Consider the following 57,671-nt stretch of genomic DNA (forward strand, 5'->3'; position numbering starts at 1 on the left):
AGCGGCGGCTATGTCGTGACTTGGATGGACGGCACTGCGTCTGGCACGGCGATGAAGGCGCAGCTCTTCAGCGCGGCGGGGGCTATGATCGGCGGCGAAATCGCGGTCGATGCCAAACTGCTCAATGATCAGGCGTTGCCGGTGGTCACGGGGCTGGCGACCGGCGGCTTCGTCGTCGCGTGGCAGGATTCGAACCCGGCAAGCGGTCAGCCCGATACGCTGATCCGCGCGCAGGTGTTCAGCGCGGCGGGGGCCAAGGTGGGCGGATCGCTTGTTGTCAGCGATACGAGCGCAGGCGAGCGCGACTTCCCGGCGATCGCGGGCCTGCCCAATGGCGGCTTCGTGGTGACGTGGCAGCACTTTGTCAGCCCAACGAACAGCGACATCAAGGCGCAGGTCTTCGATGGCGATGGCACCAGGCTGGGCGGCGAAATGCTGATCAACACGGTGACGGCGGGCTATCAGGAGCGCCCGGTGATCACCAGCGTGACCGGGGACGGCTTCGTCATCGCGTGGGGCGATGGCAGCGGGCTTGGCGGCGACGCCGACGGCACCAGCATCAAGGCGCAGCTCTACACCTACGGCATCTACAACGTGATCACCGGCACCGACGGGATCGACGCGCTGACCGGCACGACCAGCGACGATCACCTGATCGGCCTTGCCAGCAATGACACGCTGACGGGCCTCGGCGGCAACGACCTGCTCGATGGCGGCACGGGCAGCGACACGATGATCGGCGGGCTCGGTGATGACATCTACGTCGTCGACGTGGCCGGCGATGTGGTGACCGAGCTCACCGGGCAGGGCACCGATACGGTGCAGACGAAGCTGGCGAGCTATCTGCTGGGCAACAATGTCGAGAACCTGACCTTTACCGACAATGCTGCGCATACCGGCGTCGGCAATGCGCTGAACAATGTGCTCACGGGCGGCGGCGGCGCGGACAACCTCAACGGTGGGGCGGGTGCGGACCGCATGGTCGGCGGGCTGGGCAACGACACCTACACCGTCGATAACATCGGTGACACGACGATCGAGGCTGCGGGCGGGGGGACCGATACGGTTTCCGCCTCGATCAGCTGGACGCTGGCGGTCAATGTCGAGAACCTGGTGCTTTCGGGCACGGCCGCGATCAACGGCACCGGCAATGACGATGCAAACTCGCTGAACGGCAACAGCGGCGCCAACGTGCTGACGGGGCTTGGCGGGAACGACACGCTCAACGGCGGTGCGGGTGCCGATACCATGATCGGCGGCCTGGGCAACGATACCTACGTTGTCGACAATGCGGGCGACGTGACCACCGAGGCGGCGGGCGAGGGGACTGATGGCGTCTCGTCCTCGATCAGCTGGACGCTGGCGGCCAATGTCGAGAACCTGACGCTGTCCGGCTCGGCGGCGATCAATGGCACGGGCAACACCGATGCCAACGTGATCAACGGCAATAGCGCGGCCAACGTGCTCACCGGGCTGGGCGGCAACGATACGCTGAACGGCGGCGCCGGGGCGGATACGATGGTCGGCGGGCTGGGTGACGACAGCTATGTCGTCGACAACGCGGGCGATGTGGTGACCGAACTCGCAGGGCAGGGCACCGACCTCGTCGTGTCCTCGATTACCTGGACGCTGGGCGCCAATCTCGAGAACCTGACGCTTTCCGGCAGCGCGGCGAACAATGCCACGGGCAACGCGGATGCCAACGTGCTCGTCGGCAATTCGGGCGCGAACAGGCTGACGGGCCTTGGCGGCAACGATACGCTGAATGGCGGAGCGGGCAGCGACACGATGATCGGCGGTCTGGGCGATGATGCCTATATCGTCGATTCGACCGGCGATGTGGTGACCGAACTGGTCGGCGAGGGCACCGATGTCGTGCAGACGACGCTTTCGAGCTATACGCTGGCGGCGAATGTCGAGAACCTGACGTTCACGAATTCCTCCGCGCATACCGGCATCGGCAATGCGCTGGCCAACGTGATCACCGGCAATGCGGGCAACGATACGCTGAACGGCGGCGCAGGGGCGGATACGCTGGTGGGCGGCTTCGGCAACGACAGCTATGTGGTCGACGATGCAGGCGACGCGGTGACCGAATTTGCCGGGCAGGGCACCGACCTTGTCACCGCGTCGGTCAGCTATACGATCTCCGCCAATGTCGAGAACCTGACGCTTTCGGGCACAGCGGCGATCAACGGCACCGGCAATACCGATGCCAACGTGCTGACCGGCAACAGCGGCGCCAACGTGCTCACCGGCCTCGGCGGCAACGACACGCTGAATGGCGGGGCGGGCAACGACACCATGATCGGCGGGCTGGGCGATGACATCTATGTCGTCGACGCGGCGGGCGATGTGGTGACCGAACTGGTCGGCGAGGGCACGGACACGGTGCAGACCACGCTGGCGAGCCATACCCTGGCTGCGAACGTCGAGCGGCTGACCTTCACCAACGGCTCCTCGCACACCGGCATCGGCAACGCGCTGGCCAACGTGATCACCGGCAATACCGGCAACGATGTACTCGACGGCGGCGCGGGCGCGGATACGCTGATCGGGGGCGCGGGGAACGACAGCTATATCGTCGACAACGCGGGCGATGTGACCACCGAACTGGCGGCGCAAGGGACCGATCTCGTCACTGCCTCGATCAGCTGGACGCTGGCCGCCAACATCGAAAACCTGACGCTTTCGGGCACGGCGGCGCTAAGCGGCACCGGCACCAACGAGGCCAACGTACTGACGGGCAACAGCGGCAATAATGTGCTGACGGGCCTTGGCGGGAACGACACGCTGAACGGCGGGGCCGGCAGCGACACCATGATCGGCGGGCTGGGCGACGACATTTACGTCGTCGACGCGGCGGGCGATGTCGTCACCGAACTCGCGGGCGAGGGCACCGATACGGTGCAGACCGTGCTGGCGTCCTACACGCTGGGCGCGAATGTCGAGCGGCTGACCTTCACCAACTCCTCAGGCCACACCGGCATCGGCAACGCGCTTGCCAACGTGATCACCGGCAACAGCGGCGCAGATGTGCTTGATGGCGGCGCGGGCGCCGATACGCTGATCGGCGGCAGCGGCAACGACAACTACATCGTCGACAACGCGCTGGACGTGACGACCGAGGCGGCGGGCGGCGGGACCGACCTCGTGACGGCATCGCTCAGCTGGACGCTTGCAGTGAACGTGGAGAACCTCACGCTTTCGGGCAGCGCGGCGATCGACGGCACCGGCAATGCGCTCGGCAACGTGCTGACCGGCAATTCCGGGAACAACGTGCTTTCGGGGCTCGACGGCAATGATACGCTGACCGGCGGGTTGGGGGCTGACACGCTGCTGGGCGGGATCGGCAATGATCGGCTCGTCGGCGGTCTGGGCAACGATACGCTGAATGGCGGGACGGGGACGGACACCTTCGTGTTCGATACCGCGCCCAATGCCGCGACGAATTTCGATACGCTGCAGGACTTCGCCTCCGGCACCGACAAGCTCTCGTTCAGCCGCGCTGTCTACACCGGCTTTGCGGCGACGGGGGCGATGAGCGTCGATGCGTTCTGGTCGGGCACGGGGGTGAATACGGCGCACGATGCAACCGACCGGTTCATCTACAACACCGCGACCGGGGTATTGTGGTATGACGCGGACGGCACGGGGGCGACCGCTGCGGTGCAAATTGCCCAGCTGACAGGGGCACCGGCGCTGGCGTTTACCGATTTCCTGATCGCGGTCTGATCGCCTGAATCTCACTCACCCCTCCGCAGCGATCATTCGCGCCAGCGTCTGACGGAAGCGGAATGAGGCAAGGTCGTTCTTGAGGTCGATGGTAGGCGTGGGGCTGGTTTCCATGCCGATCTGCACGGCGTTGAGGATCACGCGGTCCTCCTCAAAGGCGTGCTTCACGTCGGCCGTGAATTCTTCTGATACGGCCGCATCATCGGGCGCGAAGTTCCTCAGCTGGAACCAGAAATAGCGCGTCTGGCGGGCGCTTACGGGTGTCAGGAAATTGAAGCTGTCCATGCAGAACGCATCTGGATGCAGCGGCGTGTCATGACCGCCGGAGCCGGCCGGCACGAACACCGCCTTGATCACCGCATTCGATGGGTAGCGCATCTCGTAGTGCTGGTAGCGATCGGCGTGGCCGGTGAATTTCAGGAATTTGGCGTAGAACGGCGCGGGCGCGGTATCCATGAGCCAGCGCGCGGCAGTGACGCCATCGGGCGCCGAGAGGGTTTCGATCGGCACGGCGGCGCAGGAGGCATCGCCGAACGAGCCGGGGTGGACCCAGGTGACATGGGTGGGATCGAGCAGGTTGTCGACCACATAGAGGTAGTGGCAATCGACCTGCATCATGGGCCCGCGATTGTAGCCCCAATCGGGCGAGCCCCACTGCGGAATGTCGACGATTGTCGCCGGGTCCGCCTTGGTCGGATCGCCCATCCATATCCACACGAGACCATAGCGTTCCGCCAGCGGATAGCTGCGCACGCAGGCTTTCGGCAGGGCGGTCTGCGTCGGTGCGGCCACGCAAGTGCCGCTGCGATCAAAGGCGAGACCGTGATAGCCGCAGACCAGCGTGTCGCCCTCGCGCCGACCCATCGAAAGCGGCAGCTTGCGGTGCGGGCAGGCATCTTCGAGCGCGACGGGCTGGCCGTCCTCGGCGCGGAACAGCACCACCCGCTCGCCCAGAATTTCAAGCGAGGTCAGTGCATCGGTGATCGCATCGGCCCAGTCCGCGACATACCACGCGTTCCTGAGCCAGCCTTCGGCACCGTGGCCGCTGCTGCCCCCTCGGCTCACCCTTTGGCTTCCGCCGCCTGTTCGTGGTGGCGGATCACTTCCTCGATGATGAAGCGCAGGAACTTCTCGCTGAATTCGGGATCGAGCTTGGCATCGACCGCCAGCGCGCGCAGGCGGGCGATCTGACGCTCCTCGCGCGCGATGTCGCTGGCCGGGAGCTGATGCGCCGCCTTGTAAGCGCCAACCGCCTGGGTGATGCGGAATCGCTCGGCCAGAATATGGATCATCGCCGCGTCGATATTGTCTATGCTCTGGCGGTAGCCGGCCAGAACCGGGTCTTCGCTCATCCCAAATCTCCGTTCACCTGCCCCGCCTCGAGGGGGCTGATGCCCACTGTGGCACAAGTTGCATCTTGCCAAGCGCCGGTGAGCAGGCCAAGCGGACGGGCGATGACTGCATCCATCCACTCGCTCCCCCGTCGCGCCGAGCCATCGCTGCAGCCGCTTATGGCGCTCGTGGCCGAAGGTATGAACAGTGTCAACGAAGTGATCCTCGGCCGGATGCAATCACGCATCCCGCTGATCCCGGCACTCGCTGGCCATCTCATCGCCGGTGGCGGCAAGCGCATGCGCCCGATGCTGACCCTCGCGAGCGCTTCACTGCTGGGATATGGCGGCAGCCGCCACTACAAGCTGGCTGCGACGGTGGAATTTATCCACACCGCCACCTTGCTGCACGATGATGTGGTCGATGGGTCGGACATGCGGCGCGGCAAGAAGGCCGCCAACATCATCTACGGCAACCCGGCGACGGTGCTGGTGGGCGATTTCCTGTTCAGCCGCAGTTTCGAACTGATGGTCGAGGATGGCAGCCTCAAGGTGCTGAAAATCCTCTCAAATGCCTCCGCCGTTATCGCCGAGGGCGAGGTCGATCAGCTTGTCGCACAGCGGCAGGTGGAAACGAGCGAGGAACGCTACCTCGCGATCATCAACGCCAAGACCGCCGCGCTGTTTGCCGCGGCCTGCCGCATCGCCGCCGTGGTGGCGGAGCGCAACGAGGCCGACGAGCTGGCTCTCGATTCGTATGGCCGCAATCTCGGCATCGCGTTCCAGCTGGCGGATGATGCGATCGACTACGATTCGGACGCCTCCGAAATGGGCAAGGACCAGGGCGACGACTTCCGCGAGGGCAAGATGACCCTGCCGGTGATCCTCGCCTATGCACGCGGCTCAGCCGAGGAGCGCACCTTCTGGCAGGAAGCGATTGCGGGGGATCGCAACAGCGATGCCGATTTGGCCCATGCCATTGCGCTGATCCGCAAACACGAGGCCGTGAACGCGACCCGCGAACGCGCCCGCCACTATGCCCAGCGCGCGATCGATGCGATTGCCAAGTTCCCGGCCGGGGCGGCCAAGGCGGCGATGACTGAAGCGGCGGAGTTTGCGGTCGCGCGGCGGTACTAGGAGCGCTGGCTGGCTGCGGATTCGGGGAAGCGCGCGCCGAAGGGCTCGCCCGGCAGACGAGCCGAATTCGCGACGAAGCTGACGGTGTGATAGGCGCCGCACAGCGCGAAAATCTCGAGCTGTTGTTCCTTCGTCCAGGCGGCGGTGAAAGCCGTGTGGAGCGTATCATCCATCCGTCCATCGCGGCACAGCGCGTCGATTGCGGCGAGCAGGCCAGCCTCGGTTTCACTCCACAGCGCAGGGTCGATTGCGACGGCTGTCGTTGCGGCGATCTGTTCTGGCGAAAGGCGCGCAGCCTTGGCGAAGATGCTGACATGGACGCCCCACTCGTACTCGCAACGGCGGTTTGCAGTCGTGCGCAGGATGACGATCTCGCGCATGCGCAGCGGCAGCGGGCTCTCCCGGTCGAGCAGATTGGGCACGCCTTTGCGCAGAAAGCGCAGGCTGTTGGCGAAGGTGCGGAACAGCGAGAGGAGATAGCCGTCCTGCTGCGGATACCCTGCCAGGATTGCGGCAATCTCCGGAGGATAGGGCGCGGCAAGCGGGGCGAGCTGGTTGGTCATCACGCGTTCCTTCTGCTACAAGATCGATAGCGGAAGTATGCTACAAAAAATGTAGCGTCAAGCAGGAGAGCGTACGTGGCCAAGCTTCCCGGAATGCCGGTCAGGGGATCGCAGACCGGGCGGCCGATCATGGTGCTGCTCGATGTGCTGGGGCAGCGCTGGACGCTGCGCCTGCTGTGGGAGTTGAGACAGGGCCCGGCGACGTTCCGGGCGCTGCGGACGCGCTGCGACGACGTTTCACCGACGCTGCTCAACCAGCGCCTCAAGGATCTGCGCGAACTGGCGCTGATCGAGCAGGGCGAGGCGGGCAATGCGCTGACCGAGCACGGCATGGCGCTGGCGCGGCGGCTGGCCACGCTCGACGCGTGGGCCAACGAATGGGCGGCGATGCTCGAGGTGCGGGGCGGCTGAGTGCAGTTTTTTGCAGCTATGGATCCCCGCCTTCGCGGGGATGACGACATAAAGAAACTCTGTTGCAGAAGGTTTCGTCATTCCCGCGAAGGCGGGAATCCAGAGCGGCTGAGCCTCACCCCATCGGGTACATGATCTCGCGGCTCACCGCGTTGACGGCCTTCATCGCCTCTTCCGGCAAGACCAGATCGGCGGCAGCGAAGATCGGGGCGCATTGTTCCTCGGTCGTCACGCCGACGATGGTCGATGCGACGAAATCGTGCTGCTTTGACCAGGCGACCGCGAATGTCACCGGATCGAGGCCGTGCTCGGCAGCGATCGCGGCGAAGCGCTCGGCGGATTCGATCGACTTCTCGTTGACGAAGCGGCGGGCCATGCTGGCCTGACGGCCGCCCATTTCGAGGTACTTCGAGAAACGTGCGCCGTCGGGCCGGGCGCCGCCGCTGTACTTGCAGGCGAGCACGCCGCCGCCGATGGGCGAATAGGGGATGAGGCTCACGCCTTCCTTGCGGCAGACCTGCGCCAGTTCATCTTCGAAGCGGCGGTTGTTGAGGCTGAAGTTGTTCTGGATCGTGTGATAGCGCGCGGCGCCGACGGCCTTGGCCGCCTCGATTGACTTCATCAGGCCCCACGAGGTTTCGTTCGAGCAACCGAGCACGCGCACCTTTCCCGCGCGGACGAGTTCGTCGAGCACTTCCATCGTCTCTTCATAAGGCGTGTCGTGATCGGGCCAGTGGGTCTGGTAGAGGTCGATGTAGTCGGTGCCGAGCTTGGTGAGGCTGTCCTCCACCGCCTTGATGATGTTGTGCCGGTCGAGCGCGGTCATGCCATTGCGCTTGGGGCTCTTGAACCAGACGTGGCTGGGGCCAGAGACTTTGGTGGCCATGATGATCGCATCACGCGGCTTGGTTTTCATCCACTTGCCGACGATTTCCTCGGTGCGGCCGACCCACTTCGCATCGGGCGGCACGGGATAACCTTCCGCCGTATCGTAGAAGTTGATGCCGGCATCGTAGCTCATGTCGAGGATGCGAAGGGCGGTGGCCTCATCGGCCTGGCTGCCGAAGGTCATCGTGCCCATGCAGATATCGGAAACAACGATGGCGGATGTGCCGAGGCGGCGGTGTTGCATGTTTGGCGTGCTCCAGAAGTTTGGGTGAAGGTGGCGCTGGGCTGCGGGCCGGTCAAGCCGCGCGGGTGCTAGCGAAAGTGTGAATGGGTCAGTGCGGGCGCTTGCCGATCAGCCACCACACGGCGCTGGCGGCGAGCAGCGCGGCGGCGGCAATGAGGGCGGCGATCACCGTGCCGCCGGCGAGTATGCTCGTGAGGAGCGCGACGAGAATTTCGATGCTGGTCCTCATGGGCAGCGCCCTAGCATGGATTGCAGGGGCCGAAGAGGGTGCTTAGGGCAAAGCGTGTGAGTGACCTTCCGATCCATGCCGTTTTCCCACAGTTGCTGGATGCCTTGCGCGCCAGAACTTCGGCCGTGCTGATTGCGCCGCCGGGGGCGGGCAAGACGACGGCAGTGGCGCCCGCGCTAATCCGCGAGCCGTGGTGCAAGGGGCAGGTGATCGTGCTCAGCCCCCGGCGCGTGGCCGCGCGGGCGGCAGCGGAGCGCATGGCCGAACTGATGGGGGAGCAGCCGGGCGAGACGGTCGGCTATGTCACCCGGCTTGATGCCAAGCGCTCGGCCAAGACGCGGATCGTGGTGATGACCGAGGCGATCTTCGTTTCCGCATTGCTGGGTGATCCGGAGTTGGCGGGCGTTTCGGCGGTTCTGTTCGACGAGGCGCACGAGCGCGGACTGGGCAGCGATCTCGCGCTGGCGCTGGGACACGAGGCGCAGGGCGTGCTGCGCGATGATCTGCGGCTGGTGGTGATGTCCGCCACATTGGACGGCGCGCGGTTTGCGCGGCTGCTGGGCAATTGCCCGGTGGTGGAAAGCGAGGGCAAAGCGCATCCGCTGGCGATCCGCTGGCTGGGTTCACGACCGGACCTGAAACCGGAGCAGGCGGCGGCCAGCGCGGTGGTGCAGGCGTGGGGCGAGGAGGAGGGCGATGTGCTCGTGTTTCTGCCCGGCGTTGCGCAGATCGAGCGGTGCGCGGACTTGCTCGCGCAGCGGTTGCCGCAGGCGCTCGTGCTGCCGCTGCATGGGCAAGTGGAGCCGGCAGGCCAGCGCGCGGCGATCCGGCGTGATCCGCAGGGGCGGCGGCGGGTGGTGCTGGCGACGAGCATTGCCGAAACCTCGCTGACCCTGGACGGCGTGCGGATCGTGGTCGATGCAGGGCTTTCGCGGCGGTCGGAGTTCGACAAGGCGGCGGGCGTCTCGCGGCTGGTGACGGTGCGGGCGAGTCAGGCTTCGGCAGCGCAGCGGGCGGGGCGCGCGGCGCGGCAGGGCCCGGGCGTGGCCTATCGTTTGTGGGAAGAGGCAGGCCATGCGGGACGCGAGGCGTTCGATCCGCCGGAAATCCTGACCAGCGACCTGACGCCCTTGGCGCTGACTTTGGCGCAATGGGGCGCTGGCGATCCGGCGGCGATGGCGTGGATCGATCCGCCGCCGGCGGCCGCAATGGCAGCGGCGCGCGCGGCACTGGCGGCGCTTGGGGCGCTCGACGGCGAAGACAGGATCACACCGCATGGGCAGGCGATGGCCTCGCTGCCGATGGAGCCAGCCTTGGCGCATATGCTGCTCTACGCGGCGGCGCGAGGGCAGGCGGAGGACGCGGCGCGGTTGGCGCTGCTGCTGCAGGAGCGCGGGCTGGGCGGGCGCGGCGAGGACCTTGCCGCGCGGCTGGAGCGCTGGGGGCGCGAGCGTGGAGGCCGGGCAGAGGCTTCGCGCAAGTTGGCGGCGCGCTGGGCCAAGGCGGCTGAGCGCGCTGCGCAGGATCTGGGCGCGGAGCGGGGGCAGGATGTGCCGCTGGGCGTGCTGCTGGCAGAAGCCTTCCCGGATCGGATCGCGCGGGCACGCGGCTCGAGCGGGGAGGAATGGCTGGCTTCGGGCGGGCGCGGCTACCGGCTCGATCCGGCGAGTTCGCTGGTCCGCGCGGCGTGGCTGGTGATCGGCGATGCGCAGGGCGAGGCAAAGGGCGCGCGGATCACCGCGGCGCTGGCGTTGGCGGAGTCCGACGTTACCCGCCATCTCGCGCACCGGATCGAGGCGCGGCATGCGCTGGCGTGGAATGCCGCAGAGGCCCGTGTCGAGGCGCGGCTGGAGCGGCGACTGGGGGCCGTCGTGCTGGCGCGGGTGCCCGATCCTTCACCGCCAGCGCAGGCGGTGCTTGGCTTGCTGCTGGAGCGGCTGCGAGCCGAGGGGCTGGGGCTGCTGCCGCTGGGCGAGAAGGCCTTGGCGTTGATCGAGCGGGCGCGCTACGCGGGGCTGGCGGAATTGGCTGCAGAGGCGCTGCTGGCCGAGGCTGAGGACTGGCTGGGGCCGCTGCTGGCGGGGCGGCGGGATTTCCAGATCGGTGCGGGCAAGCTCCACGAAGCGCTGCTGGGCCGGCTCGACTGGAACGCGCGGAGCACGCTCGACCGGCTGGCACCGGCGGAGTTCACCTCGCCCGCCGGGACGAGCCACGCGATCGATTATGCGCATGAGGGCGGACCGGCGGTGGAGCTCAGGGTGCAGGCGCTGTTCGGGCTGGACCGGCACCCGACAATCGGCGACCCGCCAAGGCCGCTGCTGCTTTCGCTTACCTCGCCGGGGCAGAAGCCGATCCAGACGACGGCGGACCTACCCGGCTTCTGGCGCGGTTCGTGGCGCGATGTGGTGAAGGACATGAAGGGGCGCTACCCCAAGCACCGCTGGCCGGATGCGCCGTGGGAAGAGGAAGCAAGCCTGAGGACCAAGAACGCGTTTCAGGCGGGGAAGCGCTAGATTGTAAGGGGGGGGGGCGCTGTTGCGCTCTGGATCCCCGCCTTCGCGGGGATGACGACTGAAGCAAAGGAACATCCCAAGAGCTCGTCATTCCCGCGCAGGCGGGAATCCAGAGCGGTTTGCACGCTGCTTCGGGCCATCGCGCACTTGATTTCAAAGCCGATTCGTGGCCAAGGGATCGCCATGACTGCTCGCATCTATCAGCGCCCGAAGAATGCCATGCAATCGGGCAGGTCGCGCACCGACCAGTGGGTTCTCGAATTCGCGCCGGCTGAGGCGCGCAAACCCGATCCGCTGATGGGCTGGGCCGGCTCCGGCGATACGCAGGTGCAAGTGGTGCTGACGTTCGGCTCTGCTGACGAGGCCAAGGCCTATGCCGGCAAGTACGGCATTGCCGCGCATGTCAGCCCGGTTCCGCCGAAGCGGCTCAAGCTGCAGAGCTACGCCGACAACTTCCGGTAGTTGCCCCATCGACCCACCTGCGGTTACCGAGCTCGCCACCTGCATTTTGGGAAGATGGAGAGGTTGCAGTGGTTAGGTTTAGCATCGAGGGTGCAACATGACCGGCGAGCAGGCCGAAATTGAGCATCTGTTCAAAAGCCTTTTGTCTGCACCGATACAGTCGTTTCCGACAAGTGGGCGTCTATCGAAGGACGTTACCTCTGAACAAGGCGTCTATATAATCTATGGAACCGCCGAGCTTGTCCTTCATGTCGGCAAATCAAGTAGAGGGAAAAGAGGCGTTTTTCAGCGTCTGACGAACCATCTAGATGGCTTGTCCTCTTTTGTGATATCCTATTTCCAGAACGATAAGGCACGTGTGCGGACTTGCAGCTTTCGCTATCTAGCTGTCCCGGACGCCCGAGCGCGAGCACTTCTAGAAGCCTACGCTACTGGAAACCTATGTCCGGCTCACATTGGATTGAACGACAAAAAGAAATCAAACTGACTCAATGCTGGGTTCTCGCGGGATTGCATTTTCCGGCGAGCCCCGCCATATGCGCGGCGGGAGTCGGGCGGACGTTTGCTGTCGCCAACTTGGTCAGGTCCGGAAGGAAGCAGCCACAACGATGTGCGGCGGGTCGCCCGGCTCCTTCAATCCCCTTCCGATATGCCCCGCATCCGTGAGCGCGCTGCGTTGCGTGAACCTGTGGCGGGCACCGTGCCGCTGACCTGGCCGAGGCCGAAGGGCACCATGTTGGCGTAGATCGTCTCGCTGCCGTGTTCGGGCACAACGTAGGTTTCGTGGAAGATGCCGACGGTGCCGTCGCCCCCGATCGCCTTGTTGAAGGCGGTCCAGGCCGGCCAGTGTTTCTGATCACGCGCACGGGCATAGGCTTCGAGGCTGTCGAAATCACGCCAGTATTGCAGCAGGACGATAGTGCGCAGGCTGCGCAGCATCGTTTCGGTGCCGAGAAAGCCGCTGGCAGGATTGCGGTAAAGCTCCTCCAGCATCGGGCCCATCGAACGGATCACCGGTAGCCACTTGCCGACCTTGTGGAAGTGATTGATCCGCATGCCGATCACGAAGACCACGAGAGGGCCGTGATGGGCGGCAGTCACCCGGCCGGGCGTGATGGTGCTCATGCGGGCAGGCTTCCCATTTGCAACCTGTCTGTCAATCCCCGGAGAGTTGGGGCAGGGGGCTTCGACAATCGCGGCAAGAGGGCCTAATCAGGGGTCATGGTCGATTCCACCGACATGTTTGGCGCGCCGATGGCCGATGAGCCCGAGGACGAAGGTCCCTCGGCGGCGGAGCTTGAGGCGGCGGGGCAGGCCTCGATGTTCGGCGATCCGGTGCCTGCACCTGCCGCGCCTGTGGTGCGCGAGGAGCGCGCCGCGCCGCCGGTTGCGCCGCCAGCACCCGCGCCTTCCGGCCAGCCCTATCGCGTGCTGGCGCGCAAGTATCGCCCGCAGACCTTTGCCGAGCTGATCGGGCAGGACGCGATGGTCCAGACACTGGGCAATGCGATCCGGCGCGGGCGGCTGGCGCATGCCTTTCTGATGACCGGCGTGCGCGGGGTGGGCAAGACATCGACCGCGCGCCTCATCGCGAAGGCGCTCAACTGCATCGGCGCGGATGGGCAGGGCGGGCCGACGATCGATCCTTGCGGGGTTTGCGAGCCCTGCGTGGCGATTGCCGAAGGGCGGCATATCGACGTGATCGAGATGGACGCCGCGAGCCACACCGGTGTCGACGACGTGCGCGAGATTATCGAGGCGGTGCGCTATGCGGCGGTTTCGGCGCGCTACAAGATCTACATCATCGACGAAGTCCACATGCTCAGCCGCAACGCGTTCAACGCGCTGCTCAAGACGCTGGAGGAGCCCCCCGCGCACGTGAAGTTCCTCTTCGCGACGACCGAGGTGGACAAGCTGCCGGTGACGGTGCTTTCGCGTTGCCAGCGGTTTGACCTGCGCCGCATCCAGACGCCGGTGCTTGCGGCGCACTTCGGCAAGGTGTGCGAGGCGGAAAGCGTTTCGGCCGAGGAAGAGGCGCTGGCGATGATCGCGGCGGCGGCGGAAGGCTCGGTGCGCGACGGGCTCTCGATCCTCGATCAGGCGATCAGCCATGCCGATATGGCGGGCGGCGGTGAAGTTACGGCTGCGCAAGTGCGCGAGATGCTGGGCCTGGCCGACAAGACCATGCAGCGCCGCCTGTTCAGCGCCATGATCGGCGGCAAGGGCGACGGCGTGCTTGAGGAAGTGGCAAGCCAGTTTGCGCTGGGGATCGAGCCGACCGCGATGATGCGCGCGCAGCTTGATCTCGTTCACAAGGTGACGGTGACTCAGATTTCGGGCGCGGCGGATGCGCGGTCGACCGAAGAGCGCGAGGCGCTGGAAGGCTGGGCCAAGCGGCTCGGCGCGGGGGCGCTGCATCGGCTGTGGCAGCTGCTGCTCAAGGGTTATGACGAAGTGCGCGGCGCGCCTGATCCGCTGGTGGCGGCCCAGATGGCGCTGCTGCGTGTGATGCACGCGGCTGACCTTCCCGATCCGGGCGGGTTGATCAAGCAACTTGAGGCCTTTGCGGCCAATCCGCCAGCAATGCAGACGGCGGCATCTGCGGCTGGTTCGTCCGCGCCGGTTGCCGCTGCACCGCCGAGTGCAGAGGCGATTGCCGCCCGAATTTCAGGTCAATGGGCCCATCTGGTCGAGCAGGTCGAGCAGATCTCGCCGCTGATCGGCTCTGCCATGCGGCTTTCGGTGCGGGTGGTTTCGCTCGCGCCGGGCCACCTTGTCTATGCGCTGGCACCGGGCATTCCGGGCGATCCGACGACCGATATGCGGCGCGGGCTGGAGGGCGCAACCGGCGGGTCCTGGCGGGTGGAGCGCAGTGCCGATCTGGCCGGCGCGATGCCGAGCCTTGAGGAAGCGCGGGCCGCCGCAGCAGCGCTTGAAGAGGCGGCCTTGCGCGAAGACCCTCTGGTGCGCGCCGCATTCGCTGCATTTCCGGGGGCTGAAATGATCGATGAAAGCGCTATATCGGCGCAAACACGGAAACCTTGGAGCAAACGCGCATGAAGTCGATGGAAGAGATGATCCAGGCCGCGCAGGCCGCCGCCCAGACCATCCAGAAGCAGATGGAAGACGCGCAAGGCAAGCTAGACCAGATCGAGGTTGAGGGCGTGGCCGGTGGCGGGCTCGTCCGCATCAAGGCTTCGGCCAAGGGCCGCGTGATCGGCGTGGCGATCGACGACAGCCTGATGGACAAGGCCGAGAAAGGCATTCTCGAAGACCTGATCGCGGCTGCTTTCAATGATTGCCGCCAGCGGGCCGATGCCGCCGCCGCGGAGGAAATGCAGAAGGTGCAGATGGCGGCGGGCATCCCGCCGGGCTTCAAGCTGCCGTTCTGAGCGGGCGCTCTGCCGCGCGCCGTGCGCGCGGTGGTCTGGCGCCCGGGGGACACAGGCGCTATATCGAATGTTCATGAAAATTGGAACGGGTCGCCGGTTCTGGCCGGTGTTCCCCATAAAGGTCGTTTCCCCCTGAGCGCATTTGTCCTGCTTGCTGCCGCCGTGATGGCGAGTGCCCCGCCTGCCGATGTCCAACCGGTCGCTGCTGCTGTGGCTGCGGCGCCAAGCCAGCCCGCTGCGCCGCCGGCTACCAGGCCTCCCACCACCAAGCCGGACGAGCTTCCCCCGCTGCCGGGCGAAATCGTCGTGTCCGGCTCGATCAAGGCGCCGTCGGAAGACCCGCTCGCGAAGGTCAACGAGAAGAGCTACGATGTGCTGCAATCGGTGGACGATGCCTTCGTCGGGCCGGTGGCGAAAGGCTATGAAACGGCGGTGCCACGGCCCGCGCGCATGGCCCTGCGCAACTTCATCCGCAACTTGCGTGAGCCGGTGGTGGCCATTGCGTTCCTGCTCGAAATCAAGCCCGGCAAGGCGATCGAGACCGTTGGGCGGTTCGGCATCAATTCGACGATAGGCCTTGGCGGCACGATCGACGTGGCACGCAGCAAGCCGTTCAACCTGCCCTATCGCCAGAACGGCCTTGCCAATGTGCTGGGCTACTACGGCGTGGGGCCGGGGCCCTATCTCTTCCTCCCGCTGGTCGGGCCGACGACCGTGCGCGACCTGTTCGGCCTTGTCGTGGACAGGCTGGCGCTTCCGCTGGCGGTGGGCGCGCCGTTCAACAAGGCCTGGTATGCGATCCCGATCAACATCGTGGACTCGCTCGATTATCGCAATGAAGCGGACGCGGATTTCACGCGGCTGCGCAAGGCGGCCGATCCCTATTCGACTTATCGACGGGTCTACCTGCAATCGCGCTTCGATCAGATCGAAGCCCTGCACGGGCGCGGGCCGCTCGCGAAGGGCCAGACCCGCTATGGCCCGTTCGCGCGGCCAGTGGGCGCGGCGGCTGCTCCGGTGTCGGCGGCAGAGCAGCGGGTGATCGAGCAGGATGACGCGGCGGCGGACGCGGCCGTGACAGAAGCGCAACCGGCGGCGCCAGCTGCCGAGCCAGCACCGTCTGCGCCGCCCGCCGCGCCGGCGCCACCTCCGCCGCCCGTGTTCATCTCGCAGCCGGTGGTGCAGCCACTTTCCTGAGGGGGCGGTGGTGCATCTGCTTTGTGCGGACGTGATCACAGCGTTTCGGGAATGGAGACGAGGCGGCCTCACGCCCCCTCATCCACAACCCCGGCACAACGGGCCATTGCGGGCAGGGGGGTGGGCTCCCATATTCACTTTCAAGAGAACCTGCCGTTCTCTCTCCCAGCGGCAGGGCGAATGGAATTGAAGATATGACACAGTATCCCTTGCTTCCCCTGCGCGACATTGTCGTGTTTCCCGGTATGGTCGTGCCGCTGTTCGTCGGCCGCGAGAAGTCGGTCTCCGCGCTCGAGGTGGCCATGGCGGGCTCGAAGGAAATCTTCCTGCTCGCCCAGCTCGATCCGGGCTGCGACGATCCGGACCGCGATGACCTGTATGACACCGGCGTGGTCGCCACCGTGCTCCAGCTGCTCAAGCTTCCCGATGGAACCGTGCGCGTGCTCGTCGAAGGGCAGCAGCGCGCCGAACTCAAGGCGCTGACAGTCCAGACCGCCAACGAAGGCGAACTGGTGCTGGCCGAAGTCGAGGTGGTGGAGCCTGCCGAAGTCTCCGGTCCCGAAATTGCCGGCACGATGCGCTCGGTGGTCGAGCAGTTCGGCGAATATGCCAAGCTTTCCAAGAAGCTGCCGCAGGATGCCGGTTCGCAGCTCGGTGATATCGAGGATGCCGGGAAGCTGGCCGATGCGGTCGCGGCGAACCTTGCCGCACGCGTGGCAGAAAAGCAGGCCGTGCTGGCCGAGGGCGATCCCTTGAAGCGGCTCGAGATGGTGCTCTCGTTCATGGAGGGCGAGCTTGGCGTGCTGCAAGTCGAGCGCAAGATCCGTGGCCGCGTGAAGCGCCAGATGGAAAAGACCCAGCGCGAGTACTACCTCAACGAGCAGCTGAAGGCGATCCAGTCGGAGCTGGGCGGCGGCGATGACGGCGAAGGCAACGAGATCGCCGAGCTGGCCGAAAAGATCGAGACGATGAAGCTCTCGAAGGAAGCGCGCGCCAAGGCGACGGCGGAGCTCAAGAAGCTCAAGACCATGCAGCCGATGAGCGCGGAAGCGACCGTTATCCGCAACTACCTCGATGTGCTGCTCGGCCTGCCCTGGGGCAAGAAGTCGAAGCTCAAGAAAGACATCGCGGCCGCGCAGGCGGTGCTCGATGCCGATCACTATGCGCTCGACAAGGTCAAGGACCGCATCATCGAGTATCTTGCGGTGCAGGCGCGCACCAACAAGCTGAAGGGGCCGATCCTGTGCCTCGTTGGCCCGCCGGGCGTGGGCAAGACCTCGCTGGGCAAGTCCATCGCCAAGGCGACCGGGCGCCAGTTCGTGCGCCAGTCGCTGGGCGGCGTGCGCGATGAGGCGGAGATTCGCGGCCACCGGCGCACCTACATCGGCTCGCTGCCGGGCAAGATCGTGACCAATCTCAAGAAGACCGGCACGTCGAACCCGCTGTTCCTGCTCGACGAGATCGACAAGCTGGGCCAGGACTTCCGCGGCGATCCCGCCTCGGCGCTGCTCGAGGTGCTTGACCCGGAGCAGAACGCAAAGTTCCAGGATCATTACCTCGAGCTCGATATCGACCTCTCGGACGTGATGTTCGTGTGCACTGCAAACAGCCTCAACCTGCCGCAGGCGCTGCTCGACCGGATGGAGATCATCCGGCTTGAGGGCTATACCGAGGACGAGAAGGTCGAGATCGCGGAGCGGCACCTGATCGCCAAGCAGATCGAGGCGCACGGGCTCAAGAAGGGCGAGTTCACGTTGGAGCCGGCGGCGCTGCGCGACCTCATCCGCTACTACACCCGCGAGGCGGGCGTGCGCACGCTGGAGCGCGAGATCGCGCGGCTGGCGCGCAAGGCGCTGCGGCGGATCCTTGAGAAGAAGGACACGGCCGTCACCGTCACGCCTGAAAACCTTGCCGACTTCGCCGGGGTGCGCAAGTTCCGCCACGGCATGTCGGACGATGAAAACCAGGTCGGCGCGGTGACGGGTCTGGCCTGGACCGAAGTGGGCGGCGAACTGTTGACGATCGAAAGCGTGACGGTGCCCGGCAAGGGTGCGGTCAAGACCACCGGCAAGCTCGGCGAGGTGATGAGCGAGAGCGTCCAGATGGCGTTCAGCTTCGTCAAGGCGCGTGGGCCGCAATACGGGATCAAGCCTTCGATCTTCAATCGCAAGGACCTCCACATCCACTTGCCCGAGGGCGCGGTGCCCAAGGACGGGCCGAGTGCGGGCGTGGGCATGGTGACGGCGATGGTCTCCACCCTCACCGGCATCCCGGTCCGCGCCGATGTGGCGATGACCGGCGAGGTCACCCTGCGTGGCCGGGTGCTGGCAATTGGCGGGCTCAAGGAAAAGCTGCTCGCCGCCATGCGCGGTGGCATCACGACGGTGCTGATCCCCGAAGAGAACCGCAAGGACCTCGTCGAGATCCCGGCCAATATCCGCGAAGGGCTGGAGATCATCCCCGTGAGCCATGTCGACGAGGTGCTGGCGCGTGCGCTGGTGGCGCCGACCGAGGCTATCGAATGGACCGAAGCCGACGAAGTTGCGGCAGGGCCGGCACCTGCCCTCACCGGCGGGGCGGCGGTGCCTACCGCGCACTGATCACACTATTGCTGCGATGCGGCATGAATTGTGATGCTGCACACTCGCACTGCAGCATTAACCTTTGAGGAGGCCGCCCCTATCTTCCAATCAGAGGGGGCGGCTTCACTCATCCTGAATGGGCCAGATTCCGGCGTTTTTTCGGCGATTCCGGGCGTTTTTGGCTTTGACAGCCGATTCTTTCTCGGCTCTCTTCGCGCAACCAGAATTTCGATTCAGGCAGTCGGTGTTTGCATAAAAACCAATGGGGGTTTCGCAATGAACAAGAACGATCTGATCAGCGCTGTGGCCGATGCGAGCGGTCTTTCGAAAGGTGACGCGACGAAGGCGGTTGAAGCCGTTTTCGACAGCGTGACCTCTGCGCTGGCCAAGGGTGATGAAGTACGTCTCGTTGGTTTTGGCACGTTCTCGGTCGCCAAGCGCAAGGCCTCCACGGGCCGCAATCCGCGCACGGGTGAACCGATGTCGATCAAGGCTTCGGCCCAGCCGAAGTTCAAGGCCGGCAAGGGCCTGAAGGACGCAGTCAACTAAGCCGGACATCGGTATTTGCGCAGGGCTCCGCAGGCCACGCGCACAACCCACCAAAAACGCCGCGCCGGGATGCCGGAGCGGCGTTTTTGGTTTTGCGTCTACTTCGCGAGCTTGATCAGCGCGGTGGGCGCGGTTGCGGTGCGCGCATCGACCTTCCAGTCGAGCCGCGAGAGGCCGCCCGCGCTTTCTGCCTGCGGCCCCTCATCGGTGTTGTTGGCGAGGATCTGGCCGTCGGTGCGCACGGTGAACGTGCCCTCGGCGATCGGTGGGCCTTCAGCACCCGCCTTCGCTCCGGGCTTCGCGCCTACCTTCATTTCTCCCATTGCTCCGGCCATCGCGCCAAGCCCCGGCATGACCGGATTGGCTGCCGCCGTGCTGAAGGCCGGGGCATCGACCCGCACGCTCCCATCGGCGCGGCGGATCAGCGAGACGAACGGCATGACCATCGGCAGGCGCTCGATCGTGGGGAAGGTGAAATCGTGGTCGAGCCGCCCGCTCGCGGTATAGTCCACCTCGAACTTGCCGCCGCCCGTGCTGATCACGGAAGCATAGCCCTCCTGCCGCGCGAGGCGCTGCGCAAAGGCCGCAGCGGCCTTGGGGTCATCAGGATCGATGCCACCCATGAACGCCTGCATCATCTTGCGGCTCTGCGCGTCCTCGTTGGCCTTGGCAGCCTTGCGTTCCTTTTGCTCGTCGTTCCACTTCGCGCGTTGCTGCTCGATCTCGGCCGCAGTGCAATCATGCGTCTCGTCGGTTCTCGGATCTGTGCAGGGCTGCTGCTCGAAGGGTTCGGCTGGAATTGGTTCCGCTTTGGCACTTTTGCTGCCCTGCGCCAGCGCCGCCAGAATGATCTCGCCCTTGTAGTGGAACGTGAAGGTCCCGTCGCCGCGCAGCAAAAGATCGCTGGCGAACTTGCCGGGCAGCACCATGCACCCGGCAAGGAGCAGAAGTGCGGTGGTGGCGCCGAACACAGCGGCGATCCTGCGATTGGATTTCATGGCTCATCCCCCTTTGCGCGAAGGGTGAGGGCCGGCTGGGTCAGTCGGTCTCGCCCCGAGTCGCGACAGCATAGAGCGCAATCGCTGCCGCATTCGATACATTCAGGCTTTCTATCGCGGAAACAATCGGCAGCCGTGCGATCGCATCGCAGTGCTGCGCGACATTCTGGCGCAGCCCTTCGCCTTCTGCGCCGAGGACCAGCGCGACCGGGCCGGCAGGGACCGCAGAAGGAAACACCGCGCTGCCATCGCCATCAAGACCGATGCGCCAGTAGCCCGCTTCGGCAATCTGTTCGAGCGCGCGGGCGAGATTGACGACGCGCACCCAAGGCACGATTTCCAGTGCGCCCGAGGCGGACTTGGCGATCGTGCCGGATTCGGGCGGTGCATGGCGATCCTGCGTGATCAGCGCGGCGGCACCGAACGCCGCGCAGCTTCTGAGGATCGCACCGACGTTGTGCGGATCGGTAACCGAATCGAGCAGGACGAGCGTGCGGCCCTCCGCCTCGTCGAGCACATCGACCAGCGCGACATCGTCGAGCGCGAGGCAATCGAGCACAAGACCCTGGTGCGGCGCATCGCGCGCGACAAGGCGAGCAAGATCCGCGGCCTGCGCATATTCGACCGGGAGCGAGGGGGGCAGTTCGGCATCATTGTCGTCGAGCAGCGACTGGATCGCCTCACGCGTGCCCCACAGCTTCTTGGCGCTTCGCAGCGGGTTCGTCAGCGCCGCCTCGACCGCATGGCGGCCCCACAGCCGCACCGCGCCTGTCGAGGCCCGGCCGGAGCCGCGCCCACCCTGCATCCGCCCGGCGCGCCCACGCATCGGCTTGCTGCGGTTCGTGTTTTCATCGCGCTTGGCCATTGCTCGGCTTTCCATGCTTGCAAGATATCGCACGGCCCATGCCAGCCACCCGATTGACAGGCAAGGCTATTGACAGTTGAGCCATTGACAGGCGCGCGGCGCTTCGCCAAAGGGGCGCCTCACTCGGCCGGAGCCGCCCTTTTTCACGAAGGGGCAGCGCACAATCGGAAGCTCGCTTCCGGACCGGCAGCACTGGTGTGGACAGGTGGCCGAGTGGTTAAAGGCAGCAGACTGTAAATCTGCCCGCGCAAGCGTACGCTAGTTCGAATCTAGCCCTGTCCACCACCAGCCTCTCCACAGAGATCCCCAAAAAGCCCTAGAAGTCCAGTAATTCTGGGCATATTCTCGCATTTACCGTCCGCATGACGCCACACTGATTTGCGTGCAGCCAAGCTCAAGTGTGGGGGTAATGTGGGGGTAACGTGGGGGTGAATGACTTACCTCCACACTTTTGCTTCCCCGATGTGTGGGGAGAGAATGTGGGGGTAAATCGTGGGCAATCTCACAGCTCTTGCGGTCAAGTCAGCCATGTCGACTCCGGGAACCTACCAGGACGGCGATGGGTTGTTTCTGAAGATCGACAAGCGAGGCGGTGCCTATTGGCTTCTGCGTCTACAGCGCGATGGCAAGCGTCAGGACATCGGGCTAGGCAGCGCGAAACTTGTTTCGCTTGCAGACGCACGCATGCGAGCAAGCGAGCTTCGCAAGGTCGCTAAAGTCGATAAGCGCGACGTCCTTGCCGAAAAGAAAGACGAGGCTGCGGCCAAGGTGACCTTCCGCGAGGCCGCATTGCAGTATCACCACGAGAATGAAGCTTCTTGGAAGAGTGCGATCTACAAGCGCCAATGGCTAGCGAGCCTCGAGAACTACGTGTTCCCGAAGCTGGGCAAGAAGCCGACCGGCAGCATAACGTCCGCAGATATCATCTCGGTGCTGAGCCCGATCTGGCAGGATATCCCCGATACGGCCCGGCACGTGCGAAACAGGATCTGTACCGTGCTGGACTACGCGCACGCCAAGGGCTGGCGCTCGACGGAGGCACCTTCGGGAAGTGGCAGCCTAAAGGCCGGACGCGGTCTGCCGAAGCAGATCAAGCAGCGCGAGAATCGCAAGGCGATGCCCTACGTCGAGTTGCCGAGTTTTCTCGTCGCGCTGCGCCGAAAGCCTACCTATGGGCGACTGGCGTTGGAGTTGTTGATCCTCACGGCAACCCGCTCCCAGGAAGTCCGGCTTGCGACTTGGGATGAGTTTGACCTCGATGGAAAGCTGTGGACCATTCCCGCCGAGCACATGAAGCGCTCGAAGGCGCACATGGTCCCGCTTTGCGATGAAGCAATGGCGGTTCTGGCCAAGGCTAACGCTTTGCGTCAGGCAGGTACCAATGTTGTCTTTCCGGGAGTTGGCGGAAAGCCATTGTCAGACATGTCACTCCTCAAGGTGCTGCGCGACATGAGCGAACCCCTCCATGTTCATGGCTTTCGCTCTACGTTTACCGACTGGGCTGCCAACGAGGGCGTTCCAGATGCTGTTGTTGAGGCAGCGCTGGCACACAAGACGCCTGATGCCGTGCAAGCTGCGTACCGACGTACGACATATCTTGGCACGAAGGATCGCCGCGTGCTGTCGAACAAGGAGGCCATGGAAGCGGTCGAGCGGATAGAGGGCTGGCGCGCGCTTGGTGACAACGTGATCGAGACGATCATCAACAAGAGCGAGAAGATCAAGGATCTCAAGAAGAAGGCCAAGGATGCTGATCTCTCCGAGAAGGAAAAGAGGGAGCTGACTGCGGAGGAGAAGGAGTACAAATCGCTGCGCAAGAAGGTGCAGGAGAAGCTCATCAAGTTCGCGACCCGTATCCCGGCCTTCATGTATCTGACTGACTTCCGCGAGAACACACTCGTGGACGTGATCACGAAGATCGAGCCCGAGCTGTTCCGCACCGTTACTGGACTGACCGTGAGCGATTTCAACCTTCTGGTCGATTTGAAGGTGTTCAACACCGAACGGATGAATGCCGCCGTGTTTGCCTTCCGCCGGTATGAGGACGCGTCGCTGCGTTACACCGGGATCGACAGCCACGATGGACTGACCCGGATCGGCGGATATGACACTGTGTTGGCGAAAGAGGCTTAGAGCTGGTTTCTGGAAGATGGCCGGGCGAGGCAGTTGGATACCAATGAACAGGATGGGGCACTGAATGTACAAGCCAGGAGGCACGATCGCAGCGGCGCTGGAGAAGATCCAGCACAAGTCCTACGTGCTCCCTGCCATCCAGCGCGAGTTCGTGTGGAAGCCGGAGCAGATCGAGCGATTGTTCGACAGCCTGATGCAGGGCTATCCCTTCGGCACTTTCCTGTTCTGGACGGTCAAGCCAGAGACCAGTGGAAAGTTCAAATTCTACGATTTCGTCCTGCACTATCACCAGCGGGACGCTGCGCATTGCCCAGAGCTACCGACGCTCCACAATCAGACGGTAACGGCCGTCCTCGATGGTCAGCAGCGCCTGACGGCGCTGAACATCGGGCTTCGCGGCTCAATGGCAATGAAGCTGCCGAGCAAGTGGTGGACCAATCCTGACGCATTCCCCAAGCGCACGCTGAGGCTGAACCTGCTGGCGTTTAAAGGAAAGACCCTTCTCCGATACCCTCGCAAATATTGGCGACGAGGACCATGTCCACGCCCTTCAGCCTGGCGGTAACGCTAGAAAGAGGGTGAAGCCGCAGAGGCGCCCCACTTGTTCCAGCGCCTAAGCGATGGCGGGTTTGCGCTTGAGGTTTGAGGCACTTCAGCGTATCGTTGATGCCTACCGCGAGGCCGTGATCGAGACGCTCCAGTGGGCAGAAAAGAACGCGGCTGTCATGCGCGTCGAGCAATCCGGCAAGGAGCACCAGGTCCAGACCGACAACCTGACCGTAGCGCTGTTCCAGCACGACACCAATCGCAATCAGGAGCCCAATCTCCACTTCCATGCGGTCGTTGCCAACATGACGCAGGGCAAGGACGGGACCTGGAAAGCGCTCCGCAATGATCGGCTCTGGCAGCTCAATACGCTGCTCAATGCGATGACCATGGCGCGCTTCCGGGTTGAGGTTGAGAAGCTCGGCTACGCCGTCGGCGAGGTCGGCCAGCATGGCAACTTCGAGGCCGCCGGGATCGACCGTGAGGCGGTCATGGCCTTCTCCACGCGGCGGCAGGAAGTGCTCGAAGCCCGGCGTGGCAGCGGGCTTGAAGCTGGCGTGATCGCAACGCTGGCGACGCGCTCTGCAAAAGAGCAAGGTGTCGATCGCGATGCCCTCCTGACGCAATGGCAGGAGCGTGCCTGGGGGCTTGGCCTCGACCTCGTCGGCATGGTTCGCGATGCGCGCGAGCGGTCGAACACGATGGCCATCGCCGACCGAAGGGCATCGCAGGATCGTCCCTCGATTGCGCAGCGCGGCAAGGTCATGGTGCTCGAACTGGCGGAGCGGTTGGGGATCAGGGAAGGGGACCCGCTCGTCCCCGCGCGCATCCATCTGCGGCCCGCGCAGGAGATTGCGGCGGCCCATGCTGTCGCCTCTGCTGTACGGCATTTGTCAGAGCGCGAAGCAGCGTTCAAAGCGACCGATCTCGCCAAGGCTGCACTCGATCTTGCGCTGCCGACCACCATGCCGCTGATCGAGAAGCGCATCGGTCAGCTGACCGCCCAAGGTGCGCTCAGCAAGGGGCGCGGTGCCATGCAAGGCTGGCTCACCACCACCGATGCCGTCGGTCTGGAAAGCAGCATGCTGGCTGAAATCGAGAAGGGTAAAGGCGCCGTCGCTCCGATCCTGTCGAGCGAAGAAGCCGGGCCTCAGTTGCAGGCTTCGGCCAGCCTGAACTTCGGCATGAAGCTCAACGCCGGGCAGGAAGCGGCGGGGCGGATGATCCTGTCATCGACGAGCCGCATTGTTGCCGTGCAGGGTGTGGCGGGTGCCGGCAAATCCACTCTGCTCCGACCTGCCGCGCAGATCCTTGCCGAGAACGGCAAGCGCGTGATCGGGCTTGGCGTGCAGAATACGCTGGTGCGCACGCTGGAGCGCGATACCGGGATCCCGTCGATGACTTTGCATCGGTTCCTGGGGCAGCACCGGGCGCTGCTAGATGGGACGGCGAGCATAGTGGAAATAGCCGAAGCGCGCACCGCGTATCGCGATACGGTGCTCGTTCTCGATGAAGCTTCGATGGTCTCGACACGCGATCAGGACAGACTGGTCAGGCTCGCCAATCTGCTAGAGGTGGACCGCTTGGTCCTGATGGGTGATCCGAAGCAACTTGGCGCGGTCGAGGCGGGCAAGCCCTTCGCACTGGCGATTGCAGCTGGCACCGAAACGGCGCGGATGGACACTAACCTGAGGGCGCGATCTGAGACGCTCAAACTTGCTCAGGACGCGGCGCAGCAGGGGCGGCCCGGCGAGGCGATGGAGCACCTCAAGGAGCATATCGTCGAGGTCAGCGAGAACAGTGCAGTCGTCGCTGCGGAGCGCTGGTTATCGCTTCCTCCTGCCGAGCGGGAGCGCACCGGAATCTATGTCCCCGGGCGACAGTTGCGCGACGAGGTCAACGTGGCTGTGCAGACCGGGCTCGCCGCCAATGGTGAGATCGGACCGGACAAGATGACCCTCACTGTTCTATCCCGCGTCAACGCGACGCGGGAGGAGTTGCGGCAAGTACGGACTTACGCGCCGGGCATGGTGCTGGAGGTGGCGGCGCGGCAGTCGCGGCAGAACCTGGCGAAGGGGCGGTATGATGTTCTGAAGGTGGATGCCGCTAAGGGCGCAGTCGAGCTGCGAGGGGTCGATGGCTACCGGCAAACGTTCCTGCCTTCACGCATCGGGGCGAAGGGGGACAACCAAGCCCTCCAGCTTCTCGAGCGAAAGGCGCTGACCATCTACACCGGCGACACCGTCCGCTGGACCGCCAATGATCATCAGCGCGGGCTGATCAACGCCGACAGGGCTAATGTTACCGCGATTGCGGATAATGGCCTCACTGTACGCACATCAGCTGGAATGGACCACAAGCTTGAGGCTGACGATCCGATGCTGGCGCGGATTGATCTTGCCTACGCGCTCAACGCCCACATGGCGCAGGGCCTGACCTCCGACAAAGGCATCGCCGTCATGGACAGCCGGACACGCAGGCTGCTCTCGGCTCGCAACTTCCTCGTGACGATCACCCGTCTGCGCGATGAGCTTACCCTGATCGTCGACAGTCGCGACAAGGTCGAAATGGGGATCGGCCGCAACCCCGGTGACAAGACTTCAGCGCTTGAGGTGACTGAGCGCCTAGGTGCTGCGGCAGCCAAGGGGCAGGCGGCGAGTAAGCCCCAGGACATAGCACGACAGCAGGATGTCGAAAACAAGCGCGAGCTTGAGCGCACGATCACCAAGGTGGTGCCGTTCGAGATGGGGATTTGACCAAGGAATTTTGTGTCAAAGATGGCTGGCAATGCGTCCGTAGACGATTTAATGCGTCCGCATACGTTGATTCGAACTCAAACTTCGGTAATAATTTCAATTACTAAGGTCGAAAAAATGTGGGGGTAAATGTGGGGGTAAAATCGATCTTCGAAAAAGATTGATTTTAAATCAAAATTTTATTCCAGTAGTTCGATACAAGCCCTTCCACCACCAGCCGTTCCATGTTGAGCCGCAGAGCCCCCGCCGGCATTCTGGCATTCGGGGCATCTCTCTCGACTCCGCATTCCACATGACACCGCACAGATTTGCAAGCAGCAAGCCATCGGACTGGGCAGTGCGAAGCTTCCGACAGCCAGACTTTCGGGCATCAGCACAATCGGCGGGAACCCCGACAAGATGTCTGCGTTGTTGAAATGGCGCTTCCCCTTGCGCCGCGCACAAGGAGAATGTTCATGTCTATTCTTGATAAGGCAATTGCAGCGATCACACCGCCTGAGAGCGAGGATGACCGGCTCGCCGCCCGCGCCAAAGCCGAAAACATGGTCGAACCGGGGGACTGGCTGTTCCAGATCCTCGATCATCACCGCGAGATCGAAGCCCAGTTCTGCGAGCAATATCATCAGCAGTATGATCGTTATCTGAGCGGCACGATCAACTGACAGCTTTCGTACTTACATCGGCGGCCGGCATTGCAGCGCTGTGCGGGCCGCCGATGCGGAATTGAGGTGCCCAGCAAGTCGAACCGATCGTGCCGGCCCTCGTACTTCAATCGAGCGCGACAGTGGCGACATTGCCGGCATAGTCTTGCTTCGGGTCATGCCCAAGCAAGATCTTGATGCTCGCGATCAGGCTCGACCCGTCCAGCCAGATCTCGGCCTCGTCAGCATCCAGCCGCAGCAATGCAAGCTTGGGGTCGTCTTTGCCTTGGTACCAAGCGGCAACATGCGCGTTCCACAGCCGGTCTATCGCCGCAGGGTCGCTGTCGAGAACCAATGTGCCGCGAACGGCTGCGAAGAGATCGTGCCCTTTTGCCGTAAAGGTCGCGGAGGCAGATCTGCTGCTGCTGCCGAGAAGCTGCACCAGCTGACTGTCTTTCGCCCCGAAAAACCAAATCGGGCTGCGATCGCCCTCGAACTGCGCAGTCATCGGGCGCGCATGGCCTCCTTCGGCGCCATCCACTCCGACCATCATCGTGCGATCGCTCGCGATTGCGCTCCAGAATTTGGCTTTGAGTTCATCAGGTGTCGCCATGGGGATGCTCCAGCATTGTTCTCAGGCTAAACGTGCCAAGTCACCCGGCGGTTCCGCCGCAATCATTGCGGAGCCAATGCAAGCTTGATCGGCTAAGCAAGCGCGGCGTTTCATGTACTTTTCCATTCTCCGATTTACATGGCTAAAGTTATCACCGAGCGACAGTTTCCTCTCGAGGCACGTCGATGCGCGAAATCTGAGTTTCCAGAGTCGCCCGCGCGAGTGGGTGATATGCAGATAAAGCTCGTTCTCATCCGCCACTTTATAGGACTTTTCGCGGGACTTCAGCGAACGGATCAAAGCCTCTGAAATAGGGGTTGGGGCACCTGAAATCGGCTTCCCAAAGGCCCCCAAATGCGTCTGGATGCAGGCGGATCAATGCGGAAGCCTCTGCCTGAACCAGTCCATTTTTGGGAAGATTTCCGGGGCTTTTTCAACCGCACGCGGACATTGGCGACGCAGGAAATGGTGCCGCTTAGGTGATTCGAACACCTGACCCCATCATTACGAATGATGTGCTCTACCGACTGAGCTAAAGCGGCTTGCCTCTTGGGCAGGCGCGCGCTTTAGCCAGAGGCTGGGCTCTAGGCAATGGCATTTCGTGGGTTTGGAGCAGAGTTCGCGTGATCGCGGCCAAATTGTGCCTTCCGGTCGCCGGGACGCGCATGGTGGCAGGGGCGCTGCCTTATGGGCCCGGGGGCCAGCAGGGCACAATCAGCAGGAAGCATGTGCCGTCGCTTTTGTCCCGCAGAGTAAGTGAGCCGCCGTTTCCTTCGATCAGTGCGCGGGCGATGGGCAGGCCGAGGCCGGTTCCGCCCTGGGCGCGCTTGCTGGTGAAGAAGGGTTCGAAGATGCGGGGCCGGTCGTTCGGCGCGATGCCGCTGCCGTTGTCGCTGACCGTGAGCTGCAAATGGGGGTCGACCAGGGTTGCGGCGAGAGTGACCTGGCCAGCGCCGGCCGCGCGGGCATTGTCGATCAGGGTGGTGAGGGCGGTTTCAAATGCCGATCCATCGATGCGCAGCCGGGCCGGAATGCGCGCAGCGGCGGTGTCGATGGTGAAGCCCGCTGTGCCGAGCCCGTCCGCGATGCGGACGAGCACGTCGGCCAGATCGCACGTGGCGCCTTCGAGAGGGCGCTGCATGTCGGCCTTGGCGAGATCGAGCAGGCGCGAGATAAGCCGGTTGAGGCGCTGGGTATCGGCGGCCATGTTGGCGAGGAAGCCCGCGTATTCCTCCTCCGACATCGCCGAGCCGTGGTCCTGCAGCAGCTCGATTCCGCCGGAAAGGCCGGTGAGCGGGGTCTTGAATTCGTGCGCCAGCGCGGTGGCGAAATCGCGCAGGTAGTGCGAGCGCACTTCGATTGCGGCGGCCATCGTGGCGAAATCCCGGATCAGGCTGTCGATCTCCTGCACCCGCAGCGTGGGCTGGGGCGGGGCGGCGCGGCGGCCTTCGGCGAGCGCGCGCGTCGCGCGGCTGAGCGCTTCGAGCGGGCGCACGATCGTGCGGCCAAGGGCTGCGGTGATCGCCATGAGGAACAGGAAGATCGCCGCCGTGCCCGCCGCGATCTTGCCCCGGTCTTCGTACATGCCGCGAAATAGCGCGCGCGGCGATCGGGACAGCAGGATGACCCCGACGACGTGGCCATTCGCGAAGATCGGGCGGGCATGATGCAGCCGGATGTCGGTTGCGCGGCTGATCCATTCGAGCGCGGAGGACCGGGTATACGACCCGTTATGGCGAAGCGTGGTCACGGGGCTGCCGGCCAGCGCCGTGCGCACTTCGGGGAGCGCGGCCAGCGACTTTCCCGCATCGCGGCCGTTGAGCACCACGCCGTGCCGATCGAGCAGCATGATCGAGGCGAGCGTGATCTGACGGGTCTGATCGATCACGGGTGACCAGACTTTTGCCATGTCTGCGGCGGCGGCATCAGGCTTCAGCGCGGTCGGCACCGGATCAGGGCGTTCGCCGAGCACGGGACTCGTGCGCAGGTCGATGCTGGTCGAGATGGTGCGATCATCGTAGTCGCGCGGGTCTGCGGCCCGGCGGATCGCCGCAGATGCCGCGTCCCCGGCGAAGCCGAGCGCAGTGCTCGCCGCCAGTGCGCTGCCCTGCGCGATCAGCTCCGCTTCGGTGCGGCGGACCAGCGCGTTCTCGTAGACCCTGAGCCCTATGGCCGCGACGCCCGGCAGTGCGGCCACGACAAGCAGGAGAAGGAACATGATCGAGCGCAGCCGCAGCACCGGCCAGAAGCGCGCGATCAGCCGCTTCATTCCCCCCGGCATGGCCCGAGCCGGTAGCCGATGCCGGCGCGGGTTTCGACCACGTCCGGCGCGCCGCATTGGGTGAACTTGCGCCGCAGGTTGCGGATGTGGCTATCGATCGTGCGATCGGTGACGGCAAAGCCCGGGCCGTGGAGCCGGTCGATCAGTGCGTCGCGCGAGAGGATGCGGTTGCCGGCCGCCGCCAGCGCCACCAGCAGCGAGAACTCGGTGACGGTGAGCGCGACTTCCTGATCCTGCCAGAAGGCCTGCCAGCCGGCGGTGTCGATCCGCAGCAGGCCGTGCGTCATGTCCGTGCCAGCTGCCTTCGGGAGCGCAGGTGCAGCGCGGCGGAGGATGGCACCGGCCCGCGCGACCACTTCGCGGGGCGAGAAGGGTTTGACGACATAATCATCGGCGCCCAGTTCGATCCCCAGCACGCGGTCGATCTCCTCATCGCGCGAGGAGAGGAACAGGATCGGCACGGCGCAGTCCATCGCGCGCAATCGGCGGCAGACTTCGAGCCCGTCCATGCGCGGCATGTTGATATCGAGCACGACCAGATCGGGCAGGGCGGCGGCCACGCTGGCGAGTGCCGCTTCGCCGTCGATCGCTTCCTCGGTGCTCATGCCCGCCTTGGCGAAGGCGAAGGCCAGCACCTGGCGGATATGCGGATCATCATCGACAAGGAGAACCTTGCGGGGGGCGGTACCGGTCATCGGCTGATCTTTCATGGCTTCGCGGGCCGGGTCAATGCGGGTGCGGCGGGTGCGGGGATGGCAGGTTCGAGCCCGAGGGCACCGCGCAGTTCGGTGACATCGCGGTGCGTGCAATCGATCCAGCCGTGATCTGCGGGGTTGAGCGCATCCTTGCGCAAGGTCGCGCGCACTTCGGCGAGGCGCAGGGCGCCCAGCACGCTCCAGCGGTATTCGGCGAGATCGCGGGTCAGCCGAGCCTGCGCATTTTCGCGCAGCAGCTGTGCCCACAGGTGGATGGGCTCCGGCGCTGGGCGCTGCTCCAGCTGCGCCAGCGCGGTGAGGGCGGAGACGCCCATGCCCTGCAGATGGCAGATATCGAGCGCAGCGCCGCCGCCGCCGACTTCGCGGGCATGGGCGATGTTGTAGCGCGCGGCCACCGAGTTGAGATCGACGAAGCTGCAGCCCAGCAGCACGGCGAGCGCTGCGGCTGCGTTGGTGTTGATCAGCCAGGCGGCGCTCTTGCCGCGCAGCAGGCGCCACATCACGAGCGCAAGGCCCAGCGCCACGAGCGCCATCCAGAGCAGCGCGGCGATGCGCAACTCCGTCAGCGAGTAGGCGGCGATGTAGTCCATCGTGCGCAGGGCGGCATTGCCTACGAGCAGGACGTTCTGCGCGATCCACACGATGACGAGGCGGCGCACCAGCGGCATGGTGGCAGTGGTGGAGCCGGGGCGCAGCGCCACGAGCACGAAGCCGGCTGCAAGCAGCGCGGTGACGACCAGCGGATAGGCACCGCGGTGGGCGTATTCTGCCAGCGTCATGCCCTTGGGCAGGGGAGCGAGGCCCCACAGCCAAAGCAGGTCCATCGCATTTTGCAGGGCGAACAGGGCGTTGAACGCGATCAGCGAGAGCTGGACCGAGGCGGGCGTGACTCCGGGCAGGGCCAGATCGCCCCGGCCATCGAAGGTGCCGAGCACGCGCCGACTCATGCGCGGGCGCAGCAGGCTCCAGGCCATGGTGAACCACACCGCGCCGAGCGGGAAGCGGACGAACCAGTCGTCCGGCGGGGTCAGCGCCAAGGCCTGATCGAACCAGTTCTCGATCACCGGATTGGCCGAGGCGAACAGGCCAAGGATCACGCCGCTGCCGATGAGGGGGAGCACAAGCTGGGGCAGCGCGCGGCGCAGCTGTCCCCGCCCGCGTCGGGGGCTGACGCGGATCAGGCGGCGCAGATCGAGCAAGGGGGCGATCCCGGCGCGGAGCGCGTGCAGGATCAGCCGCTGGCTCCAGCCCCAGGCATCGCCGAAGCGCGCCGCTGCCGGCATCAGCGTGCCGAGGCCGGCGAAGAGCCAGAAAAGGCACCAGGCGAGCAGACCCGGATCGATGATCATGGCCAGCGCGGCGATCCCGGCAAGGGCGAAGCTGGTCCGGGCCGCCGGGCGGCGCAGAATGGCAGGGCGCGCGGCAGCTGCGAGCACGAGCAGCAGGAGTTGCAGCGCCGCAAATGCCATCCAGCCTACCTCCCAGCTGAACAGCGTGGCATCCATGAACGCGGCAGCGCCGAACGCTCCGCCGAGTTTGAACAGGAAACTTCCCCTGCGTTGCAAGCCAACCATGCTGTGCTCCATTCCATCGATATCCGGGGAATGGGCCGGGGGCGCGGAGGTCTGCCTGCGCGCGGCGTGCAATCCCGATCAGGTTCGCTTGCAGAAAATATGCAGACGTCCTGCCGCGCGAAGCGCAGGCGGCGAATTGCGGCGGGCGGCCAAGCAAGATCGCTTGACGGCAGGCCGCTCCGTGCGAAGAATATCGCCGACCCGTCGGACGCTGCCAAACTTCCGGATTGGTTGGATTATTGCATGGTGCCCGCCCGTTTCAGGCGCCGTGCGCATGGGGCGGGAGGAAGCCGTGGCGTTGGGGATCTGGGACCGGTTCAAGACTTCGCTTGGTCTTGTCTACAAGGCGTCCGGAGAGGGCGTCGGGCAGGCTCCCATTTTCAAGCTGGAGAAGTTTTTCGCGGACCTTGGCAAGCGGGAGCGAAGCATTCCGCAGCAAATCGCGGCTTATGTCTGCGTCGGGGAGCAAACCTCGATCGTGCTGAAACTGCAAGGCAGCGTGCTGCAACAGGCCTGGCGGTCGCGCCACAGGATCTATCCGATCCGGGATGAGGGCGGCCTGTTCACCAAGCTGGCGGACTGGCGCGTGGACCAGATGATGCGGCTGGGCGAGGTTCTGGCCGCGCTTGATCCCATCACTTACGAATGGGGCTACTTCGGCACGAAGAAATCGCCGGACTGGCTGCGGCATGTAGTGACCCAGTGGCTCGGGCAAGGGCGCAAGAACCAGCCGGTCGAAACGCTCGAGGAACTCGTCAAGGCCGGGGAGCTCGGGTTCGGGGCGGTGCTCGATATCGTGTTTTGCCGCGATGCGGCGCAGTATGGCTCCAACAGTTCGGTGGACCGGTTCGCCGGGGTCGAGCAGATGCTGAGGGACAAGACTGCCGCAGTCGGTGCCGCGCTGGTGGACGCGGGTGCGGATGTGCGGGCTGAAGTGATCGCCACCATCGGCCGCGTGGGTCTGCAAGGGATCTATCTGCCCGTGCTGGTGGAAGCGGCAATTAGCACATCGAAAAAGGTGCGCACCGCGGCGCGGCAGGCGCTGACCGGAAGCCACGGCGGAGCACTCGCGGCCTGTATCACCGAACGCTTTGCCGCTGCGGCGCCGGGTGCGCGGGCCGAACTGGTCGAAGTCGCCGCCCTGACGCTGGGCGATCACGCCGCGCCGACACTGGCCCGCCTGCGTGAGGGTGAGACATCGGCCAAGGTGATCGCAGCGTTTGACCGTACTGCCGGGGCACCGCCCGCGCCGGGCGCCACGGCCGACGCGGCCCCGCTCCGGCCGGACGGTGCTGAGGGCTATACCGCCGTCGATGGCACCTGGGTTGCGCTGCCTCCCGCCGAGCCCGGTCCGGGGGCGACGCCGTTCGACCGGAGCGCGCTGGCTGTGCTTGCTCCCGCAGCGGACGAGTTCAACCGCTTGCTGGCCAAGGGCAAGGAGGAAGCCGAAAACAACAAGTGGCACTGGTCCAAGCAGTATTCCCCTGTCGATCGCAGCGCGCTGGAACGGATCGCGAAGCTGGCGGAAAGCACGCACCCCATCAGCACCAACCAGAGCCAATTGGGCTGGCTGAACTTTCATCAGCTCCGCCATCCGGCCATCGATCAGTTCCTTGATGATCCGCGCGTGTCGCTGCACCATCTGGTGCGCCTCGTGCTCGGTTCGTCCAATCGGCATTTCTATAGCCTGTTCAATGGCTGGGCCGGTCAGGCGGGGGCTGCGGTCCAGCGGCGGATGGCTGGCGGGCTCGATATCCGCACGTTCTATTATGTGTGGCTGGCGAACGGAGGGCAGGACTTCATCGCCGACCATCTCACGCAGCGCTGGTACTGGCCGCAGCCGGACATCGAGGTGTCACTATGGCCCTTGCTGGCCGAACGGCTGGCGATGCTTGACGAGGCGCTGGGCATGGTCCCGCAATCTGGCGGCAGCCCGATGCGGCTCACCGTCGGGCTCGAACTGCTCGGCCATTTCCCCAAGCTGCCCGCGCGCTACCGATCACGTCTGCTGATCCTTGCCAGCGATACCTCCAGCCATGTGCGCACCCCGGCGCGGGCGCTGCTGGCGGGGACGCCGGGGCTGGGCGAGGCCATCGCGCGGCAGTTGGAAGACGGGCGGCAGGACGTGCGCGCGCAGGCGGCAGACTGGCTCGCCCGGCGCGGCGAGCGCGGGGAAGTGCAGGCGATCCGCCGCGCCCTTGCCAAGGACAAGAGCGATCTCGCCCGCGCCGCGATGATTTCCGCGCTGGAGCGGCTGGGTGAGGACGTTTCCGAGTTCTTCGCGCAGGACGTGATGCTCAAGGAGGCGCGGGCCGGCATCGCGAAGCTCAAGATCAAGGCGCTCGATTGGTTCCCGTTCGACCGGTTGCCGCAGCTGCGGTGGGATAGCGGGGAACTGGTCGATCCCCTGCTGCCGCGCTGGTGGGTGCTCCTCGCGGGCAAGCTCAAGCAGCCTGGCGGCAATGCGCTGATGTCGCTGTGGCTCGACCGGCTTGCCCCCGGCGATGCGCACAAGCTGGGCTGGATGGTGCTGACCACGTGGATCGACGAAGACACCCGCACGCCGAGCGACGAGGAGGCCAATGCCCATGCCGCCGCGCATGTCGATGCCGTGCTCAAGCAGAACATCGCCAATGCCAAGCGCTGGCCGCAGAGCGCCGACTACTTCCCCACCGATCGCGCCGTGGTCTTCGCGCGGCTCAAGGCGGGGATGGCATCGACCTATCTGGGCAGCGCGGCGGACAGCAAGGGCATCCTCGCGCTCTGCGCGCGGGTGAACGGTGCCGATGCGGCGCAGCGCGTGCGCGCCTTCCTCAAGGACCATGGCGCGCGCGTCTCGCAGGCCAAGGCACTGCTCGAAGCGCTTGCCGCCAACGGCAGCAGCGCGGCGCTGCAAGTGGTGCTCGCGGCGTCCAACCGTTCGAAGCAGAAGAGCGTGCAGGCCCATGCTGCCGCGTTGATCGATGCGATTGCCGATCGGAACGGCTGGTCCGCAGCGCAGCTGGCCGATCGCACCGTGCCCACTGCCGGCTTCGATGCGGACGGCGTGCTGGAACTCGATTGCGGGGAAGGGCGAACCTACACCGCGCGGCTCGACGAGCAGGATGCACTGGTGCTGTTCAACGCCGATGGGCGCGAGGTGAAGGCGCTGCCCGGCCCCCGCATCGACGAGGAACGCCCGGCGGTGGAAACGGCCAAGAAGCTGCTTTCCAACGCACGCAAGGAAACCAAGCAGGTCATCGCCGCGCAGACCGAGCGGATGAAGGAAGCCATGTGCCTGCAGCGCAGCTGGCCGCGCGAGGATTGGGAGAGCTTCATCGCCGGTCATTCCATCGTCGGGCGCATCGCCGCGCGGCTCATCTGGCAGGGCCTTGATCACCAAGCGCAACCGGCGGCGCTGTTCCGCCCGCTGGGCGATGGCAGCTATACCGATCCGGAAGACGGTGATGTCGATCTTGCCGCCTTTGCCGAGATCCGGCTTGCGCATTCCTCGCTGCTCGATGCCGCAGCTATCGCCGCATGGCGCGGGCACCTGGCGGATTATGCGGTGCAATCGCCGTTTGACCAGCTGGGCCGCGATCTGCCGCAGCTGGACCCCGGGCAAGCGAGTGCGCGCGAAATCACCGACCGCGAGGGCTGGATGATCGAGACGTTCAAGCTGCGCGGCGCGGCGGGCAAGCTGGGCTGGCAGCGCGGCCAGGCACAGGATGGCGGCTGGTTCATGACTTACGAGAAGGCCTATCGCGAAGCCGGCCTGCAGGTGGAAATCGAGTTCACCGGCAGCCCTTTGCCCGAAGAAAACCGCCCCGCCGCGCTGCAATCGCTGGCTTTTCGCAAGCTGCGCGGGTCAGGCGCGGGCGGCAATGCCGTGGCGCTGGGCGATGTGCCGCCGGTCCTGCTCGCCGAATGCTGGCGCGACTATCATGATATTGCCGCCAAAGGCACCGGCTTCGATGTGCTGTGGAAGAAGAAGGCCTACGCATGACCGAGCAGACCGAGGCGATCCGCAGACCGGCCGAGCAGCGCTATGCCGCCGAATTGGCCCAGCTTGCGGCGGACGATGCGAAGAATCCGCGCCCAGCCGGCTGGCGGCTTTCGCCGCGTGCGGTGCGCAAGTTCCTGCTCGGGGATTCCCGGCTGGGCATCGCGCGCAAGTTCTATGGCGATGATCCGCTGGCCGACCGCGCCATCGTCAGCCTGATGAGCCAGCAGGGGCTGATGCTGGTGGGGGAGCCGGGCACCGCCAAATCGCTGCTCTCCGAACTGCTCGCCGCTGCCATTAGCGGCACGTCGGCGCTGGTGGTGCAGGGATCGGCGGGAACGACCGAGGATCATATCCGCTACGGCTGGAACTATGCGCTGCTGCTGGCCGAGGGGCCAAGCGAGCGCGCGCTGGTGCCATCGCCCGTGCTCAACGCCATGCGCACCGGCCGGATCGTGCGCTTCGAGGAAATCACCCGCTGCCCGCCCGAAGTGCAGGACGCGCTGATTTCGATCCTTTCGGAAAAGGCACTGGCCCTGCCCGAACTCGGCCCCGATGCGGTGAGCATGGCCGCGCCCGGCTTCAACGTGATCGCCACCGCCAACTTGCGCGATCGCGGCGTCCACGAAATCTCCAGCGCGCTCAAGCGCCGCTTCAATTTCGAGACGGTGCATCCGATCAGCGACCCCGATTTCGAGCGCGAACTTGTGCTGAAGCAGCTGGCCGAGCGGCTGGAACCGGCGGGCATCGTCGTGCGCGGCGAACGGGAAGTGGCCGATCTGCTGGTGCGCACCTTCCAGGACCTGCGCACGGGGCGCACGGCTGAAGGCGTGAACCTCAACCGGCCCGATGCGGTCATGTCCACCGCCGAGGCGGTCAACGTGCTCCACGCCGCCGCGCTGGAGGCGGTTTACCTCGATGATGGTCGGCTTTCGGGCATGCATGTCGCGCGGCAGATCCAGGGCGTGGTGCTCAAGGATTCGCCGGAGGATGGCAAACGCCTGCGCGCCTATGTCGATCATATCGTGAAGGAGCGCGCCGGTCGTTCCGGGGTGTGGAAGGAGTTCTATCAGGCGGCGCGGTCGCTCAAGCTGGGGTGAGGCCGCCGGTGGAAGCGCCCCCACTCCATGATCCCGCGCGCGATCTGTGGATCGTGCCGATCCGGCACCACAGCCCGGCCTGCGCCGCGCATCTCGAGCGGCTGCTGGCTGCGGTCGCGCCCAAGGCCGTGCTGATCGAAGGCCCCCTCGATTTCGAGCCGCTGATCGAGCAGGTCTGCGATCCTCGCACCCGCGCGCCTGTGGCCATTGTCGCGCTGCGCGATGGGGCGAGGGATAGCGGCAACCGCCGCGTGGTCAGCTATTTCCCGTTCTGCAGCCACAGCCCCGAACTCATCGCGCTGCAGACCGCAGCGGCCTGGGGCATTCCCGCGCGCCTGATCGATCTCCCGTCGACCGACCCGGCGATGATGCCGGGCGGCGACGAGGACACCGGTGCCCGCTCGCTGATCGGCGATGAGACGCCCTTTGACGTGGGCGACTATGTCACTGCGCTCGCCCGCGAACTCGGCTGCCGCGATGGCAACGAAGTGTGGGACCAACTGTTCGAGAGCCGCATTGCCGAGGCCGACTGGGCGGGCTTTTTCGGCGATGTCGGGCAATACTGCGCCTGCATCCGAGGCGCCGTCTCGTCCGATGCGATGACGCGCGATGGCACTCTGGCGCGCGAGGCGCAGATGCGGGCGCTGATCGCGCGGCACCGGGCCGCGATCGAGGGGCCTATCGTGGTCCTTGTGGGCGGCTTCCATGCCGCCGCGCTGATCGATCCCGGCTGCGACAAGGTGGTCGAGCCGAAGCCGGGTGCGGGACGTTCCTACCTTGTCCGCTATGGCATGCGGCAGCTCGATGCGCTGGCGGGATACAGCGCCGGCCTTGCGCTGCCGGGTTTCTACGAACGGCTGTGGCAGGCGCGTGAGACGGGCGGCAAGGCGCTGGCGCTGGATATCATCACCGGCTTTGCGGCGCATTTGCGCAGCACGGACCTTGCGCCGCCCAGCTTGCCGGTGGTGCTCAACGCGGTCGAACAGGCCGAGCGCCTTGCCGCGCTGCGCGGGCGGCCCTTTCCCGCGCGCGACGATATCATCGATGCGGTGCGCGCCAGCTTCATCAAGGACGAGATACCGGTGGGCGAGGTGCCGCTCCTCGCGGAGCTCAGGGCCTGGCTGACCGGCAGTGCGATCGGCGATGTGCCGCCATCGGCCGGATCGCCCCCGCTGGTCGAAGCGGTGCGCGACAAGGCGCGGGCGCTGGGCTTCACGATTGCCGACGGCGAACGGCGCACGCGCGAACTCGATATCTACCGCAAGCCGCGCCACCGCGAAGCGAGCCGTCTTTGCCACGCGATGGCGCTGATCGGTTCCGACTTTGCGCAGCGCACGGCCGGACCCGATTTCCGCAACGATGCCGGGCTCGACCGACTGCACGAGATCTGGTCGGTGTGCTGGTCGCCGAATGTGGAGACCCGGCTGATCGAGCTCTCCGAAGTGGCGGACACGCTGACCGAAGCGCTGGCGGCGGTGCTGGCCGAGAAGCTGGCCAAGCTTTCGCAGCAGGGCCGCGGGCGCAGTGCGATTGCCGCGATCGATCTCTATGCGGCGGCGTGCCGGGCCGGGCTTGGCGAGGCGGCAGACGCGGTGCTCGACGCGGTCGAGCGCCATGTGCTTGATGATCCCGAACTGGCCTCGCTCATCGCTGCGCTGACCGATCTCGTGCTCCTGCGCCGCAGCCGCGAGGTGCCGGCGATTGCCGATACCACCACGCTCGACCGGATCATGGCCGCCGCCTGGCGCCGCATCCTCGTCCTCCTCCCCGAACTGGCCTATTGCGGGGAGGATCAGCTGCGCCCGGCCATTGCCGCGCTGGCCGATCTGCGCGGACTGATCGAGCTTGCGCGGTCCTCCGCCGCCCCGCTCGATCTTGCCCTGTTCGACGAGGCGTTGGCCCGGCTCGGCGAGGCCGAACTTGATCCCATGCTCGCCGGTGCAGTGACCGCCTTTGCCCTGACCGGCGGCCAGATCGCCCCGGCCGCGCTGGAGCAGCGGCTGCGCGGCGAACTGGCCAGCGGCTATGTCGAGCCTGCCGACCGGCTGGCGTTCCTCGGCGGCGTGGTCACAATCGCGCGCGAGCTGCTGTGGACGACGCCGGTCATCATCACCGCGCTCAACGATGTGGTGGCGGGGGCGAGCGAGGAGGCCTTCGTTGCGCTGCTGCCCCACTTGCGCCTCGCGCTCATGCCGCTGGACCCGCGCGAGACGGACCGGTTGGCGAGCGAAGTTGCCGATCTCATCGGTGCCGATCCGAACCGTCTTGCCGTGCTGGTCGCGCTTCCTGAAGACGATTTCGCCGCCAACCTCGCGCTTGACCGCGAATTGCACGCCATTCTCGAACGCGACGGCCTCGCATGACCGACCCGCAGCTTCTGCGCCGCTGGCGCCTTGCGCTGGGCCGCTATGCCGAGCGCGCGCTGCCATCCTCCGAGCTTTCCGGCGCGGACCTGCGGGCGGACCGCGCGCTCGATTATCTCTACGCGCGCGAGATGGAGAAGCGCGGGCTCCGGCGCGGCAAGCAGGGCGGCGGCATGGGTGGTTCGCTCGATCCGACCCGCTTGACGCCGCTCGGCTGGCTTGGCGAGCTGCGCGATCTGTTTCCGCAGTCGGTCTATGAAACCGTGCAGGCCCACGCGATCGACAATCTCGGGATGAGCGAACTGCTGTCCGATCCGGCAGTGCTCGATGCGCTTGAGCCGAACCGCGACCTGCTCAAAGCCCTGATCGCCTTCAAGGGTGCGGCCAATCCGGCGGCGCGCGAGAAGATCCGCGAGGTGACCCGCAAGGTGGTGGAGGAGATACTCCGGCAGCTCCGCCCCCGGGTCGAGGCCGCGCTGGCCGGCAAGCCGAACCGCTTCCGCCGCAGCCAGCTCAAGTCGATGAAGAACTTCGCCTGGCGCGAGACGATCCGCGACAACCTGAAGAACTGGGACAGCGAGCGCGGCCGGATCGTGGCGGATCGGCTGCGCTTTCATGGTCGCAGCCGGCGGCGCCTGCCCTGGACGATCATCCTCTGCGTCGATCAGTCCGGCTCGATGCTGTCCTCGACGATCTATGCTGCGGTCATGGCCTCGATCCTCACCGCGCTGCCATCGGTGGAGGTCAAGCTCGTGGTGTTCGATACCGCCATCGTCGATCTTTCGAGCGAGGCGCATGATCCGGTCGAAGTGCTGATGTCGGTTCAGCTGGGCGGAGGGACCAATATCGGCGCGGCGACGGAGTATTGCGAGGGTCTCGTCTCCCAGCCGACGCGCACGATCTTCGTCCTCATCAGCGATTTCGAGGAAGGCGCGCCGGTCGGCCGGCTGCTTGCGGCGGTGCGCCGGATGGCCTCGGCGCGGATCACCATGCTCGGTCTCGGCGCGCTGAGCGACGATGCCGCGCCGGTCTATGATCGGCGCATGGCGGAACGGCTGGCGGGCTGCGGCATGGAGATCGCCGCGCTCACCCCGGACCGGTTCGCCGAATGGATCGGGGCGCGGATCGCATGATCGACCCGGCCTTGCGCCAAAGCCTTGCGGCCTATGACGACACCGCGCTGGCGGCGCTCGCCAATCCGGGGCTGGTGCGCCGCGCGCATCGCGATCTGGACGAGGGCAAGGTGCGCCTGATCGCGGGATCGCTCGGCAAGGCTGAAGTCGAAGCCGATGGCCATCTGGTGGTGCTCGATGCGCGGGGGCCCGGCGCGGCGCCTTGTGCGTGCAAGTTGGCCGCGATGTGCCGCCACCGGATCGCGGCGGTGCTCTTTGTGCTGACGCCGACCACAGAGGATCCAGCGGGCGAGGAAACGCCGCCGCAAGCCGCCGATCCGCACGAACTGCTGGCGGCCTTCGATCCCGCAGCGCTTGAGCGCTGGGCCGGCAAGGCGAGCTGGCGTGCGGCGCTGGAAATGGCGGGCGAACCGGCCAAGGTCGATGTGCAGGCCAATGCAATCGCGGTCGAACTGGACGGACTTGAAGGGGCCATCCTGATCCTGCGCGGTCAGGGTTTTGACGGCATCATCTCGAAATCGCCCAAAGCCCAGCGCAAGGCGCTCCATGCCGCCGCCGTTCTCGCCGCGCGCCGCCAGTTCGGCCTTGCCGTGCCGGATACGGAGCCTGAGGCCGATGCGCTTGCAGCCGCGCCGTCCGCCTTCGTGCCCGAGCCTGCGTTCCTTGCCGGCATTGCCCGCGCGCTGGGCGAGGTGGCGGCGCTCGGCTTCAATCTGGCGCCGGTCCCGCTCGAGGAATCCCTGTTCGAGCTTTCGGTTTCCTCGCGCGCGGACGCCCTGCCGCGCCTTGCTGCCATGCTGCGCGCCATCGCCGCGCAGATCCGGTTGCGCCGTCAGCGGGCCCTGTCGTTCGATCCCGACGTCCTGCTCGAACAGACCTCCACTGCCTTCGCCCTCACGCGCGCACTCACCGCCGGTGACGCGGACCGGCAGGCGGCGCTGGTCGGGCAGGTGCGGCGCAGCTTTGCGCCCACGGCCCCGCTCGATCTGATCGGTTGCGGCGGCGAGCGCTGGCGCACCGCTACTGGCGCGCGCGGGGTGACCGCGTGGTTCGTTGAGGCGGGCAGTGGCCGCTGGCTGAGCACGAGCCTTGCGCGCGGGCCCGGGCAGGATCCGCAATTCATGCCTGGCGATGCATGGCACCATCAGGCGATGTGGCAGGCGGGGCCGCTCGTCACGCTGGCCCATGCCCGGCTGGCGCTGGAAGGCGCGAACATCTCGCCCGATGGCCGCCTTTCCGCACCTGCGGCGGCGCGCGCCGCGATTGTCGAGGCGCGCGCCGCGCCGACCGCCGATCTGCCCGGCACGGTGCGCACATGGGCCGATTTGCGCGAGGTGCATCAGGCGCAGTCCGGGCTTGGGCTCGACGCTGGGCGCGGCCCCGCTGCCTGTCTGCTGGCGCCAACCCGGACTGCCGCGCCCTTTTTCGATGATTTCGCGCAGCAACTGGTCTGGCCGGTGATGGACGAGACCGGTGCATGGCTGGCCCTGACGCTGGATCACGATGAGCAGGCCGACACTGCGATCGAAGCACTGGAGGCCACGGTCAGTCGCGGCTGGCAGGGGCTGGTGCTGGTGAAGATCAGCCGCGAGCGGCAGGGGCTGGCGCTGACCCCGATCACGCTGATCGGTGAGGGTCATCCGGTCGATCTCACGCTGTGGCGGAAGCCGGGTTGGACTGGCAGAATCGCAGAGCAAAGTTGGCTCGCGCGGTTGCGCCAGCGCCGGTTGGGGAGCCGAACCTTCACGCGCCTGCCGCGAGACGGCACGCAGACCGCGCTCGATGCTGCGTGGCAGCACCTGATCGACCGGCTCGAAGCGGGCCCCGGCCTGCAAGCCATGCTGGAGGGTGCCCGCGCCGCGCATGCAGGTCGGCTCGATTCCTTCGGAATGCCGGTTCTGGCGGAATTGCTCCGAAAGGAAGGCAGCGCCGAGGCGCTGCTGGCTGCCGCCTATGCCCTCTTGATCGCCCGCCAGCAGCGTTCGGCTATTCCGTTGCTGGTGTGATTCCGTCCGCTTCGCCGGGGGCGTGATGCCGCTTCCGATAGAGCTCCGCCGGGCGGAACGCCGATGCTGTTTCGCGTTGCCCGGTCGGCTCGATCCAGCCCGTATCGAGCATGCGCCTGCGGAAGGCGGGCTTCTTGAAGCGGGTGCCGCTGATGGCTTCATGCACGGTCTGCAGATCGCGCAGGGCGAACCGTTCGGGCAGGAGCGCGAGGGCGACCGGCGCATAGCCCAGCTTGCCGCGCAGCCGCTCATGCGCGGTTCGCACGATCAGCGCATGATCGAACGCAAGCGGTGCGTCCGCCTCGCCGACCGGCGCGAGCGAAAGGTCCGTGCGCGCCGCCACGGCCTCGGCCAGCCGCGCGTGGGGGAGCAATGCGAAATAGGCGACGCTCACCGTGCGCATGCGCGGATCGCGCTGCGGATCGCCGAAGGTGTAAAGCTGCTCCAGCCACGCACCATCGCCCGCCGCAAAGCCCGCCTTTTCGATCAGGACCCGCCGCGCTGCATCATCCAGCGTTTCGTGCGGCTGGACGAAGCCACCGGGCAGGGCGGGGCAGCCGACGAACGGCTCGGCGCTGCGGCGCTGGAGCAGGACGGCGAGCCGCCCGTCTGCCACTGTCATCAGCACGAGATCGACAGTTACGGCCACGGGGGGTTGAGTCATGGTGCGATGTTACACGTTGACAGGATATATGTAAACTGCAAATAAGCTAACTTAGCGAGTCGGGGAGTCCGGTTTGCTCTTTAATTCGAGGGAGCCTCGAACATGCACAGTTTCGATTTCGGCGTCTTCATCGGGCGCTTTCAGCCCCTGCACATCGGCCACGAACAGGTGATTGCCCGCGCGCTCGATCAAGTCGAGCGGCTGATCGTGCTGGTCGGATCGGCCGCACAGGCGCGCGATCCGCGCAATCCTTTCACTTATGCAGAGCGCGAGGCGATGCTGCGCTCCGCCTTCCGGCATGAAGTGGCGCTGGGCCGTCTGATCATCGCGCCGATTGCCGATCATCTCTATTCGGATACCGCGTGGGTCACACAGGTGCAGCGCAAGGTGCGCGAACTGGTGCTGGAACACGGCAACCGCCAGGGTTTCCAGAACCACGGGCTCAAGGATTTCCGCGTGGCGCTGGCGGGCTATGGCAAGGATGCCTCGTCCTATTACCTCAAGCTTTTCCCCGAATGGGAGAACCTGCAAGTCGAAAGCCAGTACGGCACGTTCTCGTCCAGCGACGTGCGGCAGCGCTATTTCCAGCGCCTTCCCGAAGTGCCGCAGACCATCCTTTCTGCAGGCGTGGCGGAGTTCCTGCGGGCGTTCATGCTGGGCGAGCCCTTCAAGGCCCTGCTCGAGGAGGCCGAATACCTCGCCGCCTATCCCGCGCAGTGGGGCAGGGGGCCTTTCGTCACCGCCGATGCGGTCGTGGTTCAGTCGGGCCATATCCTGCTCGTCGAACGGGGGCGCGCGCCGGGCAAGGGGCTGCTCGCGCTGCCGGGCGGCTTCGTCAATCCGGCCGAACGCATCCGTGATGCTGCAATCCGCGAACTGCGCGAGGAAACCGCGATCAGCGACGGCAAGGGGCAGATTCCGCCGGCCATGCTCGCCAGCTTCATCGAGGACGCGCGCACGCGGGTGTTTGATGCGCCGGGCCGCAGCTTGCGCGGGCGCATCATCACCCACGCCTTCCTGTTCCGCCTGCCCGAACGGCGCAAGCTGTTCAGCGTGAAGGGCGGCGACGATGCCGCGCACGCCCAGTGGTACCGCCTCGGCGATCTCAGCCCGGATATGCTGTTCGAGGACCACTGGGCCATCATCGAGCAGATGGCCGACCTTTGAGTGCCTGACGACAGAATACGTGCCCGCCGCGCAGGGGAGCCCTGCATCCGGCGCGACCATGTGAGGAGTTCACATCATGACCAACCTGATCCTGGCAACCGACAGCTACAAGCACAGCCATTACCTGCAATACCCGCCCGAAGCGCGCGCGATCAGCGCCTATATCGAGGCGCGGCCCAACGACTTTGCTGATGACGTGGTGTTCTTCGGTCTGCAGCCGTTCCTCATGGATTATCTGGCGCGCCCGATCACGGCTGCGGATATTGACGAGGCCGAGGCGGTCTGCGCGGCGCATGGCGTGCCGTTCAACCGCGCGGGCTGGGAGATCGTGCTGGCGGAGCATGGCGGCTATCTGCCCATCGCGATCCGCGCGCTGCCCGAAGGCATGATCGTGCCGACCAGCGTGCCGCTGGTGCAGGTGGAGACGACCGACGCGCGGCTGCCGTGGCTCGCCACCTTCATCGAAACGGCGCTGTTGCGCGCGGTCTGGTATCCAACCACGGTCGCCACGCTCAGCCGCCAGTGCCGCCTGATCATTCGCGCGGGGCTGGAGCGCACGAGCGAGGATGTGGAGGGCCAATTGCCCTTCAAGCTCCACGATTTCGGCGCGCGCGGCACCAGCAGCGGCGAGAGCGCGGGCCTTGGCGGCATGGCGCATCTCGTGAACTTCATGGGCACCGATACGATGGAGGGGCTCATCGCGGCGCGGCGCTACTACGGTGCGGACATGGCGGGATTTTCCATCCCCGCCGCCGAGCACAGCACGATGACCAGTTGGGGCAAGGCGCGCGAAGAAGCGGCCTATGCCAACATGCTGGATGCCTTCGACGGCGAGGGCAAATTGGTGGCCGTCGTCTCGGACAGCTACGATCTCGATGCCGCGCTCACCGGCATATGGGGCGGTACGCTGCGCGACAAAGTACTCGCCCGCAAAGGGACGCTGGTGGTGCGCCCCGATAGCGGCGATCCGGTGGAAACCCCTGCGCGCGCGATCAGGACGCTATGGGAGGCCTTCGGCGGGACCGTGAATGCCCAGGGCTATCGCGTGCTCGATCCGCATGTCCGGGTGATCCAGGGCGACGGGATGACCCCCGCCAGCATCGCCCGGTTGATCGACCGGCTGATCGCGGAAGGCTTTGCCATCGACAATATCGCCTTCGGTATGGGCGGCGGTCTGCTCCAGCAGGTCAACCGCGATACGCTGCGGTTTGCCATGAAAGCCAATGCCATGCGCGATGCGGACGGCGTATGGAACGATGTGGCCAAAGCGCCCGCCACCGACCTTGCGAAGGCAAGCAAGGCGGGGCGGCAGGCGGTGGTGATGGAGCAGGGCCGGCCCGCCGCACGCCGGATGGACGAGGTGGCGGAGGCGGACAACCTGCTCCGCCCCGTCTGGCGCGATGGGGCCATGCTTGTGCGGCACAGCTTTGACGAGGTGCGCGCGCGGGCCGTTTAGCGGGGCGGTGTGGCGGGATGCGGCATCAGGTCGCCTAGCTGAAGGTGACCTGATGCTCCCCGCCCGGTGCCTGCTCGATGGTGATCCGGCGCCCGGTGAAGCGCTGCGCGATGTCGATCGCGGTCAGCAGGTGCTGGCTCGGCTTCACGGTCGAGAACGCGCCGCCGCCTGCCAGCGCGAAGGGCAGGATCAACTGATCGGCAAGATACGGCCCCGCGAACGCAGAGGCTTCGAGATAGCCGTTCATCCGCGCGGCTGAAGTGCGGGCGAGGCGTTCGCCAGGCACGCCGAGCTGGCCGAAGCCGCTGACCAGTTCGGTCACCTCGCTGTGCTGCGCCTCCAGCATCAGGATCACGCCCGGCCCCTGATCGGCGGGCAGCTGGCGCAGCGTGAAGGCGCTTTCCGGCCAGTCCGGAAGATCGCGCCGGACGCGTGCCAGCATCCGCTCGGCAATCGCGAACGGTAGGCCAGAGACCACGACTTGCGCGGCCTCGCCGGTGCGCGGCCCACGCGTGGTGCAGGTTAGCGGCAAGAGCGGGGCGGGGGCGATGTCCACCTCGATCCGCCCGCCGCCGCGCGGGTAGAACCCGTGGCGCACGAGGCGTGCCGAGACTTGCGGCCCCATCCGGTTGATGATCGGGAGGAACGCGCGCTCGATGAAATCGAACGGCGGCGCGAGCATGTTGTGCGTGCCGCCCTCGAGCACGAGGCGCGAGGGCGCGTTCGCCAGCACCAGCGGCATCAGCACCGTCTGCAGGACAAGCCCGGTTGACCCCGCTGTGCCGACGGCGAAATGGTACTCGCCCGGCACGACTTGCCCCGGACGGAACGTGAGCTCGCTCCCGCCGACTGCGAGGCCGGTGCATTCCGCGCCGGAGATCACGCAGGCAGCTTCTACTGCCGTCACATGCTGGCGCATGAGGCCGGGCTTGGTGCGCTTGGCGCGGATGTTTTCGATCCGGAAAGGTTCGCCGGTAACGAGCGAAAGCGCGCAGGAATTGCGCACCATCTGCCCCCCGCCTTCGCCTTCCGATCCATCGATAGTGATCATTGTTCCGTCATTCAGTTTGGGGCGATCCGCGCAAAGAGGTCACCCCTTCACGCAGACCACCTGCTTCAGTGTATGCACGATCTCAACCAGATCGGCCTGCGCGGCCATCACGGCTTCGATCGGCTTGTAGGCGCGGGGCGTTTCATCGATCACGCCCGCGTCCTTGCGGCACTCCACGCCCTCGGTATCGGCGATGTGCTCGTCGAGCGACACCAGCTTCTTGGCCTGGGTCCGGCTCATCACCCGCCCCGCGCCGTGGCTGCAGCTGTCAAAGCTTTCCGGGTTGCCCAGCCCGCGCACGATGAAGCTTTTCGCCCCCATCGAGCCCGGGATGATCCCCAGCACGCCCTTGGCCGCACGCACCGCGCCCTTGCGGGTAACGAGCACGTTTTCACCGAAGTGGTTCTCGCGCGTCACATAGTTGTGATGGCAGTTCACCGCTTCCATCTCCGCATCGAAGGGCTTGGCAATCTTCGCCCGCAGCGCCGCGATCACATTGGCCATCATCATGCGCCGGTTGAGCGCGGCGAAGTCCTGCGCCCAGCCCACCGCCTCGACATAATCGTCGAAGTGGTCGGTCCCTTCCGGGAAGTAGGCGAGGTCCTCGTCCGGCAGGTTGATATGCCACTTGCGCATGTCCTGCTTGGCCAGCTCGATGAAGAACGTGCCGATGGCATTGCCCACCCCGCGCGAGCCGGAATGGAGCATCACCCACACGCGCCCCTCGGTATCAAGGCACAGTTCGATGAAGTGGTTGCCCGTGCCGAGCGTGCCGAGGTGCGTGAGGTTGTTGGTGTTCTTCAGCCGCGGGAACTTGGCGCAGATGGCCTCGAACCGCTGCACCAGCACCGCCCAGGCCTCGACGATCGCGGGCGGGGGCGAACCCCACGAGCCGTGATCGCGCTGGCCGCGCCCCACACTTCGACCATGCGGCACCGCCTGCTCGATGGCAGAGCGGATGCCCTCAAGGCTGTCGGGCAGATCATGCGCCATCAGCGAGGTGCGCGCGGCCATCATGCCGCAGCCAATGTCCACGCCCACCGCCGCCGGGATCACCGCGCCCTTGGTCGGGATCACCGATCCCACCGTCGCGCCGATCCCCACGTGCACATCGGGCATGGCCGCCACATGCTTGAACACGAACGGCATCTTCGCTGCCCGCGCCAGCTGCTCGCGCGCCTTGTCGTCAACCGGCACGCCGCGCGTCCACATCTTGATCGGCACGCCGCCGGGCACATGCTGGAATTCAAAGGTCACATCGCTCATGGCACTATCTCTATTTCGTCCGGCGATCCGGGGCGACCGGCCCATTCCGGCCGCCCCTTCAACCGCTCTGGCGCCGGGCTGTTCGACTGACCCGGCACGCTCTCTTCTGCAGAGGCTGTGCCAAACGCCTTTTTGGTCAGGCATGTGCGAATATATCGCTGTTTTTGCGTCATTATTTCTCAGACGCCGATGAGGCTTCGCGATTCGCGCCCATGGTTTCTCACCAAATTGTATACTTCCATATAAGCAGTTATAGATTCAGCGCATGAAGCCCACCACCGTCATCGGATTCCTCGGCTCGACCCTCGATGCCGCCAAGTTCGGCCCCTCGCGCTGGATGAAGTGGCGGCCCTCGGTGGGGCTGTGCATGCACGAGGACCTGCGGGTCGACCGCTTCCTCATGATCCACGGCTCGCTCCACCGCCGCCTCGCGGAACTGGTGAGCGAGGATATCGCCTCGGTCTCGCCCGAGACGCAGGTCGAGCGGCATGTGATCGACTTCACCGATGCCTGGGATTTCGAGGAAGTCTACGGCAAACTGCTCGATTTCGCGCGCGCGCAGCCGTTCGATCCCGATACCGAGGACTATCTGATCCACATCACCACCGGCACCCACGTCGCGCAGATCTGCCTGTTCCTGCTGACCGAGGCGCATTATCTGCCGGGCCGCCTGCTGCAGACCCAGCCGCAGCGCGGCGGCCCCGATGCGGTGGGCAAGTGGAGCGTGATCGACCTCGATCTCTCGCGCTATGACAGCATCGCCACGCGCTTTGCCAGCGAAGCGCAGGCCAGCACTTCGTTCCTCAAGTCCGGCATAGAGACGCGCAATGCCGCGTTCAACACAATGATAGACGAGATCGAGCAGGTCGCCGGCCGCACCCGCGCGCCGATGCTGCTGATGGGGCCGACCGGCGCGGGCAAGAGCCAGCTGGCCCGCCGCATCTTCGAGCTGAAGAAGCTCAAGCGGCAGGTCAGCGGCCAGTTCGTCGAGGTCAACTGCGCGACCCTGCGGGGCGACAGCGCGATGTCGGCGCTGTTCGGCCACCGCAAGGGCGCCTTCACCGGCGCGGCGGCGGATCGGCCGGGCCTGCTGCGCACCGCCGATGGCGGCATGCTGTTCCTCGACGAGATCGGCGAGCTTGGGCTCGACGAGCAGGCCATGATCCTGCGCGCGATCGAGGACAAACGCTTCCTCCCCGTCGGAGCCGACCGCGAGGTGCAAAGCGATTTCCAGCTGATCGCCGGTACCAATCGCGATCTGGCGCGGTGCGTGGCCGATGGCACGTTTCGCGAAGACCTGTTCGCCCGGCTCAACTTGTGGACCTTCGCGCTGCCGGGGCTTGCCGACCGGCGCGAGGACATCGCGCCGAACCTCGACTACGAACTCGATCGCCATGCCGAACGCGAAGGCGAGCGGGTGATGTTCAACAAGGAGGCCCGCGAACGCTACCTCGCCTTCGCGATGAGCCCGGCGGCGCGCTGGCCGGGCAATTTCCGCGATCTTGCCGCCAGCGTGACGCGCATGGCCACCTTCTCGCCCAAGGGCCGGATCGACAGCGAGGTGGTGGCGACCGAGATCGCACGGCTGCGGCGGCTGTGGGGCGCAAGTGCCGGCGGGGACGATGGGCTCGCTGCCTTGCTCGATGCCGAGGCCCTTGCCGCAATCGATCCGTTTGACCGGGTGCAACTCGCGCATGTCGTTGCGGAATGCCGCGCCAGCCGTTCGCTTTCGGAAGCAGGCCGCCGGCTGTTTGCGGCCTCACGTACGCGCCGCGCCAGCACCAATGATGCCGACCGGCTGCGCAAATATCTGGTCCGCTTCGGGCTCGATTGGGATCAGGTCTCCAGCCATGCTTGATGTGCGCATCCTCGGCACTCCGCCGAATGACAAGGCCCTGCTCGTCACCAGCGCCCGAATACTGGCGCCGCCGTTCAGCCCTTCACGGTCATCCGCAGCCCGGTGCGCACAAGGAAGCCGAGTGCGAGCATGCCGAAGCTGATCAGGCAGCCCGACCAGCCGACGTAGACCACGCTGCTGTAGAGAACGCCCGCGCAAGCTGCGGCGAAGATCAGTGGCAGGACCGGGTAGAGCGGCACTTTGTAGGGGCGCTCCACTTGCGGCTGGCGGCGGCGCAGGATCACCATGGCAAACCCGCTCATGGTGAGGAACAGCCAGTAGATCGGCGAGAGGTAGTCGACCATCGTCGCAAAGCCCCGGCCCGAAGCCGCGCCCCAGGCGATCAGCGCCAGTTCGACCGCAGTCTGCACCAGGATCGCCGCGCGCGGCACGCCCTTGCTCTGGTCCCACTGCGCGAGGACCGCGAGCGCGGGTTCGTCCTCGGCGGCGGTGTAGAGCGTGCGGCCACCGACAATGATCAGCGCATTGAGCACCGAGAAGGCCGCTATGGCGACGCAGACCACGATCACTGCTTCGCCTGCCGATCCGAAGGCACGCGCCATCAGCGCGGCGGCAGGGGCCTCGCTGCTGGCAAGGCCAGCCATGCCCAGCCCGCGCACGTAAGCCCAGTTGGCAATCATGTAGAGCGCGGTGATCAGCACCATGCCGCCGAAAAGGGCGCGGGTCATGTCAGCGGGCGTGCGGACTTCGGCGGAAAGCGTCGAGGCATCGTTGAAGCCGCCATAGGCCAGCATGATGAACACCATCGATTGCCCGAAAGCCGCAAGCGTGACCGGCGCGGGCGCGGCCGCTGCAACCTGCTGCGGCGCTACGCCCCAATAGGCCAGCCACAGCGCCGCGCCGCCCAGCGCCAGCAGCGCCGCGACATCCATCGCCACCATCGCGATCTGCGCGCGCGTACCCGTCTGCACCCCGCGCAGGTTGAGCGCGGTGAGCAGGATCACCATGCTGCCCGCCACCAGCGCGCGCGTGAAGGTGCCCATCGGCACCAGTTCGGCGAGGTAGTCGATCCCGACGAAGGCGAGCAGCGCGCCCGAGGCGGAAAAGATCACCGCAAAGCGCGACCACGCAAAGAGCCACGCGACGTCGCCGCCGAATGCCTCGCGCAGGAAGCGGTAATCGCCGCCGGTGTCCGGGTAGGCAGCGGAAAGCTCGGCATAGCAAAGCGCGCCGATCAGCGCGAAGATCCCGCCCAGCGCCCAGGCCAGCATCAGCGCGCCTTCCCCGCCAAGGCTTTGCGCCACCAGTTGCGGCGTGCGGAAGATCCCCGCCCCGATGACCATGCCCATGACTACCGCAGCGGCTGCCGTGGTGCTCAGCACGCGCTTGGGCTGGTGGTGGGGCGGGAATTCAGGACTGGTGTGCATCAAGCGGAACGGTAGAGAAATTTACCGACTGGGGAAGGCTAGTTCGCCGATTTCACATAGATCGATTGGCGCAGCACGCTCGATTTTCCGCCAAGCGTGAGCATGACTGGTCCTTCCAGCCTGATCTTGAGCGAGGCGGCCTGCTGCGGATCGAGTTCGAGGCGGTATTCGCCTGCAGGCAAGCGCTCGAACAGGAAGAAGCCATCGGATTCGCTGCGCGCTCTCGCGGCAAGGCTGCCATCGGGCCGGAGCAGGCGCAACTGAAGCCGCGAGACGGCGCGTGTGCCGGATTCGGCGCGGAAATAGGCCGTGCCCTCGATGTCGCTCAAGGTCACGATCGCGAAATCGCTGGTGTGGATGCGGCCCGGGCGCGGCACCAGTTCGATCCCCGCGCGCGAAGGGGCGAGCGCGATATCGGGCATGGAATCGCTGTCCACCCGGATCGAGGCGCGCGCGCCGTCGCCCAATCCGGGGATGAAGGCGCGCCCTTGCGCATCGGTGCGGCTCTCGTTCGTGCCGGACAGGAAGGTGACGCCCTCGACCGGCCCTTCGCCGGGATCGCGCACGCCGTTGGCATTGGCATCGGCAAAAGCGGTCAGCGCCGCCGCGCCGCCGCTGGTCAGGCCCGGCCGGGCGATGAAGGCGCGGCCCGAAAGCGGATTGCGCCCGAAGCTCAGGCCCACGCGCAGGGCGAGCGAGAAGTTGCGCTTGGGAAAGCCGTAAGAGCCATCGAGCGCGACGTTCACCGGGCCAACGCGGCGGATCGCCGAAAGCCCCAGCGTCGTCTGGTGGTCCGCCAGCGTATGCGTCACCCCGCCGCGCACCAGCGTGTTTTCGCCAAAGCGCCGGTCGGCCTCCAGCGTTACCGATTGCAGGTTGAGCGTGGGCACAAGTCCATAGCCGAGGCTGGCGCGGTAGCGCATCTTCGAGCCCGATAGCGTGGCGAGATCGAAGTTGCCGATCAGGCGGCTGCTGCTCGGCGTGGTCGGCGCGCTGACCCGGTTGAAGTCGAAGGTATTGGACAGCAGTACGCCGCCCAGTGGCAGCGTGGTGCGCAGCGCCGCGTCGGTCTGGCGGCGGCCATCGGCATATTCGATCCGACGCACCTGGCTGGTGATCGGCATGACATGCGCATTGGTGCCCGATCCGAAATGGAGCGTCGTGTTGAGATTGAGCTCGCTGGCGCGGCGCAGTGGATCGGCGGTAAAGGCGCGCACCTCGTCGATCGCGCCGCCGCCGTATTCGGCGTGGGTTGCGCTGTAGGCCAGACCGAAGAGCTTGCCGCCAAGGCCCACCTCGATCGTCGTGCCCCCTCCGTCCTGCACGCCGAGGTCGAGCCGCAAGGCCGTTGCGCCGATCCCGCTTCTGAGCCCGGCCGCTGCCAGCCAGCGCTGCTTGCTGCCGCTGTCCCATGTCGCCGCGCCCAGCGTGGCAGTGACCGCGCGCGAAATGCCGTACCCCAGTTCCGCCGTTGCGCGCCACGCGCCGAAATCGGGGGCCGGGCTGAAGCGGGGGCCGCGCACGCCGAACAGGTTCACGTCCTTTTGCGCCGCGCCCACGCTGTAGATGAACTGCCCCGGTGCAAGGCGGCCATCGCCCACGCTGATCTTGCGCACAACTTCGCGGCGCTGGCCCTGCGGCCCGTAGAACACGAGGCGGAACACGTTGAGCCCGAAATCGACCGGTACTTGCAGGAAGGCATACTGTCCGTTCACCGGCGTGCGCGTCGATCCGATCAGCGCGTTGTTGCGATAGAGCTCGACTTCGTAACCATCGAGCAGATCGCCGCGCAGATCGACGGAATCGAAGATCGAGGCCTGTTCGAGCGGCGCGTTGGTCACGAAAGCGCCGCGCCCGCTCACCCCGCGCAGGCCGATGGGCAGCGCCCCGGTGGCGACATCGCCAAGCTGGAACTCGGTGGCCTTCAGCGGCCCCAGCAGATCGCCATCGGGATCGCGTCGCCCCAGTTCGAGGCGCGCTGCCGTCAGCCCGTCGCGCGTCGATGCGCTGGCATAGGCGCGCGCGGTCATGAAGGCGAAGTCCCCGGCAAGGCGCAAGTCGGCTTCCAGCCGCGTGCCGAGATCATCGTCGGTCAGCGCGCGCAGCTCGGTCTCTGCCACGGGCAGCGAGAGCGCCCGCCACGGTGTTTCCTCACGCGGGAAGCGCGCCGGGCCTTCGCGATTGGAGCGCGAGGCAAGGCGCTCGCGGTCGGCCTCGCGCGCCAGGCGCTCCTCGAAAGGGAAGGGCTCGCGCGTCTTCACCGCGATCGTCTGGGCCCGCAGATCGACCTTGAGATCGAGCGGGAAGAGATCGGAAAAGCGCTCGGCTTTCAGATAGAGCTCGCCTTCATAGGCAACCGCATCGCCCTTGCCGAGCGGCACCGGCTGGCCCGCAACCACCAGCGTGCCATCGCGCAGGTTGAGCGTGACCGTGCGCTTTTCATTCAGGAACCAGCCGCTGGCGTAGTGACCATCATCGCTGACGGCGATCGGCAGGTCGAGAAAGCGGGTCAGCGCACCAAGCGGCAGATAGACGCCTTGGCGCAGGCCGTAGGCAACAATCGTGTCGCTCATCTCGCCTTGCGCGGTCTCGATCTGGAGGATCAGTTCGTCGTCGTCGCTGATCACCGGCACCGTGGAAGCCGCGCCAAGCCCCGCCTGATTGGTGACATTGGCGCGCAGCGGGGATGCGGTGAGGGCGGGCTTCGGTGCCGCCGCCGGCGCGCCGAATGCTGGTTCCGGCAGGGCACGGCGGCTTTCGGCAAAGCTGCGCGAGGCGGGCTTGGCGGGAGCCGTGGCAACAGGCGCCGTGCCGGCCGCCACGGTCGTCAGCGGCAGCGAGGTTGGCGCATAGGCGAGGCGCGTTGGCGCGGGTTCTAGCTTGGGAAGCGGTGATTTGGGAGGGGGCGGGGGGACAGCTACCGCAGGAGAAGGCTCCGCTCCGCCAAAGGCAGGGCGCGGCAACGCTTCGGCGAGCTTGATGGCCGGCGGAGGAGCTGGTGGCTGGGCCGGGAGCACGGCCTGCTCTGGCGCGGCCTGTTTTGCGGGCTGCGGCGCGGCGGCCGCCGCCGCGACCACCGGCGCCGGGATTGGCCCAGTTTGGGCCGTGCGCGTCTCCGCCGCAGGTTTGATCGGCTCAGGCGCAGGCGCAAGTTCAGGTTCCGGCTGAGGGGGTAAGGCTTTGCTGACAGACTGCGCTTCCGGTGCCTTCGCCAGCGCGGGTGGACGAGGCGCAACTGGCGCCGCAGGATCGGCTACGGGATCAGCTGCAACAGGTTCGCCAACTGGCGGCGCAGGCGCAGCAGCAGCCGGAGGACCGAAGGTCGGCGCAGGAAGTGGATCGGCAGCAACAAGCGCGGCAGCTGGCGGCGGTTCCGGCGGCGGGGCAGCGGCAGGTGCGGCTGCAGGCGGCACCGGCTCGGCAACCGGTGCGGGCGCGGCAGCGGGCGGCTTTGGCGCAAGCACCGGCTCCGGTGCAATCGCGCGGCGAAACTCGGCCGAAAGCACACCCGCGCTTTCGGGCTGCGGTGCAGGTTCGGCGAGGCTGGACGCAAGCGGAGCGGCCTCTGCCTGTGCCAACTCTACCGGCTTCCCGCCCGCATGCTTCGGGCTGGCCTTCCTCCCCGGCCTGGCCTTGGGTGCCTGCGTTGTCGCTTCCGCAAAGCGCGGTTCGGGCAGCTTTTCCAAGCGCCGGGTCTTCTTCGCCTCGCGCGGGGGAGCGGCGGCGGGGCCTTCCGGCGGCGTCAGCTCACGACGCGCGGCATCTCCCGCGAGCGCGAGCGTTGCGCCCAGCACGACCCGCAGCGAACTGGAGGATCCGCGTTGCTGGCCCCCCCCGCGTGGTTTCACGGCACGATGAATTCCTGACGCGCGAGCACTTTGCCGGGTGACATGTCGTCATCGACATAGCTCACTGTCCAGCGCGTTCCCTTCGCCAGGAAGCGCGGCTCGGTAGCGGGATCGATCAGCACCTGCACCGCGCGTTCGGCGATTTCGGTGTAGACGCCGATGCCCTTGATCTCGGCCACCGGCTTCTTGGCGCCCGGAGCGGTGATCGTGATATCGCCAAAGGCCGAACGCGTGCCATCGCGGGTGATGGTGAGCGAAAGCGCGGCAGGGCCACCTGGCGGTGCCGAGAGCGCGATATCCTTCAAGCCCGCCGCCAGGGTCGTTTCGCCCACGCGCACGATCACCGGGATCGAGATGCCGAAGCGCGGCACGATGCGCACGCCAATGCCGTTGCTGGTCTCCGCGCCCGCGGCCTCATCGATGCTGGTGCCCCCGGTTTCGGGCGGGACCGAGACCACGGTAAAGTGCGAGCGGTATTCGCCCGGTGGCAGATCGGGCGGTACGCGCGCCATGATCCGCACCATCTGCGCCTCGCTCGCCGGCAGCGCGACATGGCGCGGCGACCAGCGCAGGAAGCCGCTGGCGGTGTGGACCGCATCGCGTGCCGCCGCGTCCTGCACCGCCGCCAGATCGACAAGCCGCCCATCGCGCTGCATCGCCATGTCGCTCACGGTGATTTCGTACTCACCGGCAGCAGCGGCGCGGTTGTAGAGCCCGACGCTGGCGATGCGCGTACGGTCGTCGATGACGACGCGCTTGGGGAAAAGGTTGATGTCGCCCATGCCGCCAACCGCGCCGGCAGGCAGCGCAGCGGGGGCGGGCGGCGCGTCCGCTGGTTCGTCGCCTTGGTTTGCTGCCTGTGCAAAGGCACTGGAAGGCAACGCAAAAACGAGACTGAAGCCCAGCGCGGCGGTCGTCAGCTGTGCCGCAAGGCCGCGGTGTCCGATGTTTGGCAAGTGGTACGTCCCGGGTCAGCGAAATAGGTTAACGCCCTTATGGGGAATCCCTGATTCGCTGGCAATCGCGGACTACTGATAAGTCACAGTTACGACGTAGGTACCCGTATAGGTGCCGGTGGTCTGGTTCGCCCCGACATTGAGCGTGGCGCCCACCGAAAGTGCATAAGTTCGCGTGGTGCTGAACACGTCGCCCGAGGTCCAGTTGCTGCGGAACGCGCTGAGGCGCATGTTGCGCGTGCCCCGGCGCAGGATGGCGACCGTGGGCAGATCAACGCTGAAGGCGCGGCCCGCTTCACCGACGACGGCAAAGGTACCGGGGCCCCGGCGCACGGTCTGCGCGATCGCCGTGCTGGTGATGACGCCGCCCGTGGTGGTGATCGTGCCCGAAGGTGAAAGGACCACCGTTCCCGCTGCCGTCGGACGCGTCAATTGACCGAAGGAAAGGGTATCGATGGGTGCGATCGCCAGCGGCGTGAGGATGACCGCCTGCGCCGCGCCGCTCACGGTGGAGCTGCTCGGGGCTGCGAACGCAGTGCCGGAAAGGGCTGCCAGGGCGCAGGCCATGGCCGCCATTCCGGACAGGAATCGCGCGGGCGAAGACATCTAGGGGTTCCGAAAAGGGAGGGCACAAGCCGGGGGCCGCCGCTATCGGCAGCCCCCGTCGGTTCTGTGCGATCAGTTGTAGGTGACAGTCGCCGAGTACGAACCGGCATAGGCGCCGGCCGGTTCGGTGCCGGCCAGGGTCAGCTGACCACCGACCGAAAAGCTGGCGGTGCCGCCAGCGCTCAGCGTGCCGGACGCAGCCGAAGCTGCAGTGGTGAAGCTGATGGAATTGGTGCCATCGGTGACGGTGCCCGAACCGGTGCTGATCGAGAACGAACGGCTGGCATCACCCGTGACGGCGAAGGCGTCGGCCGAGTTGGTCGAACCCGGAACGAAGGCGACATCGCCGCCGACCGAGCCCACGCCCGCCGACGAAACGGTGATCGAACCGCCGGTGCCGGTGGTGAAGCGGCCGAAGCCGAGGGCCGCGCC

42 protein-coding genes, 2 tRNA genes and 1 other RNA gene (2 of these 45 running past the window's edge) are annotated in these 57,671 nt (G+C 66.0%); 24 read left to right on the plus strand and 21 right to left on the minus strand.

Annotation, left to right across the window (positions count from 1 at the left end):
- Window positions 1-3,735, plus strand: the 3' portion of a protein-coding gene (locus tag ACO06X_RS17290; protein ID WP_421837426.1) for a beta strand repeat-containing protein. Its footprint begins 615 nt before the window's first position; the window shows 3,735 of its 4,350 coding nt (coding positions 616-4,350); the start codon falls outside the window, past its left edge; its stop codon occupies window positions 3,733-3,735.
- A 15-nt stretch (window positions 3,736-3,750) separates the two neighbouring features.
- Here the strand turns inward: ACO06X_RS17290 and ACO06X_RS17295 are convergent, their stop codons facing one another.
- A complete protein-coding gene (locus tag ACO06X_RS17295; protein ID WP_421837427.1) occupies window positions 3,751-4,800 on the minus strand; it encodes a Rieske 2Fe-2S domain-containing protein in 1,050 nt (349 codons plus the stop codon).
- Window positions 4,797-5,087 (minus strand): chorismate mutase, encoded by a 291-nt coding sequence (locus ACO06X_RS17300; protein ID WP_421837428.1) that lies wholly within the window; start codon window positions 5,085-5,087, stop codon window positions 4,797-4,799. The genes ACO06X_RS17295 and ACO06X_RS17300 overlap by 4 nt, the downstream gene beginning before the upstream one ends.
- Before the next feature lie 102 nt (window positions 5,088-5,189).
- Here ACO06X_RS17300 and ACO06X_RS17305 point away from each other — a divergent pair, with 102 nt between their 5' ends.
- Window positions 5,190-6,203, plus strand: coding sequence for a polyprenyl synthetase family protein (locus tag ACO06X_RS17305; protein WP_421837429.1), 1,014 nt, complete (start codon window positions 5,190-5,192; stop codon window positions 6,201-6,203).
- On the opposite strand, the gene ACO06X_RS17310 is transcribed toward ACO06X_RS17305, so the two are convergent.
- On the minus strand, window positions 6,200-6,766 hold the full coding sequence (locus ACO06X_RS17310) for a carboxymuconolactone decarboxylase family protein (RefSeq protein WP_421837430.1): 567 nt from the start codon (window positions 6,764-6,766) through the stop codon (window positions 6,200-6,202). The genes ACO06X_RS17305 and ACO06X_RS17310 overlap by 4 nt on opposite strands.
- A gap of 75 nt (window positions 6,767-6,841) precedes the next feature.
- Between ACO06X_RS17310 and ACO06X_RS17315 the strand changes: the two genes are divergently transcribed.
- Window positions 6,842-7,177 carry a winged helix-turn-helix transcriptional regulator gene (locus ACO06X_RS17315; RefSeq protein ID WP_421837431.1) on the plus strand — a complete coding sequence of 112 codons (336 nt, stop codon included), beginning with the start codon at window positions 6,842-6,844 and terminating at the stop codon, window positions 7,175-7,177.
- Between the two features lie 115 nt (window positions 7,178-7,292).
- Here the strand turns inward: ACO06X_RS17315 and ACO06X_RS17320 are convergent, their stop codons facing one another.
- Together ACO06X_RS17320 and ACO06X_RS17325 are read right to left on the minus strand one after the other, a co-directional pair.
- A complete protein-coding gene (locus tag ACO06X_RS17320; RefSeq protein WP_421837432.1) occupies window positions 7,293-8,309 on the minus strand; it encodes an aldo/keto reductase in 1,017 nt (338 codons plus the stop codon).
- An 88-nt stretch (window positions 8,310-8,397) separates the two neighbouring features.
- Complete coding sequence (locus ACO06X_RS17325; RefSeq protein WP_298169376.1) at window positions 8,398-8,538, minus strand: hypothetical protein; 141 nt, start codon at window positions 8,536-8,538, stop codon at window positions 8,398-8,400.
- A gap of 56 nt (window positions 8,539-8,594) precedes the next feature.
- Between ACO06X_RS17325 and hrpB the strand changes: the two genes are divergently transcribed.
- From hrpB to ffs, 3 genes are all read left to right on the plus strand, one after another.
- A complete protein-coding gene (gene hrpB / locus ACO06X_RS17330; RefSeq protein ID WP_421837433.1) occupies window positions 8,595-11,051 on the plus strand; it encodes an ATP-dependent helicase HrpB in 2,457 nt (818 codons plus the stop codon).
- Window positions 11,052-11,234: 183 nt separating this feature from the next.
- The gene (locus ACO06X_RS17335; RefSeq protein ID WP_421837434.1) at window positions 11,235-11,513 is read left to right on the plus strand and encodes an ETC complex I subunit; all 279 of its coding nucleotides are present in this window, start codon (window positions 11,235-11,237) and stop codon (window positions 11,511-11,513) included.
- Window positions 11,514-12,056: 543 nt separating this feature from the next.
- Window positions 12,057-12,151, plus strand: an RNA gene (ffs, locus tag ACO06X_RS17340) — signal recognition particle sRNA small type.
- Here the strand turns inward: ffs and ACO06X_RS17345 are convergent.
- The gene (locus ACO06X_RS17345; RefSeq protein ID WP_421837435.1) at window positions 12,147-12,638 is read right to left on the minus strand and encodes a DUF4188 domain-containing protein; all 492 of its coding nucleotides are present in this window, start codon (window positions 12,636-12,638) and stop codon (window positions 12,147-12,149) included. The genes ffs and ACO06X_RS17345 overlap by 5 nt on opposite strands.
- A gap of 96 nt (window positions 12,639-12,734) precedes the next feature.
- Between ACO06X_RS17345 and ACO06X_RS17350 the strand changes: the two genes are divergently transcribed.
- The 5 genes from ACO06X_RS17350 (at window position 12,735) to ACO06X_RS17370 (ending at window position 19,233) form a co-directional block, all read left to right on the plus strand.
- Window positions 12,735-14,573, plus strand: coding sequence for a DNA polymerase III subunit gamma/tau (locus ACO06X_RS17350; protein ID WP_421837436.1), 1,839 nt, complete (start codon window positions 12,735-12,737; stop codon window positions 14,571-14,573).
- Window positions 14,570-14,905, plus strand: coding sequence for a YbaB/EbfC family nucleoid-associated protein (locus ACO06X_RS17355; RefSeq protein WP_292948216.1), 336 nt, complete (start codon window positions 14,570-14,572; stop codon window positions 14,903-14,905). The genes ACO06X_RS17350 and ACO06X_RS17355 overlap by 4 nt, the downstream gene beginning before the upstream one ends.
- Before the next feature lie 165 nt (window positions 14,906-15,070).
- Complete coding sequence (locus ACO06X_RS17360) at window positions 15,071-16,102, plus strand: MlaA family lipoprotein (RefSeq protein ID WP_421837437.1); 1,032 nt, start codon at window positions 15,071-15,073, stop codon at window positions 16,100-16,102.
- Window positions 16,103-16,296: 194 nt separating this feature from the next.
- Window positions 16,297-18,702, plus strand: a complete 2,406-nt coding sequence (gene lon / locus ACO06X_RS17365) for an endopeptidase La (protein WP_421837438.1) — start codon at window positions 16,297-16,299, stop codon at window positions 18,700-18,702.
- Window positions 18,703-18,960: 258 nt separating this feature from the next.
- A complete protein-coding gene (locus ACO06X_RS17370) occupies window positions 18,961-19,233 on the plus strand; it encodes an HU family DNA-binding protein (RefSeq protein ID WP_054121870.1) in 273 nt (90 codons plus the stop codon).
- Window positions 19,234-19,331: 98 nt separating this feature from the next.
- Here the strand turns inward: ACO06X_RS17370 and ACO06X_RS17375 are convergent, their stop codons facing one another.
- Both ACO06X_RS17375 and rlmB read right to left on the minus strand, forming a co-directional pair.
- The gene (locus ACO06X_RS17375; protein WP_421837439.1) at window positions 19,332-20,231 is read right to left on the minus strand and encodes a hypothetical protein; all 900 of its coding nucleotides are present in this window, start codon (window positions 20,229-20,231) and stop codon (window positions 19,332-19,334) included.
- A 40-nt stretch (window positions 20,232-20,271) separates the two neighbouring features.
- Window positions 20,272-21,096 carry a 23S rRNA (guanosine(2251)-2'-O)-methyltransferase RlmB gene (rlmB, locus tag ACO06X_RS17380; RefSeq protein WP_298169349.1) on the minus strand — a complete coding sequence of 275 codons (825 nt, stop codon included), beginning with the start codon at window positions 21,094-21,096 and terminating at the stop codon, window positions 20,272-20,274.
- 199 nt (window positions 21,097-21,295) lie between these two features.
- On the opposite strand from rlmB, the gene ACO06X_RS17385 reads away from it, so the two are divergent.
- The 5 genes from ACO06X_RS17385 (at window position 21,296) to ACO06X_RS17405 (ending at window position 27,193) form a co-directional block, all read left to right on the plus strand.
- A tRNA-Tyr gene (locus ACO06X_RS17385) sits at window positions 21,296-21,381 on the plus strand.
- A gap of 207 nt (window positions 21,382-21,588) precedes the next feature.
- Window positions 21,589-23,229 (plus strand): tyrosine-type recombinase/integrase, encoded by a 1,641-nt coding sequence (locus tag ACO06X_RS17390; RefSeq protein WP_421837440.1) that lies wholly within the window; start codon window positions 21,589-21,591, stop codon window positions 23,227-23,229.
- A gap of 64 nt (window positions 23,230-23,293) precedes the next feature.
- Complete coding sequence (locus ACO06X_RS17395) at window positions 23,294-23,794, plus strand: DUF262 domain-containing protein (protein ID WP_421837441.1); 501 nt, start codon at window positions 23,294-23,296, stop codon at window positions 23,792-23,794.
- Between the two features lie 70 nt (window positions 23,795-23,864).
- Window positions 23,865-26,531, plus strand: coding sequence for a MobF family relaxase (gene mobF / locus ACO06X_RS17400; protein ID WP_421837442.1), 2,667 nt, complete (start codon window positions 23,865-23,867; stop codon window positions 26,529-26,531).
- Between the two features lie 455 nt (window positions 26,532-26,986).
- Entirely contained in the window at window positions 26,987-27,193 is a 207-nt protein-coding gene (locus ACO06X_RS17405) for a hypothetical protein (protein WP_421837443.1), read from the plus strand.
- Window positions 27,194-27,299: 106 nt separating this feature from the next.
- Here the strand turns inward: ACO06X_RS17405 and ACO06X_RS17410 are convergent, their stop codons facing one another.
- The 5 genes from ACO06X_RS17410 to ACO06X_RS17430 form a co-directional block, all read right to left on the minus strand.
- Window positions 27,300-27,785, minus strand: coding sequence for a pyridoxamine 5'-phosphate oxidase family protein (locus ACO06X_RS17410; RefSeq protein ID WP_421837444.1), 486 nt, complete (start codon window positions 27,783-27,785; stop codon window positions 27,300-27,302).
- Window positions 27,786-28,251: 466 nt separating this feature from the next.
- A tRNA-Thr gene (locus ACO06X_RS17415) sits at window positions 28,252-28,327 on the minus strand.
- Between the two features lie 143 nt (window positions 28,328-28,470).
- Window positions 28,471-30,054 carry a HAMP domain-containing sensor histidine kinase gene (locus tag ACO06X_RS17420; RefSeq protein ID WP_421837445.1) on the minus strand — a complete coding sequence of 528 codons (1,584 nt, stop codon included), beginning with the start codon at window positions 30,052-30,054 and terminating at the stop codon, window positions 28,471-28,473.
- Entirely contained in the window at window positions 30,051-30,761 is a 711-nt protein-coding gene (locus tag ACO06X_RS17425) for a response regulator transcription factor (RefSeq protein ID WP_421837446.1), read from the minus strand. The genes ACO06X_RS17420 and ACO06X_RS17425 overlap by 4 nt, the downstream gene beginning before the upstream one ends.
- 11 nt (window positions 30,762-30,772) lie before the next feature.
- A complete protein-coding gene (locus tag ACO06X_RS17430; protein ID WP_421837447.1) occupies window positions 30,773-32,356 on the minus strand; it encodes a DUF4153 domain-containing protein in 1,584 nt (527 codons plus the stop codon).
- Window positions 32,357-32,630: 274 nt separating this feature from the next.
- On the opposite strand from ACO06X_RS17430, the gene ACO06X_RS17435 reads away from it, so the two are divergent.
- From ACO06X_RS17435 to ACO06X_RS17455, 5 genes are read left to right on the plus strand one after another with little or no spacing between them, the layout of a single operon-like run.
- Window positions 32,631-36,341 (plus strand): DUF4132 domain-containing protein, encoded by a 3,711-nt coding sequence (locus ACO06X_RS17435; protein WP_421837448.1) that lies wholly within the window; start codon window positions 32,631-32,633, stop codon window positions 36,339-36,341.
- A complete protein-coding gene (locus ACO06X_RS17440; RefSeq protein WP_421837449.1) occupies window positions 36,338-37,438 on the plus strand; it encodes an ATP-binding protein in 1,101 nt (366 codons plus the stop codon). Before ACO06X_RS17435 ends, ACO06X_RS17440 begins: the two co-directional genes overlap by 4 nt.
- Before the next feature lie 8 nt (window positions 37,439-37,446).
- Entirely contained in the window at window positions 37,447-39,801 is a 2,355-nt protein-coding gene (locus ACO06X_RS17445) for a DUF5682 family protein (protein ID WP_421837450.1), read from the plus strand.
- Entirely contained in the window at window positions 39,798-40,934 is a 1,137-nt protein-coding gene (locus ACO06X_RS17450; RefSeq protein ID WP_421837451.1) for a VWA domain-containing protein, read from the plus strand. Before ACO06X_RS17445 ends, ACO06X_RS17450 begins: the two co-directional genes overlap by 4 nt.
- Window positions 40,931-42,940 carry a hypothetical protein gene (locus tag ACO06X_RS17455; protein ID WP_421837452.1) on the plus strand — a complete coding sequence of 670 codons (2,010 nt, stop codon included), beginning with the start codon at window positions 40,931-40,933 and terminating at the stop codon, window positions 42,938-42,940. Before ACO06X_RS17450 ends, ACO06X_RS17455 begins: the two co-directional genes overlap by 4 nt.
- Here ACO06X_RS17455 and ACO06X_RS17460 read toward each other — a convergent pair.
- Complete coding sequence (locus ACO06X_RS17460; protein WP_421837453.1) at window positions 42,921-43,604, minus strand: NUDIX hydrolase; 684 nt, start codon at window positions 43,602-43,604, stop codon at window positions 42,921-42,923. The genes ACO06X_RS17455 and ACO06X_RS17460 overlap by 20 nt on opposite strands.
- Window positions 43,605-43,706: 102 nt before the next feature.
- On the opposite strand from ACO06X_RS17460, the gene ACO06X_RS17465 reads away from it, so the two are divergent.
- Window positions 43,707-44,771: a bifunctional nicotinamide-nucleotide adenylyltransferase/Nudix hydroxylase gene (locus tag ACO06X_RS17465; protein WP_421837454.1), complete on the plus strand. Its 1,065-nt coding sequence runs from the start codon at window positions 43,707-43,709 to the stop codon at window positions 44,769-44,771.
- Between the two features lie 76 nt (window positions 44,772-44,847).
- Window positions 44,848-46,227, plus strand: coding sequence for a nicotinate phosphoribosyltransferase (locus ACO06X_RS17470; RefSeq protein ID WP_421837455.1), 1,380 nt, complete (start codon window positions 44,848-44,850; stop codon window positions 46,225-46,227).
- A 34-nt stretch (window positions 46,228-46,261) separates the two neighbouring features.
- Here the strand turns inward: ACO06X_RS17470 and rtcA are convergent, their stop codons facing one another.
- Together rtcA and ACO06X_RS17480 are read right to left on the minus strand one after the other, a co-directional pair.
- Window positions 46,262-47,278 carry an RNA 3'-terminal phosphate cyclase gene (gene rtcA / locus ACO06X_RS17475; protein ID WP_421837456.1) on the minus strand — a complete coding sequence of 339 codons (1,017 nt, stop codon included), beginning with the start codon at window positions 47,276-47,278 and terminating at the stop codon, window positions 46,262-46,264.
- 39 nt (window positions 47,279-47,317) lie between these two features.
- Entirely contained in the window at window positions 47,318-48,544 is a 1,227-nt protein-coding gene (locus ACO06X_RS17480; protein ID WP_421837457.1) for an RtcB family protein, read from the minus strand.
- 265 nt (window positions 48,545-48,809) lie between these two features.
- On the opposite strand from ACO06X_RS17480, the gene rtcR reads away from it, so the two are divergent.
- Complete coding sequence (rtcR, locus tag ACO06X_RS17485) at window positions 48,810-50,402, plus strand: RNA repair transcriptional activator RtcR (protein ID WP_421837458.1); 1,593 nt, start codon at window positions 48,810-48,812, stop codon at window positions 50,400-50,402.
- Between the two features lie 74 nt (window positions 50,403-50,476).
- Here the strand turns inward: rtcR and ACO06X_RS17490 are convergent, their stop codons facing one another.
- The 5 genes from ACO06X_RS17490 to ACO06X_RS17510 form a co-directional block, all read right to left on the minus strand.
- Window positions 50,477-51,829: an APC family permease gene (locus ACO06X_RS17490; RefSeq protein WP_421837459.1), complete on the minus strand. Its 1,353-nt coding sequence runs from the start codon at window positions 51,827-51,829 to the stop codon at window positions 50,477-50,479.
- A gap of 38 nt (window positions 51,830-51,867) precedes the next feature.
- Window positions 51,868-55,677 (minus strand): hypothetical protein, encoded by a 3,810-nt coding sequence (locus ACO06X_RS17495; RefSeq protein ID WP_421837460.1) that lies wholly within the window; start codon window positions 55,675-55,677, stop codon window positions 51,868-51,870.
- On the minus strand, window positions 55,674-56,633 hold the full coding sequence (locus ACO06X_RS17500; RefSeq protein WP_421837461.1) for a hypothetical protein: 960 nt from the start codon (window positions 56,631-56,633) through the stop codon (window positions 55,674-55,676). The genes ACO06X_RS17495 and ACO06X_RS17500 overlap by 4 nt, the downstream gene beginning before the upstream one ends.
- Window positions 56,634-56,705: 72 nt before the next feature.
- On the minus strand, window positions 56,706-57,200 hold the full coding sequence (locus ACO06X_RS17505; protein ID WP_421837462.1) for a DUF4402 domain-containing protein: 495 nt from the start codon (window positions 57,198-57,200) through the stop codon (window positions 56,706-56,708).
- 111 nt (window positions 57,201-57,311) lie between these two features.
- Window positions 57,312-57,671: the 3' portion of a DUF4402 domain-containing protein gene (locus tag ACO06X_RS17510; protein WP_421837463.1), read on the minus strand. 138 nt of this gene lie beyond the right edge of the window; only the last 360 of its 498 coding nucleotides appear in the window; its start codon lies off the right edge, out of view — the gene reads right to left on this strand; its stop codon occupies window positions 57,312-57,314.

The sequence above is a fragment of the Novosphingobium sp. genome, assembly GCF_965229225.1.
Taxonomy (GTDB): Bacteria; Pseudomonadota; Alphaproteobacteria; order Sphingomonadales; family Sphingomonadaceae; genus Novosphingobium.

Coding starts and splice junctions, on each gene's coding strand:
- ACO06X_RS17300 (WP_421837428.1), bottom strand. CDS start 5,087: ATGAGCGAAGACCCGGTTCTGGCCGGCTACCGCCAGAGCATAGACAAT.
- ACO06X_RS17305 (WP_421837429.1), top strand. CDS start 5,190: ATGACTGCATCCATCCACTCGCTCCCCCGTCGCGCCGAGCCATCGCTG.
- ACO06X_RS17310 (WP_421837430.1), bottom strand. CDS start 6,766: ATGACCAACCAGCTCGCCCCGCTTGCCGCGCCCTATCCTCCGGAGATT.
- ACO06X_RS17320 (WP_421837432.1), bottom strand. CDS start 8,309: ATGCAACACCGCCGCCTCGGCACATCCGCCATCGTTGTTTCCGATATC.
- ACO06X_RS17325 (WP_298169376.1), bottom strand. CDS start 8,538: ATGAGGACCAGCATCGAAATTCTCGTCGCGCTCCTCACGAGCATACTC.
- ACO06X_RS17335 (WP_421837434.1), top strand. CDS start 11,235: ATGACTGCTCGCATCTATCAGCGCCCGAAGAATGCCATGCAATCGGGC.
- ACO06X_RS17345 (WP_421837435.1), bottom strand. CDS start 12,638: ATGAGCACCATCACGCCCGGCCGGGTGACTGCCGCCCATCACGGCCCT.
- ACO06X_RS17350 (WP_421837436.1), top strand. CDS start 12,735: ATGGTCGATTCCACCGACATGTTTGGCGCGCCGATGGCCGATGAGCCC.
- ACO06X_RS17355 (WP_292948216.1), top strand. CDS start 14,570: ATGAAGTCGATGGAAGAGATGATCCAGGCCGCGCAGGCCGCCGCCCAG.
- ACO06X_RS17360 (WP_421837437.1), top strand. CDS start 15,071: ATGGCGAGTGCCCCGCCTGCCGATGTCCAACCGGTCGCTGCTGCTGTG.
- lon (WP_421837438.1), top strand. CDS start 16,297: ATGACACAGTATCCCTTGCTTCCCCTGCGCGACATTGTCGTGTTTCCC.
- ACO06X_RS17370 (WP_054121870.1), top strand. CDS start 18,961: ATGAACAAGAACGATCTGATCAGCGCTGTGGCCGATGCGAGCGGTCTT.
- ACO06X_RS17375 (WP_421837439.1), bottom strand. CDS start 20,231: ATGAAATCCAATCGCAGGATCGCCGCTGTGTTCGGCGCCACCACCGCA.
- rlmB (WP_298169349.1), bottom strand. CDS start 21,096: ATGGCCAAGCGCGATGAAAACACGAACCGCAGCAAGCCGATGCGTGGG.
- ACO06X_RS17395 (WP_421837441.1), top strand. CDS start 23,294: ATGTACAAGCCAGGAGGCACGATCGCAGCGGCGCTGGAGAAGATCCAG.
- ACO06X_RS17405 (WP_421837443.1), top strand. CDS start 26,987: ATGTCTATTCTTGATAAGGCAATTGCAGCGATCACACCGCCTGAGAGC.
- ACO06X_RS17410 (WP_421837444.1), bottom strand. CDS start 27,785: ATGGCGACACCTGATGAACTCAAAGCCAAATTCTGGAGCGCAATCGCG.
- ACO06X_RS17420 (WP_421837445.1), bottom strand. CDS start 30,054: ATGAAGCGGCTGATCGCGCGCTTCTGGCCGGTGCTGCGGCTGCGCTCG.
- ACO06X_RS17425 (WP_421837446.1), bottom strand. CDS start 30,761: ATGACCGGTACCGCCCCCCGCAAGGTTCTCCTTGTCGATGATGATCCG.
- ACO06X_RS17430 (WP_421837447.1), bottom strand. CDS start 32,356: ATGGTTGGCTTGCAACGCAGGGGAAGTTTCCTGTTCAAACTCGGCGGA.
- ACO06X_RS17435 (WP_421837448.1), top strand. CDS start 32,631: ATGGGGCGGGAGGAAGCCGTGGCGTTGGGGATCTGGGACCGGTTCAAG.
- ACO06X_RS17440 (WP_421837449.1), top strand. CDS start 36,338: ATGACCGAGCAGACCGAGGCGATCCGCAGACCGGCCGAGCAGCGCTAT.
- ACO06X_RS17450 (WP_421837451.1), top strand. CDS start 39,798: ATGACCGACCCGCAGCTTCTGCGCCGCTGGCGCCTTGCGCTGGGCCGC.
- ACO06X_RS17455 (WP_421837452.1), top strand. CDS start 40,931: ATGATCGACCCGGCCTTGCGCCAAAGCCTTGCGGCCTATGACGACACC.
- ACO06X_RS17460 (WP_421837453.1), bottom strand. CDS start 43,604: ATGACTCAACCCCCCGTGGCCGTAACTGTCGATCTCGTGCTGATGACA.
- ACO06X_RS17465 (WP_421837454.1), top strand. CDS start 43,707: ATGCACAGTTTCGATTTCGGCGTCTTCATCGGGCGCTTTCAGCCCCTG.
- ACO06X_RS17470 (WP_421837455.1), top strand. CDS start 44,848: ATGACCAACCTGATCCTGGCAACCGACAGCTACAAGCACAGCCATTAC.
- rtcA (WP_421837456.1), bottom strand. CDS start 47,278: ATGATCACTATCGATGGATCGGAAGGCGAAGGCGGGGGGCAGATGGTG.
- ACO06X_RS17480 (WP_421837457.1), bottom strand. CDS start 48,544: ATGAGCGATGTGACCTTTGAATTCCAGCATGTGCCCGGCGGCGTGCCG.
- rtcR (WP_421837458.1), top strand. CDS start 48,810: ATGAAGCCCACCACCGTCATCGGATTCCTCGGCTCGACCCTCGATGCC.
- ACO06X_RS17490 (WP_421837459.1), bottom strand. CDS start 51,829: ATGCACACCAGTCCTGAATTCCCGCCCCACCACCAGCCCAAGCGCGTG.
- ACO06X_RS17505 (WP_421837462.1), bottom strand. CDS start 57,200: ATGGCCTGCGCCCTGGCAGCCCTTTCCGGCACTGCGTTCGCAGCCCCG.